The 56312-nt window shown below is 27.3% G+C and carries 56 protein-coding genes, 3 pseudogenes, 1 riboswitch and 2 other annotated features; of the genes and pseudogenes, 11 read left to right on the forward strand and 48 right to left on the reverse strand.

Annotation, left to right across the window (positions count from 1 at the left end; genetic code table 11):
* Nucleotides 1–295: 295 nt before the first annotated feature.
* On the reverse strand, nucleotides 296–2362 hold the full coding sequence (locus KGF39_RS07715; RefSeq protein ID WP_227821837.1) for an ABC transporter permease subunit/CPBP intramembrane protease: 2067 nt from the start codon (nucleotides 2360–2362) through the stop codon (nucleotides 296–298).
* A complete protein-coding gene (locus KGF39_RS07720) occupies nucleotides 2363–3157 on the reverse strand; it encodes an ABC transporter ATP-binding protein (protein ID WP_227821838.1) in 795 nt (264 codons plus the stop codon).
* Nucleotides 3158–3408: 251 nt separating this feature from the next.
* Between KGF39_RS07720 and KGF39_RS07725 the strand changes: the two genes are divergently transcribed.
* Nucleotides 3409–4326, forward strand: a complete 918-nt coding sequence (locus tag KGF39_RS07725) for a CotA family spore coat protein (RefSeq protein WP_227821839.1) — start codon at nucleotides 3409–3411, stop codon at nucleotides 4324–4326.
* Between the two features lie 152 nt (nucleotides 4327–4478).
* Here the strand turns inward: KGF39_RS07725 and KGF39_RS07730 are convergent, their stop codons facing one another.
* The 7 genes from KGF39_RS07730 to KGF39_RS07760 all read right to left on the reverse strand — a co-directional run bounded on the left by KGF39_RS07730 (nucleotide 4479) and on the right by KGF39_RS07760 (nucleotide 11292).
* Nucleotides 4479–5660 (reverse strand): metal-dependent hydrolase family protein, encoded by a 1182-nt coding sequence (locus KGF39_RS07730; RefSeq protein ID WP_227821840.1) that lies wholly within the window; start codon nucleotides 5658–5660, stop codon nucleotides 4479–4481.
* A gap of 359 nt (nucleotides 5661–6019) precedes the next feature.
* Entirely contained in the window at nucleotides 6020–7288 is a 1269-nt protein-coding gene (locus KGF39_RS07735) for a hypothetical protein (protein WP_227821841.1), read from the reverse strand.
* Between the two features lie 10 nt (nucleotides 7289–7298).
* Nucleotides 7299–8111: a hypothetical protein gene (locus KGF39_RS07740; RefSeq protein ID WP_199856097.1), complete on the reverse strand. Its 813-nt coding sequence runs from the start codon at nucleotides 8109–8111 to the stop codon at nucleotides 7299–7301.
* Between the two features lie 8 nt (nucleotides 8112–8119).
* On the reverse strand, nucleotides 8120–9319 hold the full coding sequence (locus tag KGF39_RS07745; RefSeq protein WP_227821842.1) for a hypothetical protein: 1200 nt from the start codon (nucleotides 9317–9319) through the stop codon (nucleotides 8120–8122).
* 10 nt (nucleotides 9320–9329) lie between these two features.
* Entirely contained in the window at nucleotides 9330–10154 is an 825-nt protein-coding gene (locus tag KGF39_RS07750) for an ABC transporter permease (RefSeq protein ID WP_227821843.1), read from the reverse strand.
* Nucleotides 10147–10863: an ABC transporter ATP-binding protein gene (locus KGF39_RS07755; RefSeq protein WP_227821844.1), complete on the reverse strand. Its 717-nt coding sequence runs from the start codon at nucleotides 10861–10863 to the stop codon at nucleotides 10147–10149. Before KGF39_RS07755 ends, KGF39_RS07750 begins: the two co-directional genes overlap by 8 nt.
* 72 nt (nucleotides 10864–10935) lie before the next feature.
* Nucleotides 10936–11292, reverse strand: a complete 357-nt coding sequence (locus KGF39_RS07760) for a GntR family transcriptional regulator (RefSeq protein WP_054273609.1) — start codon at nucleotides 11290–11292, stop codon at nucleotides 10936–10938.
* 351 nt (nucleotides 11293–11643) lie between these two features.
* On the opposite strand from KGF39_RS07760, the gene KGF39_RS07765 reads away from it, so the two are divergent.
* Genes KGF39_RS07765 through KGF39_RS07775 form a run of 3 tightly spaced genes read left to right on the forward strand, consistent with a single transcriptional unit; the run spans nucleotide 11644 to nucleotide 13811 of the window.
* Complete coding sequence (locus KGF39_RS07765) at nucleotides 11644–12102, forward strand: GyrI-like domain-containing protein (RefSeq protein ID WP_054273608.1); 459 nt, start codon at nucleotides 11644–11646, stop codon at nucleotides 12100–12102.
* Between the two features lie 3 nt (nucleotides 12103–12105).
* Nucleotides 12106–13068 (forward strand): ABC transporter ATP-binding protein, encoded by a 963-nt coding sequence (locus KGF39_RS07770; RefSeq protein WP_227821845.1) that lies wholly within the window; start codon nucleotides 12106–12108, stop codon nucleotides 13066–13068.
* The gene (locus tag KGF39_RS07775; protein ID WP_227821846.1) at nucleotides 13062–13811 is read left to right on the forward strand and encodes an ABC transporter permease; all 750 of its coding nucleotides are present in this window, start codon (nucleotides 13062–13064) and stop codon (nucleotides 13809–13811) included. The genes KGF39_RS07770 and KGF39_RS07775 overlap by 7 nt, the downstream gene beginning before the upstream one ends.
* 153 nt (nucleotides 13812–13964) lie before the next feature.
* Here the strand turns inward: KGF39_RS07775 and KGF39_RS07780 are convergent, their stop codons facing one another.
* The 5 genes from KGF39_RS07780 to KGF39_RS07800 all read right to left on the reverse strand — a co-directional run bounded on the left by KGF39_RS07780 (nucleotide 13965) and on the right by KGF39_RS07800 (nucleotide 17267).
* Nucleotides 13965–14267, reverse strand: coding sequence for a PTS sugar transporter subunit IIB (locus KGF39_RS07780; protein ID WP_079740034.1), 303 nt, complete (start codon nucleotides 14265–14267; stop codon nucleotides 13965–13967).
* A gap of 138 nt (nucleotides 14268–14405) precedes the next feature.
* Nucleotides 14406–15038, reverse strand: a complete 633-nt coding sequence (gene thiE, locus KGF39_RS07785) for a thiamine phosphate synthase (RefSeq protein ID WP_227821847.1) — start codon at nucleotides 15036–15038, stop codon at nucleotides 14406–14408.
* Nucleotides 15039–15059: 21 nt separating this feature from the next.
* Nucleotides 15060–15851, reverse strand: a complete 792-nt coding sequence (gene thiM, locus KGF39_RS07790) for a hydroxyethylthiazole kinase (protein ID WP_227821848.1) — start codon at nucleotides 15849–15851, stop codon at nucleotides 15060–15062.
* Between the two features lie 24 nt (nucleotides 15852–15875).
* Nucleotides 15876–16670, reverse strand: a complete 795-nt coding sequence (gene thiD / locus KGF39_RS07795; protein ID WP_227821849.1) for a bifunctional hydroxymethylpyrimidine kinase/phosphomethylpyrimidine kinase — start codon at nucleotides 16668–16670, stop codon at nucleotides 15876–15878.
* Between the two features lie 100 nt (nucleotides 16671–16770).
* A riboswitch (TPP riboswitch) is annotated at nucleotides 16771–16863 on the reverse strand.
* A gap of 92 nt (nucleotides 16864–16955) precedes the next feature.
* A complete protein-coding gene (locus KGF39_RS07800) occupies nucleotides 16956–17267 on the reverse strand; it encodes a GIY-YIG nuclease family protein (RefSeq protein ID WP_054273602.1) in 312 nt (103 codons plus the stop codon).
* A gap of 288 nt (nucleotides 17268–17555) precedes the next feature.
* Here KGF39_RS07800 and KGF39_RS07805 point away from each other — a divergent pair, with 288 nt between their 5' ends.
* From KGF39_RS07805 to KGF39_RS07815, 3 genes are all read left to right on the forward strand, one after another.
* Nucleotides 17556–17972 (forward strand): hypothetical protein, encoded by a 417-nt coding sequence (locus tag KGF39_RS07805; protein WP_227821850.1) that lies wholly within the window; start codon nucleotides 17556–17558, stop codon nucleotides 17970–17972.
* On the forward strand, nucleotides 17962–18543 hold the full coding sequence (locus KGF39_RS07810) for an anthrax toxin lethal factor-related metalloendopeptidase (protein ID WP_413927078.1): 582 nt from the start codon (nucleotides 17962–17964) through the stop codon (nucleotides 18541–18543). Before KGF39_RS07805 ends, KGF39_RS07810 begins: the two co-directional genes overlap by 11 nt.
* A gap of 195 nt (nucleotides 18544–18738) precedes the next feature.
* Complete coding sequence (locus KGF39_RS07815; protein ID WP_227821852.1) at nucleotides 18739–19608, forward strand: methionyl aminopeptidase; 870 nt, start codon at nucleotides 18739–18741, stop codon at nucleotides 19606–19608.
* Nucleotides 19609–19661: 53 nt separating this feature from the next.
* On the opposite strand, the gene KGF39_RS07820 is transcribed toward KGF39_RS07815, so the two are convergent.
* From KGF39_RS07820 to KGF39_RS07945, 27 genes and pseudogenes are all read right to left on the reverse strand, one after another.
* Nucleotides 19662–19850 (reverse strand): ferredoxin, encoded by a 189-nt coding sequence (locus tag KGF39_RS07820; RefSeq protein ID WP_107595545.1) that lies wholly within the window; start codon nucleotides 19848–19850, stop codon nucleotides 19662–19664.
* Between the two features lie 160 nt (nucleotides 19851–20010).
* On the reverse strand, nucleotides 20011–20601 hold the full coding sequence (epsC, locus tag KGF39_RS07825; RefSeq protein ID WP_107595544.1) for a serine O-acetyltransferase EpsC: 591 nt from the start codon (nucleotides 20599–20601) through the stop codon (nucleotides 20011–20013).
* Between the two features lie 26 nt (nucleotides 20602–20627).
* The gene (gene cysK, locus KGF39_RS07830; RefSeq protein WP_227821853.1) at nucleotides 20628–21536 is read right to left on the reverse strand and encodes a cysteine synthase A; all 909 of its coding nucleotides are present in this window, start codon (nucleotides 21534–21536) and stop codon (nucleotides 20628–20630) included.
* A gap of 236 nt (nucleotides 21537–21772) precedes the next feature.
* Nucleotides 21773–22006 (reverse strand): potassium-transporting ATPase subunit C, encoded by a 234-nt coding sequence (locus KGF39_RS07835; protein WP_413927076.1) that lies wholly within the window; start codon nucleotides 22004–22006, stop codon nucleotides 21773–21775.
* Nucleotides 22007–22147: 141 nt separating this feature from the next.
* Nucleotides 22148–23299: pseudogene (kdpB, locus tag KGF39_RS07840) on the reverse strand (potassium-transporting ATPase subunit KdpB); the annotation flags it as partial.
* Nucleotides 23286–23888 carry a potassium-transporting ATPase subunit KdpA gene (locus KGF39_RS20215; protein ID WP_413927077.1) on the reverse strand — a complete coding sequence of 201 codons (603 nt, stop codon included), beginning with the start codon at nucleotides 23886–23888 and terminating at the stop codon, nucleotides 23286–23288. The pseudogene kdpB and the gene KGF39_RS20215, both read right to left, overlap by 14 nt.
* A pseudogene (locus KGF39_RS20220) lies at nucleotides 23873–24503 on the reverse strand (potassium-transporting ATPase subunit KdpA). Before KGF39_RS20220 ends, KGF39_RS20215 begins: the two are co-directional and overlap by 16 nt.
* A gap of 46 nt (nucleotides 24504–24549) precedes the next feature.
* On the reverse strand, nucleotides 24550–24642 hold the full coding sequence (kdpF, locus tag KGF39_RS20225) for a K(+)-transporting ATPase subunit F (RefSeq protein ID WP_071585680.1): 93 nt from the start codon (nucleotides 24640–24642) through the stop codon (nucleotides 24550–24552).
* A gap of 406 nt (nucleotides 24643–25048) precedes the next feature.
* Nucleotides 25049–25681 (reverse strand): YitT family protein, encoded by a 633-nt coding sequence (locus KGF39_RS07855; protein WP_054273595.1) that lies wholly within the window; start codon nucleotides 25679–25681, stop codon nucleotides 25049–25051.
* A 370-nt stretch (nucleotides 25682–26051) separates the two neighbouring features.
* Nucleotides 26052–27014: a sugar ABC transporter substrate-binding protein gene (locus KGF39_RS07860; protein WP_054273594.1), complete on the reverse strand. Its 963-nt coding sequence runs from the start codon at nucleotides 27012–27014 to the stop codon at nucleotides 26052–26054.
* 20 nt (nucleotides 27015–27034) lie between these two features.
* Nucleotides 27035–27985, reverse strand: coding sequence for an ABC transporter permease (locus KGF39_RS07865; RefSeq protein WP_107595539.1), 951 nt, complete (start codon nucleotides 27983–27985; stop codon nucleotides 27035–27037).
* 22 nt (nucleotides 27986–28007) lie between these two features.
* Nucleotides 28008–29504: a sugar ABC transporter ATP-binding protein gene (locus KGF39_RS07870; RefSeq protein ID WP_227821854.1), complete on the reverse strand. Its 1497-nt coding sequence runs from the start codon at nucleotides 29502–29504 to the stop codon at nucleotides 28008–28010.
* 12 nt (nucleotides 29505–29516) lie between these two features.
* A complete protein-coding gene (locus KGF39_RS07875; protein WP_227821855.1) occupies nucleotides 29517–30701 on the reverse strand; it encodes a hypothetical protein in 1185 nt (394 codons plus the stop codon).
* Entirely contained in the window at nucleotides 30694–31644 is a 951-nt protein-coding gene (locus KGF39_RS07880; RefSeq protein WP_227821856.1) for a BadF/BadG/BcrA/BcrD ATPase family protein, read from the reverse strand. The genes KGF39_RS07875 and KGF39_RS07880 overlap by 8 nt, the downstream gene beginning before the upstream one ends.
* Before the next feature lies 1 nt (nucleotide 31645).
* Nucleotides 31646–32740, reverse strand: coding sequence for an ROK family protein (locus tag KGF39_RS07885; RefSeq protein ID WP_227821857.1), 1095 nt, complete (start codon nucleotides 32738–32740; stop codon nucleotides 31646–31648).
* Nucleotides 32741–32961: 221 nt separating this feature from the next.
* Entirely contained in the window at nucleotides 32962–34227 is a 1266-nt protein-coding gene (hisD, locus tag KGF39_RS07890) for a histidinol dehydrogenase (RefSeq protein WP_227821858.1), read from the reverse strand.
* Between the two features lie 241 nt (nucleotides 34228–34468).
* Entirely contained in the window at nucleotides 34469–34963 is a 495-nt protein-coding gene (gene cdeM / locus KGF39_RS07895; protein ID WP_227821859.1) for an exosporium morphogenetic protein CdeM, read from the reverse strand.
* A 116-nt stretch (nucleotides 34964–35079) separates the two neighbouring features.
* Nucleotides 35080–36297 (reverse strand): homoserine dehydrogenase, encoded by a 1218-nt coding sequence (locus tag KGF39_RS07900; RefSeq protein ID WP_054273584.1) that lies wholly within the window; start codon nucleotides 36295–36297, stop codon nucleotides 35080–35082.
* A gap of 84 nt (nucleotides 36298–36381) precedes the next feature.
* Nucleotides 36382–36617 (reverse strand) — a binding site (T-box leader).
* Nucleotides 36618–36673: 56 nt separating this feature from the next.
* Nucleotides 36674–36914, reverse strand: a binding site (T-box leader).
* Nucleotides 36915–36994: 80 nt separating this feature from the next.
* Complete coding sequence (locus tag KGF39_RS07905; protein ID WP_227821860.1) at nucleotides 36995–38851, reverse strand: ATP-binding protein; 1857 nt, start codon at nucleotides 38849–38851, stop codon at nucleotides 36995–36997.
* A 173-nt stretch (nucleotides 38852–39024) separates the two neighbouring features.
* The gene (locus KGF39_RS07910; RefSeq protein WP_227821861.1) at nucleotides 39025–39357 is read right to left on the reverse strand and encodes a transposase; all 333 of its coding nucleotides are present in this window, start codon (nucleotides 39355–39357) and stop codon (nucleotides 39025–39027) included.
* Nucleotides 39358–39539: 182 nt separating this feature from the next.
* Nucleotides 39540–39839, reverse strand: coding sequence for a hypothetical protein (locus KGF39_RS07915; RefSeq protein ID WP_227821862.1), 300 nt, complete (start codon nucleotides 39837–39839; stop codon nucleotides 39540–39542).
* Nucleotides 39840–40150: 311 nt separating this feature from the next.
* Nucleotides 40151–40552: an IS200/IS605 family transposase gene (gene tnpA, locus KGF39_RS07920; RefSeq protein ID WP_107595548.1), complete on the reverse strand. Its 402-nt coding sequence runs from the start codon at nucleotides 40550–40552 to the stop codon at nucleotides 40151–40153.
* Between the two features lie 268 nt (nucleotides 40553–40820).
* Nucleotides 40821–40964: a hypothetical protein gene (locus tag KGF39_RS07925; RefSeq protein ID WP_207655646.1), complete on the reverse strand. Its 144-nt coding sequence runs from the start codon at nucleotides 40962–40964 to the stop codon at nucleotides 40821–40823.
* Nucleotides 40965–41157: 193 nt separating this feature from the next.
* A complete protein-coding gene (locus tag KGF39_RS07930) occupies nucleotides 41158–41997 on the reverse strand; it encodes a YihY/virulence factor BrkB family protein (RefSeq protein WP_107595532.1) in 840 nt (279 codons plus the stop codon).
* A 213-nt stretch (nucleotides 41998–42210) separates the two neighbouring features.
* The gene (locus KGF39_RS07935) at nucleotides 42211–43908 is read right to left on the reverse strand and encodes a phospho-sugar mutase (protein WP_227821863.1); all 1698 of its coding nucleotides are present in this window, start codon (nucleotides 43906–43908) and stop codon (nucleotides 42211–42213) included.
* 61 nt (nucleotides 43909–43969) lie between these two features.
* The gene (locus KGF39_RS07940) at nucleotides 43970–44560 is read right to left on the reverse strand and encodes an SGNH/GDSL hydrolase family protein (protein ID WP_227821864.1); all 591 of its coding nucleotides are present in this window, start codon (nucleotides 44558–44560) and stop codon (nucleotides 43970–43972) included.
* Nucleotides 44561–44669: 109 nt separating this feature from the next.
* Nucleotides 44670–45467 (reverse strand): 3D domain-containing protein, encoded by a 798-nt coding sequence (locus KGF39_RS07945; protein WP_054273578.1) that lies wholly within the window; start codon nucleotides 45465–45467, stop codon nucleotides 44670–44672.
* 361 nt (nucleotides 45468–45828) lie between these two features.
* Here KGF39_RS07945 and KGF39_RS07950 point away from each other — a divergent pair, with 361 nt between their 5' ends.
* The gene (locus KGF39_RS07950; protein ID WP_227821865.1) at nucleotides 45829–46350 is read left to right on the forward strand and encodes a GNAT family N-acetyltransferase; all 522 of its coding nucleotides are present in this window, start codon (nucleotides 45829–45831) and stop codon (nucleotides 46348–46350) included.
* A 510-nt stretch (nucleotides 46351–46860) separates the two neighbouring features.
* On the opposite strand, the gene KGF39_RS07955 is transcribed toward KGF39_RS07950, so the two are convergent.
* Entirely contained in the window at nucleotides 46861–48072 is a 1212-nt protein-coding gene (locus tag KGF39_RS07955) for a helix-turn-helix domain-containing protein (RefSeq protein WP_227821866.1), read from the reverse strand.
* 439 nt (nucleotides 48073–48511) lie between these two features.
* Complete coding sequence (locus tag KGF39_RS07960) at nucleotides 48512–49447, reverse strand: alpha/beta hydrolase (RefSeq protein WP_227821867.1); 936 nt, start codon at nucleotides 49445–49447, stop codon at nucleotides 48512–48514.
* A gap of 266 nt (nucleotides 49448–49713) precedes the next feature.
* Between KGF39_RS07960 and KGF39_RS07965 the strand changes: the two genes are divergently transcribed.
* Nucleotides 49714–50280: a MarR family winged helix-turn-helix transcriptional regulator gene (locus KGF39_RS07965; RefSeq protein ID WP_054273574.1), complete on the forward strand. Its 567-nt coding sequence runs from the start codon at nucleotides 49714–49716 to the stop codon at nucleotides 50278–50280.
* A gap of 223 nt (nucleotides 50281–50503) precedes the next feature.
* Here KGF39_RS07965 and KGF39_RS07970 read toward each other — a convergent pair whose 3' ends face one another.
* Nucleotides 50504–52540, reverse strand: coding sequence for a thioredoxin domain-containing protein (locus KGF39_RS07970; RefSeq protein ID WP_227821868.1), 2037 nt, complete (start codon nucleotides 52538–52540; stop codon nucleotides 50504–50506).
* Nucleotides 52541–52717: 177 nt separating this feature from the next.
* Nucleotides 52718–53395, reverse strand: a complete 678-nt coding sequence (locus tag KGF39_RS07975; RefSeq protein ID WP_227821869.1) for a manganese catalase family protein — start codon at nucleotides 53393–53395, stop codon at nucleotides 52718–52720.
* A 366-nt stretch (nucleotides 53396–53761) separates the two neighbouring features.
* On the opposite strand from KGF39_RS07975, the gene KGF39_RS19875 reads away from it, so the two are divergent.
* Entirely contained in the window at nucleotides 53762–53890 is a 129-nt protein-coding gene (locus KGF39_RS19875) for a hypothetical protein (RefSeq protein ID WP_003433683.1), read from the forward strand.
* Between the two features lie 228 nt (nucleotides 53891–54118).
* Nucleotides 54119–54304, forward strand: coding sequence for a hypothetical protein (locus KGF39_RS07980; RefSeq protein ID WP_003433687.1), 186 nt, complete (start codon nucleotides 54119–54121; stop codon nucleotides 54302–54304).
* 59 nt (nucleotides 54305–54363) lie between these two features.
* Here KGF39_RS07980 and KGF39_RS07985 read toward each other — a convergent pair whose 3' ends face one another.
* From KGF39_RS07985 to KGF39_RS07995, 3 genes and pseudogenes are all read right to left on the reverse strand, one after another.
* A complete protein-coding gene (locus KGF39_RS07985) occupies nucleotides 54364–55338 on the reverse strand; it encodes a hypothetical protein (RefSeq protein WP_074138355.1) in 975 nt (324 codons plus the stop codon).
* Nucleotides 55339–55350: 12 nt separating this feature from the next.
* The gene (locus KGF39_RS07990) at nucleotides 55351–55797 is read right to left on the reverse strand and encodes a Panacea domain-containing protein (protein WP_074138354.1); all 447 of its coding nucleotides are present in this window, start codon (nucleotides 55795–55797) and stop codon (nucleotides 55351–55353) included.
* Nucleotides 55798–56194: 397 nt separating this feature from the next.
* Nucleotides 56195–56312, reverse strand: a pseudogene (locus KGF39_RS07995) (cell wall hydrolase); the annotation flags it as partial.

The raw sequence follows: 56312 nt of genomic DNA on the forward strand, positions 1-56312 counted from the left end.
TTCTTTTCAAAATTATCCATTTTACAAGAAATGACTACTTTTTAGCAAAACGCAGTATTTGCAACATATTCATACTTTATTTTTTCATTTTTTCTTATTACAATTATTTCGACAAATTAGTTATTAATTTTTATAAATAAATAACTCAAATAGTGTCCAAGTTAAATTTCTAAAACAAAAACCATTTATTATTTCACATAAATAAAATATATAAAATAGCACTAAAGTATTTTATATATAAGATATATTTATATACTTTAGTGCTTATCAATTTTAATATATAGTAAATCTATATTTAATTTCTTAAATACTTTCTATATAGAACTCTTACCCCTAACAGAACTAATATAAAACTTACTAAGAGAATTAAAACAAATTTAAGTACATTTAAGTTCGAAAAATCAACTTCAATAAACTTATACAAATTGGCTATATTTCCACTTGTATAATGATTTACTATAACTGCTACGCTGTTGTTCAAAAAATGCAATAACATTGATACAAATATTGAACCAGATTTATATACACTGTATGCAAATATAATACCCAGTATTGATGTTGGAATTATTCTAATAAAATCCATATGCATGATACCAAATAATATCCCACTACATATTATAGCCAGCTTAACAGACTTATTTTTATCCTTTGATTTACTAAATGAAAAAAATATAAATCCCCTAAAGAACATTTCTTCACATATAGCTGGTAATAAAGCTATTGCGAGTAAATTCAATAAAAAACTATTTTTCATAAAAAGAGCCTTATTTAAACTTTCAGCGACCTCCATACTTTGAGGGAATAAAAATAAAATTAGCTGTGTTATAATCATAATAAGTATATATCCACCAATCCAAAGAACAATGCTCCCAAATATGTGCTTCAATTTAGGAACTTTCAAGCTAAATACTTCTTTAAAATCAGCTTTTATATAGTATGCAAATACTAATGGCAAAGAAATTATCATAAATTGTGTCATTATAATACCTGCCATACCAAATTTAATTTGCACTAGAGAACCAACATAAATCAATAGAACTAATCCTACTGCATATAAAATAACACCATCACTCACAGTTGGTATAGACCCTTTTTTTATGTTACTTCTTTTCTCTAAGAAAGAAAAACTCTTACTATTACCAAAAAGTATTTCCTCAGAATTGAACATCTTAGATAGTAATATGATTGCCAATATGACAAAAGCTACATTTGACGCTAAAACTAAAGCTATTAAATTTAAATCACTTTTAAAAGATAATACACTTTTTATAAGTAGAGATATATTTACCACAGGTATTACAGCTGTTACCCTATCTAATACTATATTTGGTATCATAGAAACATATGATGGTATCATAATAATTAACATAAGAGGTGTTATGTAGTTTTGAGCATCTTTAAAACTTTTTGCTAGTGAACATACACACATACTTATTGCTGAAACTACCATCGAAAATAGACATATGCAAATTAAAGTAGTTATAATTGGCAAGACTAAATCTCCATAATTAAAATTTCCAAAACCAAACTGACTGCTAAGACCTCCACTAACTAAAATAAACGCCATAGTCAGTCCCATAGATAAAATGTTTAAAATTGCTGTTACTATTGCGCTAAGAGAAACTGCCATGTATTTTCCCATAACTAGTTCTAAATTTGATATTGGAAGTGTAAATAAAGTTTCTAGTGTGCCTCTTTCCTTTTCTCCAGCCATAACATCTATTGCTGGATATATTGAACCAAGTAAAACTCCTATTATTAATATGAATGGCAATATCTGACCTAAAAAGTATCCTGCCACTTCTTCCGTCTTTGCAACATCTACAGTGCTATATGTTATTGGTTCTAAAGTAGCTTGTACATCTAATCCTTTTTCAGATAAAGTTTTCTCTATAGTAAATCTTTTGTATTTATCTAAAACAGTTTCAATTCTTTTTACTGCATTAGAAGAATTTTCTTGAGAAGAATTCATATATATTTGATAACTTGTAGATGATTTTTTTTCTTCTATTTTTATATAAGCATCAATTTTATTTTCTTCTAATGACTTTTTATAGTTATCCACATCTAACACTCTTATTTTACCTTTATCATTTGAAGTATTTTTGTCTTTAGTATCTTTTTCTAAATTATCGTCTTCAATCATAGATACTAATACCTTATTGGGTTTATTATTAAAAGCTATATTAATGTCCTTGCTATTCATACTATTTGCAGACATGTTCATTACCTGAATCATTAATAACATAAGCAAAGGATATAAAAGAAGTGGTACAACAATCATCATAAACAACGTCTTTTTATCTCTTAATATGTCTAACATTTCCTTTTTAAATATGTATTTTACAATCTTACTTCTCATTTAAATCTCCTCCCTTCTAGCAAGTTTTATGAATACATCTCTTAAATTATTTACTCCTGATTCCTCTTTTAAACTCTGTGGTGTACCTGATGCAATTATCTTCCCATTGTGAATCATAAAAATCTTATCACATAAAGTTTCTGCTTCTTCCATATAATGAGTTGAATAAAGAACAGTTTTACCCCTTAATTTTTCATTCTTCATAAAATCTATTATGGATGCACTACTTAAAACATCCAGCCCTAACGTCGGCTCATCAAAAATGTATACTTTAGGAGAATGTATTAAGCAACGAGCTATAGATGTTCTTTGAGTCTGACCAGTTGATAAATTGTCAATTCTATTGTCTATAAATTCACTCATATCCATTATTTTTACAACATTTTCAATTGATTCTTCTATCTCTTCTTTTGACATTTCATATAGGTTTGCAAAAGTTGTTAGAAGTTCTCTAGGAGAAAGCCTTCCATATAGCTTTGTATTTCCAGATAGATACCCTATTTCTTTTTTTGCTGAATTTCTATCTATTGAATAATCATATCCAGAAATATTTATACTTCCTGATGTTGGTGTCAATATACCACCTAACATTCTAAGTAATGTTGTCTTTCCTGCACCATTTGGACCTAATATTCCAACAATTTCACCTTCTACAACTTTAAATGAAACATTATTTACAGCAAAAAATTCTTCTTTTCTAGTTTTTATTTTCTTTAACTTTCTTATTGAATTTTTATCCTTATCATCTTTCACAACTCTTGTAAAAGACTTGCACAATTTATCTACCTCAATCATTTATCGAATTACTCCTTTCTCTTTTACAAATATATTTATATAAATATAACATATAAACCTTTTTTATACACAGTTTTTTATTTTAAAATAGATTATTCATAAGAGTTTATAACCTCATCTGACAAATTATTATTTTTTATTATTTTATAATACCTTTTGTAACATTTTTTTACATAATAAATATAATATTACTATATAGATAAACTCAATTATCTATACATTTAAATCAAAATATAAAAGGAGTGTATTTAATGGAAAATAATAAATGTAGAGAGGACTTTAGATTTACTCAGGAATACGAAGAAGATTATCCAAATACAAATGAAAGATACTATGAAAATTATCAAGTAGCTGATAGATACTATAATTACCCAAATAAATATAAAGAACCCAAAATGAAACAATGTTGTTGTAAAAAAAGCATGAGAGAGGCATTAGAACTTCTAAGATATGATGCTCTAAGACCTTTTGTAAATTTCAATCAATTTGCTTTTATTTCAGATTTCTTTATCGTTGGTGCTTATTTAGTAGGTATAGATTATTCAATACCTCCAAAAGATAATTTATCTGGACTTAATGGTACTTTTGAAAGATTTTCAGCTTGTAACTGTGATTTAATAGATATATCTGGTCAATTGTATTATCCTAAGCCTGTTCCTTTGACACTTGGAGGATTAGTTACTTCAATTGGTACTATTCCAGGAGTATCTGAACTAGTTACTCTTATAGAGGCAGCAGTTCCTGCTACTATAGACCTTGGAGCTATATTAAATTCAATACTTGATGATATAATTGATTATATAATTTCTACAGTTAACCCACTAACAAATGTAGATTTAGCATCATTATGTAATCTTAAAGCTGTTGCCTTTAATGTTACACCTGCAGATTACGAAGATTTCGTAGCATCTTTAGGTTACTATCTTGACAAAAAACATTACAAAGAATGCAATTGTAACTGTGATTGTGACGATTGTTGTTGTAATAAAGGTATCCTTGATAATCTTTATATGTCCAATATAAATAATCAAGTTACTGTAGTAGCTGGTAGTTTAGTTCTAACTGGTGTTGAAGTTATAGGAAAGAAAAATGATGTTCTAGTACTTGGAAACTCTAATGACTCAAGAATATACTTTGTATGTGTAGATTCTATAGATTATATTGCATAGAATAATTTTAAAGAACTATATCTAAATATAGAATAACATCCATTTTATAAAGTATAAAAAATTTAATTATTACTAATAAAAAAGAGTGTCTATAATTATTTAAAAATCCCTTTAGACACTCTTTTTTTCATATTACTTATCTAATTTTTTATTTATCTAACTTTTTTACCAAGTTTAAATACTGCTAATACATCTGCAAGTACATCTATATCTTCTATTGGATTTCCATTTACAACTATAACATCTGCTTTCTTTCCTTTTTCTAAAGTTCCATAATTTTTATCAACTCTTAAAAGTTCAGATGCTGTTTTTGTAGCCGCAACTATTACGTCCATATTATCCATACCATAATCTGACATTAGTTTCATTTCATAGTATGTCTTCCCATGCTCATTATAAGAAGTTCCTGCATCAGAACCAACTGCAATTTTAATGCCTTTTTTGTATGCTTTTAGGAATGACTCCTTGTGTGGAATGGCAACAATCTCACACTTTCTAAGAGTAGCCTCAGTTATTCCACTTTCTTTTCCTGCATTTAGAATAAAATACGGTGCAGCCACGGTTGGAACTAAGTAAGTTCCTCTTTCAAGCATCAAATCAATTATTTCATCATCTAAATAAACACCATGTTCTATAGAGGTAATTCCTGCAAGCACTGCATTTTTTATACCAGTTCTTCCTTGTGCATGCGTGGCAGTTATTTTACCCGCTTTTACAGCTTCATCTACAGCAGCCTTCATTTCTTCCAAAGTTAATTGTGGTGAACCTGGCTCAACTCCATCAGTTGTTACACCTCCAGTTGCCATTATCTTTACACAATCTACTCCATTTTTTAAAACTGTTCTGGCTGATTTTCTACATTCATCTACTCCATCACTTTCAATACCAAAATAATATCCATGTCCTCCTGTCATACATATAACTGGACCTGAAGCAACTATACCAGGACCATCTATAGACCCTTTGTCTACAAGATTTTTAAGTTGTACATCTACATATTTGGGACAACCTAGACTTCTAATATATGTCACTCCTGAATCTAAATATGCATCAAGTTGTTTTATTGTATTTACTACAAGCTCTACATCTGATACATTGTCATAATATACTTTTGGATTTCCAACTGGCTCCATTGTCAAGTGAACATGACAATTCATAATACCTGGCATAACAGTTTTATCTAAGTAATCATACACATCATATCCATTTAAATCTTCTCTTATATCTTCAATTTCAACTATAATATCTCCATCAATAATTATACCCTTGTTTTTCATAATACTATTTCCTGTTCCATCAATCAAAATCCCTGCTTTAATATATTTTTTGCTCAACTTAAATTTCTCCCCCTTTTAAGTATAATGTATTATTTATTTATTATTTCTAATATTCCAATAATTAATTTTACCACTATACTCATTCTATTTCAAATTTAAGTGTACTAATATAAATTAAATTACGATATATAACACAAAAATATTAAAAAATATTTTTCTATTAAAATTAAAAATAAGGGGCTGTCTCAAAATAGAGATAAGCCTTTTTTCATTGTTGAAATAATGAAAATATATTTGATTTCATGCAAAAAGAGTGCCTCATGTACTAAAAAGTTCATTTTGAGACACCCCCTTATTTATATTTTCATATAATAAACACATATAAACGCTCAAAGTGATAAAATTAGTTCTATCACTTAATTTGCAACAAAATATAACTTCTCTTGTAAACTTATATCTCCATTTATTAGCTCAGCTTCATAAACATTCTTTTTAAGTTTCATATCAAATACTTGAAATTTTACTGGCTTAGTTCCGACTATGTCAACAACTCCTTTAAACCCTTTTAATTCTCCTGATATATTGTCCTTTATACATGAAATAGAATATATCTTATCATCCAGTAACTTAACTTTCCTAACTCCAGATAATGCTTCATTATAATCTACTTTTAAATCAAGTGTCTCATAATCTTCTAGTTTAATCTCATTAGAATTAATATCATAAACAAGATTAGTTATGGAATTACTCATATCCGTAACTATAAGATTCAATTTATTATTTTTTACCATATAATCTAGCTTAGTTTTACTTAATAAGCCAATCTCCTTTGGATTTGCATTCTTTTCTTTATTTAGATTATCCATAAATTTATTGCTTATATTAAAAGTGTTCTCTTCTATATCATATATAATAAAGTTAGAGTAATTATCATGTCCTTCAACATCTCCATTTGTACTTTTATTATTTACCATTTCTAAATACAATTTGCTTCCAATAGAAAATTTAATTTCATTGATATTTTGTTGATATCCATTCTGTAAGACTAAATTAAATCTATTTAATAATTTATAAGACTTATTTTTTATATCTATTTTTAATATACAAATATTATTGACTTTAGAACCTGAAATATTAGTTTCACTAATTACCATATATAAATTGCCTTTATAGATTTTATTAAATAAAGTTTTCCAACTATTTTCTTTAAAATCAGACTTATTCAAATTAATATCAAAATTTTCTTCTACCCCACTTTTTAAATTTTTATTTGAAACCTTTATGCAATCATTTAAAGCATTCATTCCTTGTACTAAATCAGACTTAGTAGAAGTATATGCTTCTCCTATATTCAAATCATCTTTATATATAAGTACATCTCCTTTATCATTAACAAAATCACTGTATTTTTTGTCAATATTTAAATAATCATTTCTAATTATTGATTTAGGGTTTGTATCATTTCTTACTCCATTTTTACTTATAATTACCTCCTCATAAGAAAATTTGCTTATATTAGGTGTATATACTACACTTACTCTCCCTATATCTTTTACATTACCTTTTAAAGTTTTTACAGATAGTTTATCCTTATTAAAATAACTCAATATTAAGGTCATAGTAATCATTAAAAAACATACTATTATAAAACATATTGTATATTTTCCTATATTTTTTGCTTTCATAATATCCCTCCTAAAAGTCAATCTTTTGCTTCAAAAGTTTATTAGATATAAGACTACATACAAATATGTTTATACTTGAATATAAAACAGTAAATACATTGCTGTATTCATAAGGTATAATAAATTCTACAGAAATTATAAATACTAAAATTTCCAAAACTAAAAACAGGAAACTTACTAAAGTACTTAGTTTATAAATAGATTTATTTATAAGAATTGATGTAAATACTACAGATACAAATCCTATCAATAAAAATATATACTCTACAAATAGTATTTCAAAGCTATATGGAAGTAACATTTTTAACTTATATATTGTTTCTTGTACAAAACCATAGTTTACAACATTACCAAGCATATACCTAGGCAACACCTTACTTGTAATAAATAAAGTTATTGTAAATACTACTGTGTAGCTATACACTAGAAATAATATATTTAATAATTTAGATATATAAACATTGATTCTATTTTTAGGTAACATTATGAGTGTATATATAGATTTACTCCTCCCCTCAAAGTCTCTATACCAAATAAAAAAAGCATAGCAAATACATGCAATTATACCAAATATAAACCATGATTCTGTAGAACTCATTATATTTCTAAAACTTGAGAAACCTGTGACATTTACCATTTCTATTGTATTTCCTATTTTTGTTAACTGTTCACTTTTAGATGCATTTTCTATTATGTAATTATAGTCATTTAAATTTTTTACTATATTTAAAATTACAAAAGAACAGCAACAAATTATTATAAATATATAATTTTTTATATTTCTTTTTAATTCAAATTCGAATAATCTTATTAAATCTTTCATCAAATCACCTACTTTATTTCAAATTCTAATGTACTATTTGAACTGTTAAATTGTAATTTTCCTTCATATACAATTTCCTTAGAATTTTTATTTATTATATATAACATAAATTTATTATCCCAAGATAATATAGAATTTAGTCTTGATGTATATACAATAATTTTATTTGAATCAATTACAATACTTCTAATGTCTCTTTTTTCTCTATTATCTAAAACATATTTATCTTCATCTAAGCTTTTATCTAATATATTATAGGTAAGTAAATTTAACTCTGTAATTGAACTATTATTATAATCATTTGACATTACCATATATAATTTATTACCTTTTAACTTTACTTCTGCTAAGGCCATTTTACTATCAGTTTTTAATTCAATTATGCTTTCCTTATTTTCTTCAAGATTATATTCAAGTAAATGAAATTTAGAATTGCTATTATCACCTGTATTTGCATTTAATACATTTATTAAAATATACATCTTATCCTCATATTTGCTAGCATAACTTACACCTATAGACTCTATGTTTTGGTATTTTTCAGAAAAATAATTACTTAAATTTATACTTTTTATAGTCTGTATTTTTTTATTTTCTGGATTAATTTTTATTATATCTATAGTACTTAAATATTCTTTGTTATTTTCTGACGAATCACTTGTAGCATAAAGTACAGACACATACAAGTTTTTTTTATATCTTTTTGATGATAGTATCTTTGCATAATAATCATCAATGTTTTTATCTACTTTATATTTTGTCCTTATAAAATTATTCATATCTAGTTTTTCATATTCAAGTTCTTTATCACTTCCTTCTGATGGAAATACACCTTTTTCTAAATCTTCTTTTTTCTCATCTATTACAAAGTTTATATCTTTTGAATCATCATTCATTTCAAATCCAACATGAGCAATTAAATCTGAACCACTAGATACATCAATTAAATTATTTGTGTTCTTACTATCTTTTTGTAGTTTTACTAATTCAGTCTTTTTAGTTTTGTTACTTCCATTTATTGTGTAATATGAATTTATATATCCGTTAAAATCATATCCAAAATTTATGTTTATATAGTCTAATTCATCAGAGTCACCTTTTATAGTTTTTATCTTCAAATTGTCTTCATTGTTTAATAAACCTATACTAAAATATATTACTAAAGTCAAAAATATAATAAGTATAGATATTTTAGATTTTAATTTCATACCATCCCTCCTAAAGAGATACTTTCTTTTTGATTAACAAATAAGATATTCCATTTAGAACAAACATTATAATTAAAAAACTTAATAACCCTGCTACTAAATTATTAAATTGAAATCCTATGACCTCATAATATTTTCTAAATAAAGTGATTATATTTATATATATTGTTGAAAAATATAAGCCTGCCATAATCAGCAAAGTGATTAAAATTACATAAAATTTATTTATATAAGAAAATATAAATAATATACAGCAATTCACAATAGAAATAGCTATAAGTAGTAAAAATACATAAATAGCCATAAAAGAGATAAAATCAATTGGTATACTCTTCAAGTTTAGATAATATAAATCTTGTGCAAAGTTCATATTGATTATTGGCAAATTTCTAAAAATGAAATTAAATATATATTTACATATAAATAATGTTGCTATCTGACTTGTCAAAAAACCATATATCATTGTTATCAAAGCAATTGACTTAGCTATACAAATCTTAAACTTACTCTGAGGTAACATCATCAGTGTGTAAATACTTTGATTTTTTGAAAAGAAATCTCTTTTCCACATAAAAACATAGTATATAAAAAGTCCCAACATCCCAAAGAACAATATATGTTCGATAAATCCAAGATTACTAAGTATCCCTATTCCATAAAATATACCTCCAAAATCTTCTATCGCTAAATTCATAATAAATTTAGAACTTTTAAATTTATTAATTTCTAATAAATTTAAACCAAGTGTAATTAATGAAAAAAAGGATATATAAGCTATATAAAACCTATTGTTTCTTCTCAAATCTACATTTATTAGATATAGAAGTTTATTCATTCTTATATACCTCCCTCATCTTATCTAATATGGATTTACCTTCTCTTTCTCTTAATTCTTCTGCATTAAATGAAGTTATAATCTGCCCTTCATCAAGAATTATAACCTCATCAACTAAACTTTCTATCTCCACTATCTCATGAGTAGTTATAATAATAGCTTGATTTTCCTCCATATATCTTGCTATTACTCCTATAAACTCTTCCCTCTTGAACAAATCAATTCCTGTAAATGGTTCATCAAGCAGTATGTACTCTGGGTCTTGGCAAAATCCAAGTATCAATTTTACTCTTGCAATATTTCCTTTCGACAAGTTATCAATTATTTCATCTTCATCTAATTTAAATATGTTCATCATTTCTTTTGATTTTTCTTTATTCCATTTTGGATAAAAAACTTCCATAAATTCAAATGTTTCTTTTATTGTTGTATTACTAAAGTGAGATTGTACATCTGGAACAAAAGCTAGCTTATTATATATCTTTTCATTTATTTTTTCTCCATCTATACGAATCTCTCCACTATCAATGTTTATAAGTCCTGCTATTGCTTTTAACATAGTTGATTTACCGACACCATTTATCCCAAGTAATGCAGTTATTTTCCCCTTTTCTATATTAAAGCTTACATTCTTTAAAGCCTCTATCTTTCTTATTTTAATCCCTTGCATCCTTTTATATGTTTTACTGACATTCCTTATTTCTATCATATTTACTATCCTCCATATCCAATATGCTTGTACAATAAACTTTCTAAACTAAGTTTTCTATTTGTTAAAATACTAATATTTATCTTCTATTATCTTTAAAACTTCTTCTTTGGTAACATTTATTGCTTTCATATCTTCTATAAAAACAGATAATGATTCATTTATCAGCTCTAATTTTAAGTTTTTTAATATATTTTCATCAACTGTTATACTGCTTTGATAATTTTTAAAAGTATTTATTATATTCATATCACCCATCTCCTTATATGCTCTTTGAACCGTATTTAAATTTACTTTTAGATTAAGTGCCATTTCTCTTCTTGATGGTATTGTCTCCCCTGGTTTCAACTCTCCTGTTACTATTTGTCTTTTTATATACTTTACTATTTGCAAATAAATGGGAGTTGTATTATCTAATTCAAAATTCATGATTCCTCCTATTCTAGTGTATTAATACGATAGTACATTTACTTTAAAAAAATACACTTTTATTTCAGACCTTATTTACTATTAAGTGTATTATACGATTAATACACTTAATTTGTAAATACTTTTTTTATAAATTACTTTATTTTAATTTACTAAAACATCTAAAGTAAAGCTTAAATAATAACTTTACAAAATAGAGCATCAAATGAGAGGATATATATTTTATGTTATGTTAGACTTGAAAACAAGCAAACGAGATAAGGTTATATATTTTCAACTAATTAAAAATCTTATATGTATTAATGCTTAAAAATCTAGTAAGAATATGAACACACATTAGGAGGTAAACAAATGAGTTATAAAATTGAAATCAAAAATATTGAATCAGTCACAGCAGCTACTATGCGTTATAATGGACCTATGACTGAAGCGACAAAGTATTTTCCAAATGTATTTAAATCTATAAAAGGAAAATCCAATGGTGCACCATTCTTTTGCTACTATAACGTTGACCAAAAAACTGGTGTTGGAGAAATGGAATTATGTGTTCCAACTGCTGAGACTCCAAATCGTATGGGTGTAACTATAAAAGAATTTCCTAAAATAAAAGCTTTGTTTTTTACTCACATAGGCTCTTATAGTAATTTACCAAAAACGTATGAAATGATATTTAAGTATATTCATGAAAATAATATAAAAATACAAACGCCTTGGAGAGAAGTATTTATTAAAGGCCCAGGTATGCTGATAAAAGGAAACCCTGATAACTATATTACAGAAATCATATTTCCACTTAAAGAGGAGGAATAATATATGTTAGCTATTGAAATAGACAATTTAGTAAAAAAATATAAAAATGGTGTGAAAGCTTTAAATGGTCTAAGTTTTGATGTAAATGCTGGAGAAATTTTTTCTTTACTTGGTCCTAATGGTGCTGGTAAATCTTCTCTTATCAATATTTTGACTACTTTTTACAAGCCTACATCTGGAAATGTAACAATGTTTGGAAAAGATTTAGTAGATAATCCTTCTTGGATACGTACTCAAATTGCTTGTGTAGCACAACAAATCTCTATTGATGAACATCTATCTCTTATGGAAAATATGGTATTTCAAAGCAAGATGTATAAAGTAGAACCACAGATTGCAAAACAAAGAATAAACTCTTTAATTGATAAATTTGACTTATCTAGTTACTTAAAATACCCCACTTCATCATATTCTGGTGGAGTAAAACGTAGATTGGACATAGCTATGAATATGGTATCATCTCCTAAAATTCTATTTCTAGATGAGCCAACTGTTGGTATGGATGTAGATTCAAGAAAATCTATGTGGGATATGTTATTAAAAATTAGAGATGAGTATGGCACAACTATATTTCTAACTACCCATTATCTTGAAGAAGCTGAACAATTGAGTGATAATATTTGTATTATGAAGAATGGAAAAGATTTAGCACAAGGAACACCAGCCAGTTTACGTAGTTACATTAGACAAAATATACTACGTATAGCTTTTCATAATATTGAAGATATAAAAAAATATAAAGATGCAATTAAAAATACTGGCTTAGTCAAGTTTATGAGCGTACGAGAAAATTCAATTTTTATAACTGTAAATGATAGTAGAGTTGCTTTTACTTTAATAAATAAATGGCTTTTAGAACGCGATATAAAGTTTGATGCAATAGAAATCGTAGAACCAAGTCTCGAAGATGTATTTTTAGCACTTACAAGTTCTAAAAAAGACTTAAAGGAGGAATGGAAATGTTAAATATCTTATGGCGTAGTATGAAATGGCGTTTTAAAAATCCAATCTCATTTATAGTCACTATATTACAACCTTTTCTTTGGCTTGTACTTTATAGCTCTATTGCAAACCAAACTATGAATAATATGAATATTGGTAATTATACTGCTTTTATACTACCAGGTATCATTGTACTGGTTGTGTTTTCTTCTTGTAGTAGTGGTGGTATCATCAACTTCATAATGAAGAACAGTGGGAGTTTCTACAGAGTCTTAATTGCACCTATTAGTAGGTATTCAATTGTCCTTGGTCAATTACTAGAAGCTATATTAGTTTCCTTCCTAGAAGTAGCTATTTTGTGTATAGTAAGCATATTCTTTTCAGTAAGAATAGAATCTGGTATTGGCGGAATCATACTTATGATAGTGCTGATATTCATGACAGCCTTTTTTTTATCAAGTCTAGCTTATTCCATAAGTTTATTGTTGCCAAATGAAATAATTTATGAAACAATTATGACTGCAATTGTACTTCCTATTTTCTTTTTAAGTTCAGCTCTTTTCCCTATAGAAAATTTATCTGGAGGATTAAAAATAGCAGTAATGCTCAATCCATTTACACATGTCATTAATGCTTTACGTAGTTTAATATTTGGTGAAACTATTCTTATTGGAGATATACTACCTGTTATCCTATTATTTTTTATATTATGCTGTGCAAGTTTTTCACTTGCTATGTGGAGATTGAAAAAGGAAATGGTAAGCTAAGCTCTAAATCTACAATAATAAAAAGAGTGTGTCTCAAAATAAACTTTTTAGTTCACGAGGCACTCTTTTTTGTATGAAATTAAATATATTGCCATCATTCCAACAATTGGGGTGCAGTACAATCTCTATTTTGAGACAGCCCCTTTTTATTATTTATTTTAATATTTCTAAAACTGAATTTAACACAGCATGACCATTACAAGTACCATAGTTTACCATATCTATTATAGACACTGGAGCTCTATCTCCAACTATAGATTTTACATCATCAAGCATAAATCTAAGTTGTGGTCCAAGAAGTAAAATATCAAAGTTACCAAGTTCTGATTTTATATTCCCTTCTCCAACTGCCCATATTTTACAGTCTATATTTCTTTTTTTTGCATCCTTCTCCATTTTATTTACCAATAGAGTAGAAGACATACCTCCAACACATACTAACAATATCCTAATCATTTATAACTCCTTTTTAATCAAATCTACATATATCTTGATTAAAAAGTATATGTAGAAAAGTTTATCATTTATAACTGCTTAAATTTTACTCTTAGATTATATCAAATTTTCCCATTTTTTTCACTACTAGAGCCAATTTTATATTTTTAATGTCCACTTTTCCACTTCTTTAGAGATATCTTCAGCTTTTAGTATGGCCGATATTATAGCATACCCATCACTATCTAAGCATTTAAGTTTATCTATATTGTCTAACTTTATACCTCCAATTAGTACAAATGGTATATCTACTTTTTCCTTAATTTCTTTAACAGTTTCAAACGAAGCTGATTTTGCATCTAATTTAGTAGATGTTGTGAATATAGACCCTATACCTAAATAGTCTGCGCCATCATTTTTTGCACAAATAGCTTCTTCTAAAGTTCTTGCTGATACTCCTAGAATTTTATTGTTTCCTATAAGCTTTCTAACTTCTCTTGCCCCAATATCACTCTGCCCTACATGTACTCCATCTGCATCACAAATAAGGGCTATATCCACTCTATCATTTATTATAAACTTAACACCATATCTTTTAGTTATTTCTCTAATTTTCATAGCTTTTTTAAAAAATTCTCTTCCAGAAGCATTTTTTTCTCTAAGTTGTACAGTTGTTATTCCAGAAACTATTGCATCTTCAATACATTTATAAAAGTCCCTACCTTCAAGCATTTCAGAATCAGTTACTAGATATAACTTTAAATCTTTTTTTAAGCATTCTTTATCTATCATTTTAAGTCTCCTCTTAACCCTTTATTCATTTAAAAATTCAATATTAGCATTTTTAGTTAAAGTATCTATATCCATTTGATAAATAGCATTCATAAGATTTTCTTTAAATGTACCTATTGGTGGATTATTTAGATTAGCTAATTCCCCACTTAAAGACATTGTAAGAACACCTATTGTAGCTGCTTCTAAAATATTCTCAGTAACAGCCATAAAACTTGCAATCAAACTAGCAGTCATACATCCAGTTCCTGTAATTCCTTTTAATTTATCGGTTCCATTGTTTATTTTATATGTGCTTTTACCATTGGTTATTATATCTATTTTTCCAGTTGCCACAACTACACATTCAAGCTTTTCAGAAACTTTTCTTATTATATCAGTAGAATCTTCTTCTTCATCAAATGAATCTACCCCTTTTCCTCTTACATCAAAGCCACCTATAAACTTTATTTCTGCCATATTACCCTTAACAACATTAAATTTGACTTCATTTAAAAGTTTACTTGTAAGTTCTGCTCTAGCTTTGCTTGCAAATACTCCAACTGGGTCTAAGATAACAGGTTTATTATACTTATTTGCTGCCTTTCCAGCTAATAAGTACAAGTCTAACATATTTGAATTCATAGTTCCTATATTTATTACTACGGAATTTGCTATACTTACCATTTCTTCTACTTCCTCATATGAAAAACTCATAAGAGGGCTTGCTCCTATAGCTAAAGTTACATTAGCACAATCATTTATTGTTACATTATTAGTATAATGGATTACCAATGGATTAGCTTTTTTAACATCTTTAATTAAATTATACATATTGTACCTCCAAAAATTTTTTTACTATTCAAATTTATAAAAATGATGCACTGGTCCTACTCCATGACCTATGTCAAAACTTCTTTTTATTGCTTCTGTTATATAAATTTTACTTAAATTTACTGCTTCTGTTATTTCATAATCTAATGCTAAATAAGATGTTATTGCAGAAGATAATGTACACCCTGTTCCATGTGTATTTTTTTTATCAATTCTTTCGCTTTTATAAACTTTAAATATATTTTTACCAATTAAAATATCTACTGCTTCCCCATCTAAATGTCCTCCTTTCATAAGGACAAACTTAGGTCCAAGCTGTAGTATTTCTTTTCCTACCTTATTCATATCATCTACATTATGTATTTTTATTCCTGTGATTTCTTCTGCTTCTGGGATATTTGGTGTAATTATGTATGCAAGTGGTATCAAATGTTTAATTAAGTTTTCTTTTGCCTCTGGCTTTAATAGATAATATCCACTTTTAGATATCATCACTGGGTCTACTACCAAATATTTTGGATTGTATTTCTTTAGATTCTCAACTATTTCAAGTATAATCTCAGGACTTGAAACCATTCCTATTTTAACAGCTTTTGGAGGTATATCTTCAAACACTGCCTCTATCTGTTTTTTTATTATTTCTTTACTTAAATCTTCTACAGCAAAAACTCCTTGAGTATTTTGTGCTGTTATAGCTGTTATTACACTCATACCATAAGTGCCAATTGCACTAAAAGTTTTCAAGTCAGCCTGAATTCCAGCTCCTCCAGATGAATCTGACCCAGCTATTGTAAGTGTTGGTATTTTATAATTACTCATTATTACCTCCTAAAGTTTGATTTATATAGTCTAATTAAAAAAGCTATACCTACAATAGGTATAGCTTAGAAATAGCATATATCACAAATAATACATACTTAAGTTTTATACTAAGCTTTCCTACGCTGGTATTATCCAGATCAGGTGTAAGGGTCGGTATTCCTCTCAGCTCTTGGCTCCCCTAGCTATTTTAATTTATTATATTTATAACTTCATTATATTACAATAGTATTTATTGTCAAGTTTTTACAGCATATATACTTATTATAATATTACTATAAAGATTTATGCTAATTGTTCTATGTCTTTCCCAATAATATAATCCCCTTTATTATCAATTAAACTTATAAGTATATTCGGGTTTTTAATTATAGACAATTTTTTGTTTCTAGTTAATTTTTTTATATAGTATTCCAACTTCATAGCATTACTTTTTGTATTGGTTATAAAATAAACTTCTAGTTTTTTAAATCCCTTTGCTCTTGTGTATTTTGAATTAATTCCTAACTTATGTTCATTCATTCTTCTAACTATATTACTGGTATATCCAGTGTATAGAGAATCATCTTTACATCTTATAATATATGTAAAATACATCTTAAATCACATCCTCAAATTAAATATATAAATATTATATTATAGAATTGAAAAAAATGGTGTGTATTTTAAATATGTAGTTTTCAAAGAGTTAATTCTAATATATGTTCATAGAACATATTCTACATGAATCTAACGCTAAATTTTGACATAATAATATCTTTATTTCTATAACAAAAAATTCACAAATTATAAAAAATGAAATTTTCAAAAAAATTATGATTCTCAAAAAATAAATTGATACATATAAAAAAATTATGATTCTCTAATAAAAAGGGGGTCATGATTATGGAAAATAATTTAAATATAGCTAAAAGAAACAATACTGAGTTATCACAAAAGGACTCACTTAAAGTCAATTTACAGATAGGTGTAGACTTTACACTTTTATCAAAATCACTTAAAACCTTTTACAAAAAAGAAAAAGATTTTTATTGCATTGCTCTTGCGCCATGCAATGTATCTAATGAAAAAGCAAATAAAAAAATGAGTATTTCCGATATGATAAAAGAAATTAATATTTTAATCGAAAGTATAACTGATAAAAATGAACTTTTAAGTAAAGAACTCTTTACTGATAATTTATCGGAATTTTATGACGAATCTTTAGATGAGATTTATATAGACTTAAAACAAGCATATTTGTATATTAAAAAGAATACAGACAGTCTTAACATAGAGGACTCAATTGAATATGTTATTTGATGTCGATATAAGCAATGATATAAAAGCAAAAGAAAATCCACTAATTAACTTTAATTCACTTTTTTTAGTGGTATGGAGTGGCGAAACAAAACATATTTTACAGCAAATGAATATTTTAGATTTAGATGATATTAACTCTTATTCTATGAAAAATAATACAAATATAACTATCTATGAAAATGATAATCTTCAATCTGAATTTGATGAAGAATCTGAAGATGTAAAAGACAGTAGCATAGATATAATTGAGCAAATGCTTATACTTCTTAATGACTTGAATTATGATAAGGATGAAGTTGAAAATATGAAAAACAGACTTGCAAAAATAAATATTAAATATTTACAAACGCTCAAAGAAAAGGATATAAAAATAAAATTAATAAATTCAAACTTAACTGATGAACCGGAATTTAGTGATTTAAAACATCAATTACCTCCATGTTGGGTAAGATCAGGCAAGACTTGGAGAGATGTACCTGGTTATTATCTTGATGAAGATTCAAGAAATACTTTAAAAGAAAATTGTCCTTTGACATATGATTTTCTTGCAAAACTTGAATTGGACTATTAAGTATACTAATATCCAATAATATATTTAACTACACCCTTTTCATCAACAATAATTGGATGATAATTTATATTTTAATAAATTACTATCCTTAAAGGATTTCTTAACATTTATGTTATAATATTTATAATGGTTATGTTTTAAAATGCTTTACGTAATCCATAATTTAAATAAATAATAAAAGAAGGATGGAAAGTTATGAAGTTAAATAGAAATGACAATTGTTGGTGTGGAAGCACTAAAAAATATAAAAAATGTCACATGGATATGGACAATAAAATAGATTCATTTGCTAAGTTGGGCCATATTGTACCAACCCATAATATTATAAAAAATGAAAGACAAATTGAAGAAATAAAAAAAAGTGCTGTAATAAATACAAAGATTTTAGATTATATTTCAGATAAAATTGAAATTGGAATGTCTACAGAAGATATAAATAAGTTGGTTCATGACTTTACACTACAAAATGGAGCTATTCCTGCTCCACTAGATTATAATGGATTTCCTAAAAGTGTATGCACATCAATAAATAATGAAGTTTGTCATGGTATTCCCAGTAAAGACATTATCTTAAAAAATGGAGATATTATAAATGTAGATGTCTCTACTATTTTTAATGGATACTATTCAGATGCTTCAAGGATGTTTATGATAGGTAATGTTAGTGAAAATGCAAAAAAACTAGTACAAATTACCAAAGAATGTGTTCAAAAAGGCCTTGATGCTGCTAAACCCTGGGGATTCTTAGGCGATATAGGTGATGCTATTAACTCCTATGCAAAAAAAAATGGTTACTCTGTCGTTAGAGAAATTGGTGGTCATGGAGTTGGATTAAGTTTTCATGAAGACCCATTTGTAAGTTATGTATCTAAAAAGGGAACTGAGATGTTATTGGTTCCTGGAATGATATTTACAATAGAACCCATGGTCAATGAGGGAACTCACGAAATTTTCGTTGATGAAAAAAATAATTGGACTATCTATACAAAAGATGGTAAATTGTCTGCTCAATGGGAGTGTATGGTTTTAGTTACAGAAACAGGAGTTGAAATATTGACTGAATAAAAGACAAGTGCCTATAAAAATTGAAGATTCAATTTTTATAGGCATTTATTTTATTAATGCACATCTATTGCATCAACTGGACAGCTTTCTCTAGCTTCTGCTGCTGACTCTTCAGCATCACTTGGTATTTCATCAACTATAACATGTGATTTTCCATCATCCTTCATGTCAAATACTTCTGGACATATTGATGGACATAATCCACAACCTATACAAGTATCTTGATTAACATTTGCTTTCATAATAAAATCCTCCTAGACGTTACAAATTTAAAATCTTGTTTATCAAAGATTGATGAACTAAAACTTTAACATTCAGTTCTTTTTTATTATGTCCCCAAATTTGAAAAAAATACCTTTTAAAAATAATTTTTATAAAGTTTATTTTATAGTTATACCTAAGTTATATATAATATACATTGTCTAACTCGTCATACTCATAGGACACTTCTTTTTTATTCTTTTTTACAGGTTCTAAGTTTCTTATTTTTACTATTTTTGCTGGTATGCCAACAACTGTTGCACCATTAGGTACATCCTTAACAACAACCGAATTTGCACCAATTTTTGAATTTGAACCTATATTTAAAGGTCCTAGTATTTTTGTTCCTGCACCAATTAATACATCATCACCAACAGTTGGATGTCTCTTTCCAGTGTCTTTTCCTGTAGCTCCTAAAGTAGCTCCTTGATATATTGTTACCCTATTACCTACTTCAGCTGTCTCTCCAATTACAACACCCATTCCATGGTCTATCAATATACCTTCTCCTATTTTAGCACCAGGATGTATTTCTATACCAGTCATAAATCTGGATATTTGGGATATTAATCTTGCTGTAAAAAGCATCTTCTTCTTATAAAGAGCATGAGCCATCCTATGCATTATCATTGCATGAACTGATGGATAAAGTAAAAAGACTTCTATTTTAGACCTAGCTGCTGGGTCATTTTTCATTATATATTCAATATCTTTATTTATTTTCTTAAACAAAGTATTCACTCCCTAAAATAAAATTATTAAAATATTCCCATTGACATATACTTATCTACTCCATCTGGAGCTACTGTTACTATCTTTTTACCTGGATATTTTTTTGCCATTTCCATAGCACCAAATATATTTGCTCCAGAAGAGATACCTACTAAAATTCCCTCTTTTGCTGCAAGTAATTTAACTGTATCAAAAGCATCTTCATCATCTACTAGTATTACTTCATCAACTACACTAGAATCATAATTTTCAGGAACAAAGTTAGCACCTATTCCTTGTATTTTATGAGGTCCAGTCTTGTTTTCTGATATAGCTGGAGATTTTTTAGGCTCAAGTGCAATTACTTTTATGTTTGGATTTTGTTCTTTTAAATATCTCGCAGTTCCTATTAAAGTACCACCTGTTCCAACTCCACATACAAATATATCTAAATCTTTAACATCATTCATAATTTCAACTGCTGTTGTTTTATAATGTGCGTTTGGATTATCTCTATTTTCAAATTGTTTTAAGCTTTTATAGTTTGGATTTTCTTTTAAAAGCTCATTTGCTTTTTCTATGGAACCTGCCATTCCAGCTTTACCATCTGTAAGTACCAAATTTGCTCCATAAGCCTTCATTAAGTCTCGTCTTTCAACACTCATAGTTTCAGGCATTACGATTACTACTTCATATCCTTTTAATTTTCCTATCATAGATAATGCAATACCAGTGTTTCCACTAGTTGCTTCTACTAATACATCTCCCTTTTTCAATTCGCCTCTTTTTTCTAATCCCTCTAACATTTCATAAACGGCTCTATCTTTTATGCTTCCTGCTGGATTTACTTTTTCTAATTTTACATATATGTTAGAACACCCGTTAGTACAGCCTAAATTATTCAACCTTACTATAGGTGTGTTTCCTATCAACTCTAATGCGTTATTATATAACATACTACTTCCTCCTATATGTCCAAATCTATTATCAAATTGATAACGATAAATATATTATAGTATTATCATTTTGATAATGCAACCTTTTTTTGGATTTTATACATACAATCGCTTTATTCCAAATATTAGTAATATTCAAATAAAAGAGTGAAAATCATTATCGATTTTCACTCTTTAAACTTTAACCTTTAGATTAAATCCTGCACAATATTTTATTACTAAAATTCTACAAAATACTATATAAGACCTAATATTTTTGCGACCTCTACATTAATCTTTAGCACATTAACCCTATCTTCACCTAAAACTCCAAAAAGTTTTTTCGAAGTATTATCATCTACAATTTTTTGTAATTTACTTTCTGATATTCCTGATGCTTTTGCTATAGCAGGTATCTGAATTTTTGCAGATGCTGGACTTATATTAAGGTCAAGTTCTGAACCTACTTTTACACCATTTACTTCTATCATACTTCCATTAGCTTTATCTTTAAATGCAACCTAGCTTATACCTGTTAAAACAAGTGGATATACAAGTCCACAAACAACTAACAACACAATACTTACAAGCAACGCTGGCTTTAATGTTTTCATTTTCATATCCTCCATTTATTAACCTAAATTAAGAACCATTACTAAGGGTGTAATTAATAAATCAATTAATTTTATTCCTAAAAATGGTACTATGACTCCACCAAGACCAAATATAAGCATATTTCTCATTAACATAGCTTGTGATTTCATAGGTCTATATTTTACTCCTTTCATTGCACGAGGTATCAAACATGGGATGATTATAGCATTAAATATTAAAGCTGATAATATCGCACTAAATGATGTAGAAAGTTTCATTATGTTTAGTATCTCCATTTGAGGTATTGCAAGAGTAAATATAGCTGGTATAATCGCAAAATATTTCGCAACATCATTTGCTATACTAAATGTTGTCAAAGCACCACGAGTTATTAAAAGCTGTTTTCCTATTTCAACAACTTCCAATATCTTAGTTGGGTCTGAATCTAAATCCACCATGTTTGCTGCTTCTTTTGCAGATGTTGTTCCACTATTCATAGCAAGACCTACATCTGCCTGAGCAAGTGCAGGAACATCATTAGTTCCATCACCTATCATTGCAACTATTTTACCTTCAGATTGTTCTTTCTTAATAGCATCTATTTTATCTTCTGGCTTACATTCCGCAATAAACCCATCTACTCCAGCTTCTCTTGCAATTGTGGCTGCTGTTAAAGGATTATCTCCTGTACACATTATTGTTTTTATTCCTATCTCACGAAGTCTAGCAAATCTTTCTACTAGTCCTGATTTTACTGTATCCTTTAAGTAGATAATTCCATATATATCATTATCTACACATACTACTAGAGGTGTTCCTCATAAATTGGCTACTCTGCTTACATTTTCTTCTAAGTCCTCTGGTATCAGTCCACCAGATTCTTTTACTCGTTTTACTATACTATCATAAGCACCTTTTCTTATAGCTGTACCATCAGCTAAGTTAATCCCACTCATTCTAGTCTGTGCAGAAAATTCTACGAATTCAGCTTCCTCTGCCTCTTTTGTTTTACCTGTTGAGCTTAACTTCATACCTAAATCAACTATTGACTTTCCTTCTGGAGTATCATCTTTTAATGAGCACATAACAGAATAATTTATTAAGTCTTTTGTATCTGCATTTCCAACTGCTATAAATTCTGATGCAAGTCTATTACCATAAGTAATAGTACCTGTCTTATCCAAAATCAAAGGCTGGGAAAAATGTTAAAGCACCAACAATTAAAACAACAAGCACTAAAATTATTGTAAATGTAAAATTATCCGTTCTAAGCGTTCCTATACTTTCATTTACAGATTTTTTAGATGCCAATAAACTTGATATTGCAAGTAGTATTATAATAGATACATATCTTCCAAAGAACATAACTATGCCTGTTGTTATATTCCAAAACATAGTATTATCTCCTAGACCTTCAAATCCTGAACCATTATTGGCTGCTGAAGATGCAAATTCATATAATACTTGTGATAATCCGTGGAATCCAGGATTTGAAATTCCTTCAAGCCCTGCTAGTACTGCTACTGAAAGACCAGAGAACATTAGTATCAAAAGTGGATGTAATATAATAAGTAAAGCAATAAACTTCATTTCTTTTCCTTCAATTTTCTTAGTTAAAAATTCTGGTGTTCTTCCTACCATTAATCCACATAGAAAAACTGCTATTATAGCGTACATTAACATATTCATAAGACCTACACCTTTACCACCAAATACTACATTTAGCATCATATTTAACAGTGGTACTAATCCTCCTAAAGGAGTTAAGGTGTCATGCATATTATTAACTGTATCTGTTCTGTTCCAGCAAAAGTTTGTGGTACTCCTTGTGTAACTAGTATAATCCCAACAATTAAAGCTCCTGGTAAAAGTACTCTTGTTGTTATCCTAATTAAATCTACATAAAAATTTCCCAATGTTTTCTTTTTACCAACCAAACCTCTTACAAATGCCATAGCAGCTGCATATCCTGTTGCTGCTGATGTAAACATCATGTATTATAACTGTCATCTGACTAAGGTATGAAAGTCCTGATTCACCTGAGTAATGTTGAAAGTTTGTATTTGTCATAAAACTTATTATTGTATTAAATGATAAACCTTGCTCCATACCTTTAATTCCACCTGAATTAAAAATATGCATACTTTGAGTTCTAAGTATGATATATCATATAAACACCATAGCTGCATTTGTAAATAATAAAGCTAAAGCATACTGTTTCCAGTTCATTTCTTTTTTCTTATCAATACTACATACTTTATATATACAATTGTCCACTTTATCAAATATTCTATCTCCAAATGTTTTTTGATTAGTAGCTATATGATATAAGTACTTGCCCATAGGTATTACTAAAACCATAAAAATTGCTAACACTATTACTATCTGCACCATAAAAATTGTTCCTCCCAATTCAACTTACTTATTAGCCTTACAATGTTTAAAATTTTTCAGGATTAATAAGTGCATACACCAAATATATTATTAACATTATGATTACAACTGCCAGAAACCACATAGGTAATCCCTCCATACATTACATTATTTTTTTCAGTTTGTTTCCCACACCAGTCAGCAAGCAACTTCATGGAAACAAATCCTATGAATAACAATGCTATCATAACTATATCCAACATTTTAATTCCTCCATTTACTTTAATTTCTTTTACAAATTTTAGTTTTATATTGCTACTTCATTTATCTTATCATTTTAGGTATAAAGATAGGATTAAGAAACATCTATTAATGATTAGTATTTCATAAATATAAAATTGAGTTTTTAAAATGCCATCTGGCAATCGTATTCCTAGTCATTCCAACATAATTCTATATTTAAGATTTGTAAAAATCTATATGGGATTATACTTTCTATAAATATTTAGACAAAAAAAGTGGCAAATTTGCCACCTCTAATAAAATCTAAAGTTATTTAATTTATATTAACATTCTGGAACTATATCATTACTTATATCCATATCCAAACTTTTACCATGATAATAAATAAAATCAATTACTTTGCCACTAATTGTAACAGCAATCAAAGAGTAAAAGATGTCAAAAGCTGATAGATAAAATAATGATAACAACAATACAATAACATCTGTTGCTAAATAAACTTGCCCTATGTTCAAAGATGTAGTCTTAGAAATTACTAATGCTAAAGCATCGTCTCCTCCTGATGCACAACCTGCTTTTACTACTATACCTACACCTGTTCCAACAGTTACACCTGCCAAAATAGTTGATAAAAGCATGTTTTCTGATTGTGGTACCAGAGGTCCTATAGCCTCAAATAAGTCGTATAACACTGAAAAAGTTATAGAAGCTACTATTGAATATATAAGGAATTTTTTACCGAAAAATTTATATCCTACTAAAAGTAGTAAACCATCTATTACAACATTTGCTATTGCTGGTTGTATATTGAATAAATTTTTTAACAGTAGTAAAATACCTAACACTCCACCTTCTGTTATGTTGTTTAAATAATAAAAATTGTAAACTCCAAATGCTAATATTGCTGAACCTAAAAATATAAGTCCAATCCTTTCTAAAAATAACCGCCTGGCCATACATATCCCTTCCTTTTTCTTAATTTATATATATTATATACAAAAGAATTGGCTTTGTATACCGCACTTTTCGAATCTTTAATTGTACAAAATTTTTATATTTTTTTCAACATTTTTTTTATATTTTTTTATGTTTTTTTAGTTCATCACCCATATCACAGTATTTTCAATACCTTAGACGTTTTCCTTTTTTACAAAAGTTTATATTAATTTTACTTATAATTTAGTATAATTAAATCTTTGTTTATATTAATTTTTTATTTGTTTAGAAATACTATCCAATAATTTATCACTAAGTTAAATTTAAAAAAGAGTTACTTTAGAAACTATATAAAGTAACTCTGAAAATTTTATTTATTATCTATGATACTTACCATTCACCCTTGAACTCTGAAATATTATCCTTATTAACTTCAACTTGTTTAATTTGTGTAACAGGTTCCACTTTTTCACCTTTAAGGAATTTAGATGCCTTTTCTATGACTAATCCACCTTCTTCCACAGCAGACATATAAGTTGTACCATCTATTAACCCATCAGTTATAGCTTTTAATCCATCTTTACTTCCACCCAAACCTATAACTTTAACTTTATCTTTAAGACCAGCATCTTTTAAAGCTTGTCCTGCACCTGTAGCAGAGTTATCATCTTGGCATATTATAACATTAAAATCAGTTTTCTTTTGAATTAAGTCTTCTGTTACTTTTAAAGCTTGCTCTTTCTCCCAATTTGAAGTTTGATTATAAACTATTTTTATATTACTATCTTTTAGTTCTTTTTCAAGTCCTTTTTTTCTTAATACTTGTGGAGTAGTTCCTGGAACACCTTCTATTGATACAGCCTTTCCACCAGTTTCTCCTAATAAGTTTTTAGCAATTTTACCTGTTAATGCTCCTGTCTCTTCCTCATTTTGTCCTATATATGTAACTAAACCTTTAAATTCTCCAGTTGGGTTACTTCCTATAGAATTTGTAAATGCTATTATAGGAACATCTGAATCATTAGCAGCTTTAACTATTCTCTCACTTACAGCAGAATCAACTCCACATAATGCAATCATGTCTACCCCTTTAGCCATAAAATCTTCAGCTTGTGATAATTGTTTACTAGCATCCCATTGAGCATCTGCATATTCTACACTTACACCTAATTCTTTAGATTTTGCATCTATACCTTGTTTAGTTGCTACAAAGTAACCTGTTGAACCTGGCAATAATACTGCTATTTTCTTTTCTCCCTCTTTTCCTTTGCTACCATCATTTGAGCATCCAACTAAGCTGAATATCATAACAAGCGATAACAGTAATGTTAAATGTTTCATTAATTTTTTCATAAAAAATTCCCCCTCTTTTTTTATCTTGCAGCAAGCTTTTTCTTGCTATAAGAATCAAATCCAACTGCTGCTAAAATTATTAACCCTTTAAATATGTACTGGAAATATACATCTATTCCAAGAAGATTAAAGCTGTTGTTTATAACACTCATAAGTAACACTCCTATAACAGTTTTAAGTACAGATCCAGAGCCTCCTGCCACTGATGTACCTCCTATTACTACAGATGCAATTGCATCCATATCATATCCTTCACCTGCAATCGCAGTTGCAGTTCCAAGTCTTCCAGTTAGTACGATTCCAGCTATTCCTGCAAGCACAGCATTAATAATAAATACTTTTATTTTATGAGAATCTACATTTATACCATTAAGCTTACTTGCCTCTTGATTCCCTCCTACAGAATAAACGTATCTACCAAATTTAGTTTTGTTAAGTACAATAAACGAAGCTAACACCACCAGAAAGAAAATTAATACTGGTATTGGTATATTAAACAAATGTCCATTTCCAATGTAATCAAGTATTGGTATATTTTCAGTAATTGGATACCCGCCTGTAAGCATCAACAGTAATCCTCTTACAATAGTGACCATAGCCATAGTGGCTATTAGTGATGGTACGTTTATCTTTGCAACTACTATACCATTGATTAATCCTATTACTGCACAAATCGTTATACCTAAGAACATGGATGCAAACAAATTAGTTCCACCAGTTGCAAATTTCATTGTTATAGCACCTGCAAGAGCTGCTACTGCTCCAACAGATATATCAAAGTTTCCAGATATTATAACAAAAGTCATACCGGCTGAAATTATTCCAATTATAGAAGATTGTCGTAAAAGATTAAGTATATTTTGTTTACCTAAAAATGATGGAGTTGCAATACTTATAGCTATACATAAAGCCAAAAAACCTAGTAATACTCCATAATCTCTTAAATTTAATTTCTCAAAAGCTTTCTTCATCTCAGTCCTCCATTTTCATTTTTTATACATTAAATATACTGTTCATTATGTCTTGAACCTTTATATTCTCATTTTTTAAATCATCTACAATAGAACCTTCTCTAATTACTAAAATTCTATCACTTACTCTTATTACTTCTTCTAAATCAGAAGATATAAATATTACTCCTATTCCTTTACTTGAAAATTCTTTGATTGTATTGAAAATATCTTCTTTTGCAGCAATATCTATTCCTTTTGTCGGCTCATCATATATTATTAAATCTAAATCTTTCTCTAACCATTTAGAAACTACTACTTTTTGTTGATTTCCGCCACTAAGCGCTTTTACTTCTTGCTTTACATCGCTAACTTTTATTCCTAATTCCTTAACACCTTTTTGTGAAAACTCAATTTCTCTCTTTCTATCTATAAACAAGAATTTCTTGAACTTATCAATTTGTACTGATGCTGAATTCGTATATATAGCTTGTTCTAAAATTAGTCCTAAATTTTTTCTATCTTCAGGAATCAGTCCTATTTTATTTTTTATAGCAACTTTAGGAGAAGTTATGTCTACTTTTTTACCATTGATAAAAATGTCTCCACTATCTTTATTATCTATCCCAAATATCAAATTTATAATTTCAGTTCTTCTCGAACCTACAAGACCTGCAAGACCTACAACTTCTCCCCTATAAACTTTAAATGAAACATTTTTTATTTTGTTAGACCAACTTATATTCTTTACTTCTAGTACTGGACTTTCTTCATACTTTGCAAATGTATAATCCTTCTTCTCAATAAGTTTGTGATTATCATTTCCTGTCATAAGTTGAGTTATTTTTAATTTAGTTAAATCCCCTACATCATAAGTTCCAACCATAGTTCCATTTTTCATTATACTTGCGCTATTACATATTTTTAAAACTTCCTCCAATATATGGGAAATATAAACTACTGTTTTACCTTTAGACTTTAATCTGTTTATTATTTTAAATAGCCCATCTTTTTCATTATTAGTAAGTGATGTTGTTGGTTCATCCATTATGATAATTTCAGAATTACATGAAACAGCTTTCATTATCTCAACCATTTGCTGATTTGCTACACTTAAATTAGAAACTACTGTATGTGGGTCTATATTAAAATCAAAGTCTTCACAAATTTTCATATATTCTTCAAACATATCTTTCTTATTTAAAAACACAATTCCTTTTAAAGTTTCCCTACCAAGAAAAATATTTTCAAGTACTGTAAGTGTTGGTATCAAACTTAATTCTTGATAAATTATACTAATCCCATTTTCTTTAGAATGATGTGGATTTTTAAACATTATTTCATTCTCATTTAAAATTACTTTACCTTTAGTTTGAGAATGAACTCCTCCTAAAATTTTAATAAGTGTAGATTTCCCTGCTCCATTAGCTCCCAAAAGAGCCCTTACTTCACCCTTTTCTAACTCAAAATTTATCCCCTTTAAAACATCCACCTTTCCAAAACTTTTATATATTTGCTGCATTTCCAATATTTTACTCACCATATCACCTCACTAATTCCAAAACCATTTTATAATTTCATCAATATTTTCTTTTGGTGCTGATAACAAATCCCAAGATAAAACATATCCTTTTACTGCTGTTTTATTTATGTTTGAAAGATTTTCACTTATGTATTTAGGTGTAACAGGAGCTATAATTTCTTTTTTATTTATTTCAATTCCTACATATATCTCTCTATTAAGATTTTTTGTCATAAAATCGATTTCCTCTAGTACAAATTTTATAGGATATATATCTCCTTCATACTCTCTAATTCCTAAAATATCTAAGAAATTTCTTTTTGCAATCTCTTTATTTTTATGTATGGATTCATCAATCAGCCTTTCAAATTCAAATGGTAAACCAGCTGGAGCTTTTGTAATTCTATACATCATTGGTTTTATAAAATCTGCTACTTCTTGTAATTTTTCTAGATCTTGACCTGCAAAGTAAGAAATAAAAGGTGAAAATGTATCTATACCTATTTTCAATCCTTTATTTTTAAAATAACTACTTATTTCTAATAATGCCTTGTATATATTTTGATTTTTTATTTCAAAAAAATCTTCCCATATTTTATTTTTAAATTTGTATTTTCCATTAATGTATTCTGTTATACCAAATGGAGTATCTTCATTATCTAGAACTCCATTAGACACATTATTCATCTCTATCATTAACGACTTTTTATCAATATTATTTTCTTCATATATATTTAAACAATCTTCACAAAAACAATTAAAAACACCATTTAGTTTATTTGAAAAAGAGCCATACCTTATTTTATCTAAAAAAATTCCATCAAACTTAATTTCACTAAAATAAGTACTATATACTTTCTTTATATTTTCTATATTCTTCTTATTATTTGGGCAATAAAATTCAAAATTTTCATCTTCTTGTAAAGTATAGCCCTTGACTTCCTTTCCCGTATAATCGACTAGTAAATTACTTTTTTCAAGTAGTCCTATTTCTGAAAAACATGGTAACCAAAGATATAATTCAACATTATATTTATTTAATAGTTTTTTAGTTCCTACATATAATTCTTCATCTACATTCCATCCCATGATAACCTTTTCTATATCAATACAGTCCAGTAATTCTAGTAGCTTACACTTTATATCATTGAATTTTATTTCTTTAGTTTTAAAACCTCCAGTAAAAATCTGTACTATTACTTTTTTTCTATCCATGCTTGACCCTCCTATTAGCTAATGCCATAGCAAGTCTTATACCTCCATATACAGGCTGTTTTTCTTGAGGTATAAATTTTAAATTTTTATCTATATTTTCTGTTTTTAAATTATTCATTAACATTTGAGCATATATAGTTTTATTTAACGTACCACCAGACAAAACTATATTTATTTTGCTTTTATCCCTTTTCATTGAATTAGATATTTTACTCAATATTACTTGAGCTAATTTAGACAGTTCAGTTGATGACTCTCTTAATATTTCAATAGCCAATTTGTCACCTTGTTTGGCACAATCAATCACTAATGAAGCTAAGTTTGCTATTTCAACATTATTGTTTATCTCAGTAATTATATATGTAAGTTGCTCAAAACTATTTGCTCCAAAGAAATCCAAAACACAATTAAATAAATCACTATATTCATGACATCCATCACAATAAAGTAAAACCTTCTTTAATAATTTTCTTCCTATATCATATCCAGAACCCAAATCACTAAAATTATATCCCCATCCACCAACTCTATATATTTCCCCATCTCCTTTAATTCCTAATATAATTGAACCTGTACCAGCCACAATTACTAGACCAGGAGCATCAGTTTGTGCATAAAAAGCTAAAACTGCATCATTTACTAGATATATTTTTTCTTTGTTAATCCCAATTTTTAATATTTCATCCATTATAATCTTATAATCATTAGGAGAATCACAACCAGATATACCAAATACAGTATACTCAATATCGTCGTAATCGATATGTAAATCTTTTAATAATTTTTTAAATCCATTATTAATATTTTCATATGTTTTTTGAATTCCAACTGACTTGTAATTAGTTGAACCAGTGGTATGTTCTTTAAGTATGTTTCCATCTAAATCACTTACACAAAATTTAGTTTTTGTTCCTCCTCCATCTATTGAAATCAAATGTTTCACATTAATATCCTCCTTTTTTATTAGATAAGGAATATTGATAGTCAGTTTCTTTTAAACACATACTAATTACTCCATTTATACTTCCTTCTCTCAATGACTCTACTTTTATTAATTTAGGAAAATTTTCTTCTCCAACACTATTACTTATATCTTTTTCTATAAATTCCATGTCAATCTTAGTTAATATGCTACATTGTATAATCATCGCTTGTGGATTTAAGACACATATAATAGTCCTTATAAAATTTGATATTATAGATAAAATTTCTTTCTTAAATTTCTTATCTTTACTTTCTAAATATATTTTTCTTAAACTCATAATATAATCTTCAAGATTTAAGTTATTGGAGTTATATTTACCAAACTCCATATTTAAATAACTTAATTCTCCAGCAAAATTTGTAGAACCTAAATATAATTCACCATTTATAACTATACCTGAGCCAATCCCATCTTCTAGATACATAAGAGCCATATTTTTATATATGTCTTTATACTGTTTTTGATAAATCCCGATAGTAGTAATATTTGTATCATTTTCTATAAATACTTTAGTATTGTATTTACTCTTTATTAAATTTTCCAAATTTATACCTTCCCAACTTTTTATAGTTGGTATATTTTTAACTATACCTTTTTTTACAACGCCTGGTACACCAATCCCAATAGCTCTTATATTGTTTCCCCTTTCCTTTTTGATTAAAGTATCTATAACAAAAAAAGTATCTTGGTTAACGTTTTCATACGTATCCATTCTTATATTAAATTCTTCTTGATAAATTATTTCACCTAGTAAATTGGCAACTACCCCTATACAACTATTTCTATAATAATATAAAGCTATTATGTGTTCTAAGTTTGCATTTATTTCAAATAATTGAGCTCTTCTTCCTCCAGTAGATTCACTTAGTCCACTTACTTTAACTTCATTTTTCAAAGCTAATTGCTCTACAATCTTATTAACTGTGGCTAAACTCAATTCAGTAATACTTGAAATTTCTGGTTTTGTTATAGGACCTTCATTTTTTATAATATTTTTTATTAAATCCTCATTTACTTTTTTTATCGTTTGTGGTTTTCCAACTATATTTTTCATAAACAACACCTTACTTTATAAACTTTATTTATTAAGTTTAGTATAATATTTGCAACTTAGATTTGTCAATAAATTTTCAAAAAAACTTAAATCAAATTTCTCTATTGTCCAGATATAAAAAACACCGACGACCTGCAAAATATAGTGTTTATTCAGGTTGGCGGCGTTTTTCTTATCCTTCTCTAATACGCAATCTCGATTGATAGAAACAGAATTTTCTACTATTTTTTAAATCTAACCTCAGCAGCCTTTGCATGTGCATATAATCCTTCTTCTTTTGCGAGCTTTTCAGCTACAGGTGCTAATGATTCTATAGCTTTTTCATTAAATATCTGCTTTGTACAAGTTTTTATAAAAGTTCCAACCCAAACGCCACCCGTATATCTTGATGCTTTGAGTGTTGGTAATGTATGATTAGTACCTGAAACATAATCTCCAAATACTTCAGCAGAAAGGTTTCCAATAAATAGAGAGCCATAGTTAATTAATCTATCACAAATTTCATCATACTTCTTTACTGCAACTTCTAAATGTTCTGGTGCATAAAAATTACTTATTTTAATGGCTTCCTCCATATCATCAACCAGTATTATCTCTCCATTATTTTCCCATGAACTATATGCTATATCCTTTGTTGGCAAATCTTTTAACATAATTTCTATATTTTTTTCAACTTCCTGTGCTATTTCTAAACTATTTGTTAATAATATACCTCTTGCATTTAAATCATGTTCACACTGTGCTAATAAATCGGCTGCAATATAAACTGGATTTGAAGTTTCATCAGCTATTATAAGAACTTCACTTGGACCAGCTACAAAATCAATTCCTACTTGACCATAACATTGTCTTTTAGCTTCAGTCACAAACTTATTTCCTGGTCCTACGATTATATCAACTGGATTAATCTTTTCTGTCCCATATGTAAATGCTGCTATAGCTTGAACTCCCCCAGTTGCATATATTTCATCAGCCCCTGCTATATCCATAGCTACCAATGTTTTAGGATTTATGTCTTCAGTATTTTTCATAGTTGGTGAACATGCCACAATTCTTTTTACTCCTGCGACTTTTGCAGGTATTATAAGCATAAGAGCTGTTGAAAACAGTGGATACTGACCCCCTGGAACATATGCAAGACATGACTCTATTGGAATATTAGTTTGACCTAGGATTACACCTGGATAAATTTCTTTTTCAAAAGAATTTTCAAAACTTACTTTTTGAGCCTTAGCAAATTTCCTTATATTTTCAGCAGCAATCTTCAAGTTATTTATAAATTCGTCATCTACATGCTTATAAGCTTCCCTTATTTCTTCTTTAGTAATTCTAAATTCACATCTTGTATTTCTATCAAATTTCTCATTATATTTTTTAAGTGCAATATCCTTATTACTTCTTATATCTTCTATTATAGAACTTACTTGCTCTCTTAATATCTTTTCATCTACCTTTTCTTTTACGCTTGATGCTTTAATACTCTTCATTTTTTACCTCCTAGTTTTACAATATTATCATCATTTAAGATACATCAATAAATAAAAACTCCCACCCTCTATTAAAAGCTAGAGGATGGGAGTTTAATCATATTGTACTCACCTCACTAACTGAGCACTATTTGTCTAATAACTATACTTATATTTCTTCTAATCATTATTTTTTTCTAAATTTTCTCTTTATTATACATAATATGATATATTTTAACTATTGATTTGTCAATGAATTTTTTTATTTTCTACAGCAGTTACAATTAGATTTATGGCATTTATGGCAACAATTATTATTGTTTCCTCCATTATTTCCATTTCTTCTAGCTTCACATTCCATACCTTCATCAAATAATCTAGCAGCTTCTGCTAAATATTCGATTCCTTGATAGTTGTACTTTGAGTATTCATCCCAGTATTTCTCTGCTTGTTCCCATAATTTTCTAGCTTCACATTCATATGCTAATGCTTCTTTTTTTCTTTCTGAAGATTCACAGAATGCTTCTCTTGCTTCTCTTTCTCTTATTTCAGCTTCTCTTCTAAATCTTTCACAATTTCTAGGTCTATTATCTTCTGAATTTGAACATCCACAGTTTGAACCTCTTCTTTCTCTATCTTCATCGTATGCTACTCTTTCATATTCTTCTCCATCATTTTGGAACCATTTAGCTGTAGATTCTCCTCTTTCATACCAATCTTCTGAATAACCACCATTTGCATATTTTTTATTTTCCATATAACATATCTCTCCCTTTAATTTTAATTTTTTTATGAGATGTTTTGTTTCATCTCATACTATATAGTATTAAAATCGTCAAAATATGTTACATATAAACTTATATTTTTTCTTTTTTAACTTATTTTCAACATTTTATTCATTTTTTCGCAATATCCTTTATCCTTTATTAGGCATAAACTGTTATTTATTTCATATTCAGAGTCAGCATAAACCATAATAGCAAGTTCATCATCATCATTTAAAATATCGTAATTTACCAAACAGTTCTCAACTATATTTAAAATTTCATCTTTATTACATTTTTTAAATCTAAGAAGTGCTCCACACTTTTCTCTAACTATTTTGTTAACTTGTATTTTATCTTTAGTAAAAGAGTCTATACTTGAAACTCTATTATCTATTATATCTATAACATCTGAGTAAACTGCACTTCCTGTTGCTAAACTTCCAGCTCCCTTACCTACAAAAGAAACTTCTCCTACTGAATCTCCATTCACTATGACAGCATTAAACTCATTGTCTATTCTAGCAAGTATATTATCTTTTTCTACTAAGACAGGTCTAACAAAAGCACTTACTTTATGATTTTCATACTTACTTTGACCAATTAATTTTATCTTACAATTTAATTTTTTTGCATATTCGATATCTTTTTCATCTATGTCTGTAATTCCTTCTAAATACACATCTTTCCAATAGACTCTATTGTCATAAGCTAGAGTTGATAATATTGATAGTTTTCTAGCAGCATCATACCCTAATACATCTGATTCTGGATTTGCTTCAGCAAAACCTAATTCTTGAGCCTGTCTTAATGCCATATCATAAGATAAATTCTCATCATACATTTTAGATAATATGAAGTTAGTAGTTCCATTTAAAATAGCATTTATACTATCTATGTTATTTCCTTCTAGTGATTCTATTATTGGTTTTAATACTGGTATACCTCCAGCAACTGAAGCTTCAAATTTTATACTTACTTTATTTTCACTTGCTAATTTTGCAAGCTCATCTCCACATTCAGCTAACAAATCTTTATTTGCTGTAACAACATGAATTTTATTACTTAACGCTTTTTTAATATAAGATAATGTTGGTTCTAAACCACCCATGACTTCAACAAGTATATCTATATCTTTATCAAATATATCATCTATATTATTAGTTATTATATTAGAATATTTTTTCCCCTTATGTTTTTCTAAATTATTAACTAAGATTCCAACTATTTCTATATTTCTTTTTTCTTTATTATTATCTATTATATCTATAAGTCCACTTCCTACAATCCCATATCCTAGTACTCCAATTTTTACTTTATTTTCCATATTATTTTCCTCCTAAATTTATAATTTTCCGATTTTTTTTTATTTTCAATCTTTTATTGCAATAAAAATAGACTCATCCCTATATAAAGGGACGAGTCTATACTCGCGGTTCCACCCAATTTGATTTTATCATTTAGTGATAAAATCCACTTTACACTTTAACGCAGTTAACGGTTAGTCTTACTAAAACCTTTTAAAGTAACTTCAGACCACAGCTCCTAGGTAGTTTTCAATTTCTCAAACTTAGAAAGTCTTTCAGCCTGTGAACTTTCCTCTCTGATAGTCGAATTAAATTTACTCTTCCTATTCATCGCTTTTATATTTTTTATAATTACTATTTATATTTTTAAATAACAAAAAACTCTCATCCTTATGGCATAAGGACGAGAGTATTATTCCCGCGGTTCCACCTAATTTAATTTTCATCTATTATGAAAATTCACTTAATACTTTAACGCAGTTAACGACTATTCTTACTAAAATCTATTAGTATAGATAACTTCAGAAAGTAGCTCCTAGGTAGTTTTCAATCCCTCTAATTTAAAAAGTCTTTCAGCCTATGGACTCTTCTCTCTGGTAATCGAATTAGATTTACTCTTCCTATTCATCGCTTTTTTATTTATTATGTTGTACTTTATTTTAAACCCTTCCAAATCAATTGTCAATACTTTTTTAAATTTTATTTTTCATATTTAAACTATAAATCCGAAAATTCTATTTCTAATTTTTTACTTAACTCATTACTGATTTCTTTTTTATAATTGTATTTTTCAATATTATTTTTACTTCTAACAGGTAATGAAACAATAAATTCACTTCCAATACCAAGTTGACTTTTTAAAGATATACTACCCTCATGCAACTCAACCAAAGATTTCACTAGTGAAAGTCCAATTCCACTGCCTTTAACCCTGTAAGAAAGTTCATTGTCAATTTGTTCAAACCTATTAAATATTTTATCTATTTTTTCTTTTGGTATACCTATACCACTGTCGGATATTTTCATATTAAATACATTATCTTTCACATATAAAAATATATTTATTTCTCCATCTTTCTTATTGTACTTAATTCCATTCGAAAGTAAATTTAATATTATTCTTTCCAATTTCTCTGAATCAAACAACATTGAAAATTCTTCTATTTCTGTATCAAATGTAAGCTGTATATTATTTTGACTTGCAAAGTCAGCTACAGACATACATATATCTTCTATAAATGCAATTATATCAGATTCTTCTGGTATGAAATCTAAATATCCTGACTGCATTTTTGTAAAGTCTATAAAATTATTTACTAACCTTAGTATTCTATTTCCATTCTGTTTTATTATACCTAGATTTCTTTTTAAAGTATCATTTGATTCTATTAAGTCAGCTTCTTTTTTTTCTATCACTTGTAATGAAGAAGATATTAAATTTAGTGGGGTTCTAAGTTCATGATATAAATTTGCGAAAAATTCCATTCTAGTTTTATCTATTTCCTCTTCTAGTTTTTTTCTTCTACTTATGTCCCTTGCTGTTCCAATTATTCCAATGACACTTCCATAACTATCAAAAAATGGTCTTTTTGTAATCTCAATACACTTGTTTTCCTCATTCATATTTATATTTAATTCAAATGTAACTGCTTTTTTATTTTCAACTACACTCTTATCACTTTCAAATATCTTATCTATTAAAAAGTCTTCTGTTGATATTTTATAACTATTCTTTCCTAATAATTCTTCTTTATTCATACAGGCTAAATTCAAAAAACCTGAATTAAATCCAATGTAATTTCCATACACGTCTTTATAAAACATATTCTCTGGAATTGAGTGCTCTATCATCTTCATTAAGTCTTTTGAATTATAATTTTTATTACTGTATCCACTGTATATTATATTATCTATTATTCCTATAGTACCTAAAAGTTCATCTTCATCATACAAAAAATATTTTTCAACCATAAAGAAAGTTTCTTCATATTCAAATAAGTTTTGTAAAAATCTTTTTTTACTGGATACTCCTTCTATATAATCATCTCTAAATAATTTTCCAGTATTCTCTCCCCATACTTCTATATCATTTTTACCAAATATGTCTTTTGTTGTCTTAATATTATTATTTAATATTGATATTAAATTTTCACTACAATCTATATATATGCCTTCTTCATCTTTAATATAGGCTACTTTTTCTTTTTTATCAAGAGAATCGATTATCTGTCTATAATCAAATACAATTTTACCAAAATACAAAATTATGTATGAATCCCCTATTATCTGTTTTTTTATGTTTATCCAATTTTTAAGTGTCGGAATGTATCTTTTTATACAATCCACATCATCTGAGAACAACTCATTAAAATATTTTTTAGACTTAAATACAGGCAATACATCTAATATATTTTTATCACAAATACCTTCTTCTAATTTTAATATTTTGCCCATACCTTTACTTATATATTCTACTCGATATTCTATATCTTCTTGTCTCTTTATAATTCTACAATATAAAAAAGGTACAGGTATATTTTTTATAAAATTTACATATTTATTATGGGTATCCATATTCTAACCACTACCTCTCAATGTTATTTATAATAATACTCCTTAATTGACACACTCCCCATAGCTAAAGCAAGGGGATTCTTGGTGGCTAACGACTTAATACTATCTAAACGATAGAATCATAGGTGGTTACAAAACCAAGCTACTTGGACGGTGTCTTCGCCACTACTACCTTATATGGTAGATACTTTTAAATTAATTGGTTGCTTACGGTTTGTACTAAAATCAACTAAATCATATTTATGTTTTTTATTTAGAATATTCCATGCACCAACTATATCTCTATGAGTTTTATAACCACAAGTACAACTATAAGTTCTACCAGTTGGTTTGTGTTTTTTAGAACACTTTGGGTAAGTTTGAGATGTGTAGTTTTCTTTAACTAGCTTAACTTCAATACCTTGCTCTTTAGCTTTATATTTAATATAGTCTTTAATACGACCATACTCCATTTGAGATATTTTTTGTCTATTAATTCTATTTAATCTTTTTTGTATTTTTCTCAATTCCTTTTATATCTCCTAAAACTATTTCACATACTTGTTGCTCTACACAAAAATCTATAAACTTTCTCGTTGTTTGGTGGTATAAGTTTATTAATTGGTTATCTGTTTTAGTTCTAATAGTATTTTTTAATTTCCATAATCTCTTATATTGTCTACTACCTTTTTTACATCTACTTAATCTTTTAGATATATAACTTATTTCTAAATTGCTTAATACTTCTACCTTCTCTATTAGATATTACAAGTCCAATACCTTCATTAGTTATACTCGCTATAGAATGTATTTCTCCTAAGTCTACACCTACGATGTTGTTACCTTTCAGTGTTGGATTAATGATTCCATCATCAAATGTATAATACAAATAATATCCGTTTCTCCATACTATTTCAGCAGTCTTTATATTTTCAATATTAAAATCTAACTCTAAATATCTACCTTTTGACATTGATAACTTTAAGTTACCTTTAGCATTGATATTCACTAGCTTTGAATGGTATTATATAAAATTTCTTGGTTTTATATGGATACTTTGCCTTGGTATTACCTTTCTTTCTTAACTGTGAAATAGTCTTTCTATTAGCATCAAATTTATCTGATATTGCTTGTATAGTTTAGATTGTATTTACCTTTGATTATCTTTTGTATATCATTCTTTTTTATCCATTGTCTATGTTCAAAATAGTATTCTTTAGATAACCGTATGATTCCAACAATTAGCACTCTCCATTTGTTTTTCTCTTACTAATTCAAATTGTGTTCTAGTTAGGTTTAATTTTACTCTATGACTTTTTATCATTTTTTCTTACTCCTAAATGGTTGATTGTTTATGTATTGTTTAACCACTTCTAAACTTACAGTGCCAACAGTTCCTACGAAATAACTATTAGTCCACATACTAGGCATACTAGACTTTAAATGTTGGAAATTTTCTCTTAATATTCTTGAACTAAAACCTTTTAAACCTTTTACTACTTTATGTATTCCAAACTGTGGGTCACATAATATTAATAAATGCACATGGTCTTTGTTTATTTCCATTTCTATTATTTCTGCTCCAAGTTCATCTGCTTTATATGGCATTATCTCTTTTAACATATTTTTTACTTCGCCAACTAAAACAGGTTTACGATACTTAGGACAAAATATTATATGATATTTACAATCATATGTTATATTTCCGTTAGATTTATACATAAAAACTAACACCTCCTACACATAATCTATCATTCATAATGTTAGGTTGAAAGTATTATTCTGACTTTTATTTATATTAAGACCTTGCCTTTCATCCCCACATCTAAAGAAGGAGGCTTTTCGGCAATTTCATTGTAATTATATGACAATTTTCTATTAATTATAACATATTTTATAAGATATACTTGTGAATAAATTTAATTTTATGTAATTTATTATTTGTTTATAATTATTTATGTCGCTTTTTTCTAAATCTAATTACAGTATCTTATTCTAATATATTGATAATTAGGAATACAGGCGCATATAAAAACACATGACTAAACACTGCATTATTTGAAAATACAGACATTAACTCATTAGGACTATAATTTTTATTTAGTACATTTTTTGATGCTTCTACCAATTTCATCTCTTACTTATCAATAGTCATCTTTTCAAAGATGATTATAAATTAAAATTATCTCATAAAATAAAATTTGTCAAGTTGCATTAAAAATAAAAAAAGCCCAGAAAATTCTAGACTTTTTAACTTAAATGTCAATATTTTTTTCATTAATTCAATCACATTTATAATATTAAATACTATCTTTTATTTTAATGTTTTACTTTAGCATTTCATTTCTTATCTTTCTAAAATACAGTCTTGAATTTACCTCATAGCCAATAACAATAGACCAACTACTAAAATACATCCATGTCATAAGTACAATTATTTCAGCTATACTTCCGTAGATTACTTCATAATTAGCATAGTAATTTGTATAATAAGAATATAAAAATGATACTAAAAACCAAGCAAAAGTAGCAAAGATGGCACCTGGCGCAGATTCTTTAATAGTCAATTTTTTATTTGGAGTATATTTATATAATAATGTAAATATCACTATTATTGTTATTATACCTACAGTGTATCTTAGAATATCCCATATTTTTATGAATATTTCATCCAATCCTATAAGGTTAAAAATAAAATAACCTATTTTTTCTCCATAAACTAGAAATATCATAGATAAAAAAATAAGTACCAAAAGCATTATTGTAAATAAAAATGATATAGATAGAATTTTAAAAAAAGACCTAGTTTCCTTAACTTTATACGCTCTATTCATCCCTTTAATAAGAGCTTTTACTGCTCTTGAAAATGTCCACATAGTAAGTACAAAACTAATAGCTAAAAATTTTAGGTTTCTATTGTCTATTGCAGAAACTATGATTGAAGATAATACAGCAAAAGCTCCTTCTGGCATCATATTTCTAAACAAAGCTATATATTTATTTAAATGAAGAATTGGTATATACGCTATAGAACTTATTGTAAATATCAAAAAAGGAAATATAGACAACATTAAGAAGAAAGATACTTCTGCTGACTTTGAACTTAATTCACTGTAATTAGATTTTGCAATTATATACTCAATCAATTTTTTATCTATACCAAACATAAATATCCCCTTTTCTCTCAAATTAATTTCACTATATAATATTAATTATACTCAGATTTCTACCATAATATAATTATTTAAGTAAAAGTAACACAAATAAAAGCTGAAAATAATAATTCTACTAACATTTCCATATTCTACTCAATGAAAGTAAATTATAATTTTCAGCTAAACAAATATTATCATAAAATTATCTTATAAAATAATAATGTTTTATTTTAATTTTTCAACCATGGCATCTATATATTCTTTTAAACCTTGAAGCTTTTTATCCGCTTCAATATCACTGGTTCCTTTTACAGCTATGTAAAATTTAAGTTTTGGCTCTGTTCCAGATGGTCTTATAGCTACCCAAGATTCATCTTCCAAAAAGTATTTTAAAACATCAGATTTAGGAAGATTCTCTATACCATTTTTATAATCTTTTTTATCAACTACTTTAACATTATTTATATAATCAATTTGATTTTCTCTAAAGTAAGATATTATTTCTTTTATCTTTTCTACACCTTCTATACCTTTTAAAGTCAAAGATATAGTCTGTTCTTTAAAAAATCCATATTTTTTATAAAGTTCTATTAAACCTTCATATAAACTCATACCTTTTGAATAGTAAAATGCTGCCATTTCGGATATCAATAATGAAGAAACTACACCATCTTTATCTCTTACATGAGTACCAACTAAATAACCATAACTTTCTTCATATCCAAATACATAACTTCTGTTTTTATTTTGTTCAAATAATTTTATTTTTTCACCAATAAATTTAAAACCTGTAAGAACATTTAACACATCAACATTATTCGCTTTAGCTATATCTGCTCCAAATTCTGATGTAACTATAGTTTTTATCATTGTAGCATTTTCTTTTAATTTATTATTTTCTTTTAAGCCTTCTATTATATAATGTGTCAACATACCACCAATTTGATTTCCTGTAAGTAAAGCATACTCTCCTGTAGTAGTTTTTACTGCTACACCTACTCTATCACAATCCGGGTCAGTTGCTATTACGAGGTCTGCTCCTTTTTCTTTTGCAAGTAATATACCTCTATTTAAAGCTTTTTTCTCTTCTGGGTTTGGATAATCAAGGCCTGCAAAATTTGGGTCTGGATTTTCTTCTTCTGGAACTACAATTATATTTTCAAACCCCACTTCTTTTAATGCTCTTCTTATTGGAATATTACCTGTTCCACAAAGAGGTGTATAAACTATCTTAAAGCTTTTACCTACACTTTTAACTAAATCTTTTCTTATAATTTGACTTTTTACTGCTTCTATAAATTTAGTATCTTGTGATTCGTCCAACAAAACTACTAAATTTTTATTAGCTTCACTCAAAGTTGGTATTATACTATAATCGTGTATACTATTCACTTTGTCTGTTATTGCATTTGCAATCTCTGGCATAACTTGTGCTCCATCTTCCCAATATACCTTATATCCATTATATTCTGGAGGATTATGACTTGCTGTTATGACTATACCCGCTATTGCATTTAGGTTTCTAACAGCAAAAGATAATTCTGGAGTAGTTCTCAAACTATCAAATATATATGCTTTTATACCACATGCTGCCAAAGTGTTTGCAGACTCTATACAGAATTCTCTAGACTTGTGTCTATTGTCATGAGCTATTACTACACCTCTAGTTTTTTCTTCTTCTGTAGTATTTTCTAATATATAGTTTGCTAACCCAAAAGTAGCCCTTCTAACTGTGTATTTATTTATTCTATTCGTTCCTGCTTCAATTATTCCTCTAAGACCAGCAGTCCCAAACTCTAAATCCTTATAGAACCTATCCTCTATCTCTTTTTCATTATTTTTTATTTTCTCCAACTCTAGTTTTGTATCTTCATCAAAATATGAACTCTTTATCCACTCTTCATATGTTTTAGTATAATCCATAATAAAACCCTCCCTATCTTATGTATTTATTACAACTGTATAAACAAGCATTTTGATACAACTATAACTCTTCTATATACTTATTAATTGAATTAATAAAAATATCTGCCATTATTCTATAACCTTCCTTGGTTGGATGCAATCCATCAAAATACAATTTTTTATATCCTTCTAGTTCCATATTTTTATTATATTCTGAATAAAAATCTACAAAATTAGTATTAAATGTCAAACAAAACTTTTTTAACCAATGGCTATATGATTCTAATTTTTGGGATACTATATTAAAATCAGTAAAACAACTCCAATCTTCTCTAACACTTGGAATATCTGGTTTTAATGGTATTCCTATTATAGGTATAATATTTTTTGAATATGCTTGATGTACCATAGCCATTATATTAGAATTAATAACTTCATTTCCTGCTCCAGCAATAAAATCGTTGGTACCACCCATTATAAAAACTATATCAGGAGAGTTTTTTACAACATCTTCATTAAATCTAACTAACATACCACTTGTTGTATCACCATTTATACCCTTATTTACTATTTCTAATCGAGTCTCTTTATTTACAATGTTTGTCCATGAATTACTTCGTGATACTCCAAATCCATATGTTAAACTGTCTCCTAAACAGACTATTTTCATCTTATCCCCCCTTAGATATATTTTTATGTTTCAAGAATAATCTAACAGTTTAGTTAATTCATATTTTATACTTTTTTATCTTTCAAGTAAAGTTATTCTATTCACTAATTTAATGTAGATATATATCTATGCTTTTCCTTCCCCAATTTGAGGCTTTTCCTTCACTATTCATAAAAATATCTATTCTATTACCTTTAATTGCACCTCCACAATCTTCTGCCACAAAAGTCATGCCCAACTTAGGTATATATACCTTTGTTCCATATGGTATTACACTTGGGTCAACCGCAATAACACCCCATCTTGGAGTTGTTCCAGTCGATGTTATTGTATCACCTGCATATGCAGTTGCAACTACCTTCATATGTTTTCCACCTCTTATATTTGCTCCTCTTGATGCAATTAGTACCTTTTCTTTAGTTCCATATTTTATAATTTTTGCAGTTGGCTCTTTAGATATTACTTCTTTTGATAAGACTTTTTTGACTAACTTTCCATCATGGTAAGTTAAATTATAGACTAGTTTTTTTTCTCCATCTTGACCTTCTTGATAGACTTTAGATTTTCCTTTCAACAAATTACTATCATTTACATGTTTTGTATCAAACGGAATTTTTTCAAACTCTTCTTTTTTACTTTTAGTTACTTTAACAACTTTTATTTTTATATTATCTTTTAACTCTGTATCTAAACTTGGATTAATTTTATCTTCAGAATTATACTTCACACCCTGTTCATCCAAAAGTTCCTCAACTGTTTTTTTAAATGAAGATACTTTTTGCTCTTGACCTTTAACTGTTAAACTTATATCTTCCTTATTTAATATAGAATATACACTTACCAAACCCATTAAAATTGATACACTTAATAAAGATGATATTATTATCCTCTTTTCTCTTTTCTCCATAATAATCTTCCTCCATGTTCAAATTTTAAATTAATATTATTCATTCTAGTTTTAATCTTATATTATATATGTATATTATAACTTTCCAAATTTATGTAACTTTTTTGTAACTTCTAAAATCATTAAAATTATTTCCATACAGTAAAAAAGTCTACAAGTATGCTGTTTTTAAATCATCAGAGCCTATATAATAGTTTGAAGTTACACCACAAACAATTATATTTCGGCCTATGAGATATGGACATAAATAGAATAAAATTGAGAAATGATATACAACTGAAAACACATTGTATACAAATGCTGACTGTGATAAAATAAACTCATAGATAAATCGGAATTTTTTGTAATTAGGAGGAACAAAATGAAATTTGAACGGTTAAGAACTAGTAAAGATAGATTATACTATAAGGCTATGGAATTATATAAAACTAGTTTTCCATTTCATGAACAAAGAAAATCTTCTTTGCAAGCAGAAATTATGGAAAATAAAGAATATCAATTCAATTTAATTTATGATAAAAACCAGTTTGTTGGTATAATTCTATGTTGGGAAGCAGAAAGCTTTATTTATGTAGAACATTTCTGTATTTTTCCAGAAATGCGTAATAATAGATATGGACAAAAAACATTGGAACTTCTAAATAAGAGAGGAAAAACTATTATTTTAGAAATTGACCCTCCCATTGATGAGCTTTCAACTCGCCGCAAGGAATTCTATGAGAGAGTAAAATATAAGGCAAATGATTATAAACATATTCATCCACCATACCAAGAGAAATTTAATGGTCATCAACTAGTTGTAATGTCTTATCCAGAAAGATTATCTAAAATGGAATATGATAAATTTAATCATTATTTAAAAAATCATGTAATGAACTTCTAAATATAGTTCCTATCTATTGAACTGTGCAAAGTTTCATAACAATTACATAAAAGAGACTGTCTCAAAATAGAGATAAGTCTCTTTTTCATTGATAAAATGATGAAAATATATCTGATTTCATACAAAAAAGTGTATCATGAACTAAAAAGTTCTTTTTGAGACACCCCCCTTTTTATACTTAAATTTAAGAAAAGATGTGAGACTCTAGGGATGAGATTATAATTTAAATAACAAATCTTATTTTATTTTCATAAATTTATATTTCTATTTTTGTACCTTCTAAGTAGACCTGTATTTGCCTTAAATATATCAGCTTCTTAATTTTCATTTGTTTATTCTTAATATATTTCTATTCTTTTGATATAATCATTTGATTTAATTGTTTTAGAAGAGTTCTTAGCAAGCCCTTTTCTATTTTTTATGTAACAAAGGAGAGGATTCAAATTTTTGTTTTGAGACATCTCCTTTTAATTTAATTAATCTTTAAGTCTTATATTAAATTTTTATTTATTATTTATCTTTTAATAATTTTTCCAACTCCAAAATCTTTTCAATTATAGACTCGAAAATTGGTTCTTCTCTAAGTTCATTATAACTATCATCACTAAACATTATTAACAAATTCGTATACATATTGAAAGTATATGAATTTTTAGATTTTACTTTGTCAAAAAATCTCATCTGACTCACATCCAAACTTTCATGTATAGGATATTTTTCTAATATTTCTTTTAGGCTATATAAAGCTTTTTTGGCTTCTTCTTTCATATTGAAAAATAAAAAAATTAAAGATAATTCCATATAATCCATATATATACCAAAAAGTGCACCTTTATCTTCACTAAGCATTTTTTTTATTTCTAAAGAGAAGTTTGCATACCCTAGCAACTTATTTTTTATATATTCCATTTCTTTTTCTGTTGCTTTTTTATTAGAATCTCCATCCTCCAATTTTTTCTTTAATTCCTTATATTGATATTTATATACATTGATTATTCCTTTACAATCCAAACTTAAATTGAATACATTGCTAAACAGTTTATTTTGAAGCAATATTTCTGCTTCTTCTAGCCTATTTTGATTTAAATATATCATAGCTAAATTGACACTTGTATCTCCTATTGGTTTATGTATCATAGTTAAGTACAGCTCTGCCTTTTCATAATCCTCCAACATACAATATGAATTTGATAAAATAATGAGTGCTGTTTCTTTTATTTGAATGTCCTCTGTATTTCTTACTATATCTTCAAGAATATTTGTTGTTTCTTTTACTTTGTCATTAAACTCATTCTTACCAAATTTATATGAATACATCTGATACAACGAACATATTTTTAACTTTAATAAATAGCTTTTAGGATACTTTTCTATATACATATTAGAAAGTTTTTTCACAGATTCCAAGTCTTGCCTACATTCTTCTTTTGGTTCTCCTGTTGATAAATCAACTTCAATTCCAGCAAAAATTGCTTCTAATTCTTTATATATTTTCATTACTTCTTCTTCACTTAAATCAATCCTGTAGTTTAAAAGCTTATCTATAGATACATTAAAAAAATCTGCTAATAATGGCAATATTTCTATATCTGGATAAGAATTCCCACTCTCCCATTTTGATACTGCTGGTGTTGATACACCTATAAACCTTGCCAATTGTTCTTGAGTTAGATTTCTTTCTTTTCTAAGAGTTTGTATGACTCTACCTATTTTAATTTGCATATATACCTCCCTAGTACATCTGTTGTAATTTAAGTATATAAAAAAAGTATTTACTAGTAAATCGAGGCAAAGTTAACAAAATACTCATAATTTAACCATTGGTTATATTTTAACCTAAAATCGTCTTTCATTAACTTAAAATAGAAAACAATAGCATATAAATCATAGTGATAGACATACTTATGGTTTTAATTTGACTACTTATGTAACTTATTATAAATGGATTTAAATTTTTATAGTATATACATCTGAGAAAGAGAATCCTGATGATTATATTCCCAACATCTTTAAAGAAACTGTACTGAGTCCTTTCGAAATAAATACTCCAAATATGATACCTATTATTATGGCAAAGATGCCTATTATCATATTTTCTCTAAACATTAATTTATTTATATATTAAGTATTTCATAAACACCTAATTTGTTTACTTTCTTTATCACAATATTTCTATTTTATTGTTTAGCCAACAAATTATATCCTCAAAGACTTCTTGCTTATTTATCTCATTTAATAATTCATGTCTTCCATCTTTGTAAAGTTTGCACGACACATCTTTTACTCCTAACTTCATATATCTATCTCTTAATCTTAATACACCCTTTCCATTTTTTCCTATAGGGTCTTTATCACCAGATATTATGTAAATAGGAATATCAAGAGGTATTTTTTTTAGGTTTTGCTTATCCTCAATCTCTTTTAATCCCTGAACTAAATCATAAAAAAAACCACAACTACACACCACTCCACAAAATGGGTCATTTATATATTTTTCAACTTGTTCTCTATCTCTACTTAGCCAATCAAATTTAGTATTTTTATTTCTTTTTATGATTTTCCCACCAAATATTAAATCATTTATTTTATTACTTCTAGAACTTCTTCCATGTTTTTTAATCTCACGATTAATTATCATTTGAGCAAAATTTAAAATAATACCTTGTTTTCCATTTGAACCGCATAGTATAAGTCCAGATAAATTATAACTATAATCCATTATATATCTTTGACTTGCAAATGAACCCATGCTATGCCCAAATAGATAAATTGGTAACTTATCATTTTCCTTTTTTATAATATTTGTCAAAGTATACATATCTTCTACAAGACACCTAAATCCTTCTTTTTCAGCTAAATGCCCAACATTTTCTATTGTCTTTGCAGTCTTTCCATGACCTCTATGGTCGTTGATATATACTATATAACCATTTTTAGTAAGCTCCTTAGCAAAAGTCTCATACCTTTGTGCAGTTTCAGCCATTCCATGTGCAATTTGGACAACTGCCTTTGGACTTTTTATATTTTCATCTTCCCATTTATATGTATATATATCTAAACCTTCCTCTCCTTTAAAAGTAAAGTTTGTACACTTCATAATTATCCCTCCAGATCAATTTTATTCAGTATATTAATATATATATTATATTACAAGTATTTTCAAGTTAAAATCTTTCTATAGAAACTTAGGGTTTATTAATTGTTTATAAAAATTGCTACACAAAATTATATAATAATTTAATAATCTAGTACTAATATCAAAAAATAATGCTTGGAGATACTTTGACACCATATTGACATTATAATCAATTCATGATATTCTGTTTTCGTCAAAATAGTATCTAAAGATAAAGGAGATATTTAATGGATTACTCAAATGAATTAAAAGAACTCTTTTTAATGAATCAAACATATGCGACTCTTTTTACTCTTACAAACAAAATACAAATAGAAGGAGATAAATATTTCGGTATACTTACTTCAAGACAGTATATGACCATTTTATCTATTCTTCATTTACCAGAGGAAGAAACAACATTAAATAATATTGCAAGAAAAATGGGCACAAGTAAACAAAACATAAATAGACTAGTTGCTAATCTTGAAAAAAATGGCTATGTTGAGGTAGTTCCCAGTCCTCATGATAAGAGAGCAATTAATGTTAAAGTTACAGACTCAGGAAAAGAAATTATGATAACATGTAGTAAAATTGGAATAAATTTTATGGCTGATGTATTTCATGAATTTACTAAAGATGAATTGGAAACTTTATGGCATTTACTAAAAAAAATGTATCGTTTCAATGGTGAAGAGCAAGATGGCTTTGAAGAAGATGCTAATTTTATGGAATATGAAGAAATAGATAAAATTAAATCTGAAGCACTTGAAGAATTTACAAGAAGAAGAAATAGGGTAAACAAAAACGATTAATATTATAATATCTATAATGATGATACAACTTGTTTATAGCATCTATATTTGTTATATAATTATAATGTTATTTTTGTTTTTTCACAGAACAATTATCACATAAACTAGGTATTCTTAGAAACTCTTTTTCTGTTTTTTGTACAAAAAGGAGATGATTCAAACTTTTATTTTGAAACATCCCCTTTTTCACTATTTTTGTTATTCTACTCCTAAAATTATCCGGTTATTCTACTCCCAAAATTATATCTCTTAATTTTTTTAAATCATTAATTGGTTGACTGCAACTATTATTTTGACACACATAATAACTAGTCTTATCATTCTTTAATTTATAGTTATTTAAAAAATCTATCTTAGTATTTTCTTCATTATATTTCTTTACTAAAAAAGTTGCATTTGGTATAAAATTTTCACTTATTAATTCTTTAAATGCAACTAAATCAGAATCGTCTTTAAAAATACATATAATTTCCTTAGTAGAATAAAGTTCATGCATCAATGAAAGCATATAGAAACTGTACCCTGTTGGAGAACTCTTTACATTACTTACATACAGTTTTAATTGTTTATATGATATTTCTTCAAGTTTATTATCACCAGTAATTTTCGCAAGCCTTATAAGATTGTATAATTGAACAGAATTTCCTGATGGAATAGCTCCATCATACAAATCTTTTGGTCTCGCTATTAAATTCTCACTATCTTTACCATATATATAGAATCCATTTTTTTCATAATCCCAAAAAAGGTCAACACAGCTTTTATTCAAATTTAATGCCTTTTCTAAATATTTCATATTAAATGTTGATTCATAAAGCTCTATATACGCCCATATTAAAAAAGCATAATCATCTAGATAAGCTAAATAATCAGAACTTCCTTCTCTATATCTAGCTAACAATCTACCTGACTCATTTACAAGATTATTATTTATAAAATCAAGACACTTATTTGAATACTCTAAATACATATCATTTTTTAGAGTACTATATGCCTTTGCCAAAGCAACTGTCATCAATGCATTCCATGATGTAAGTATCTTATCATCTTTATGCAAAGATGTTCTTTCTTTTCTATATTCAAACACCTTTTTACTAAGGTCAGCTATTTTTTCATTATATCTCTCGTATTCTTTATTTTTTATAAGATTAGGAATACTTTTACCTTCAAAGTTTCCACTACTAGTGATATCAAAATAATTGTTAAAGAAAGTTCCATCTTCTTCACCCAACACTTCAATTATTTCAAGAGGATTAAATGTATAAAATTTTCCTTCTTCACCTTCACTATCAGCATCTTGTGCTGAATAAAATCCACCTTCTTTATCCTTCATCTCTCTAATTACATAATCTATGGTTTTTATAGCAATCTCTTTATATAACTCTTTTTTTGTTATTTTATATGCATCTAAATAAGCTATTGTAAGCATAGCATTGTCATATAACATTTTTTCAAAATGAGGAGCTAACCATTTTTTATCAGTAGAGTATCTTGAAAAACCAAATCCAATATGGTCAAACAAACCACCTCTATACATTCCATCTAAAGTTTTTTCTACCATTTTTAATACATCTTTATCTTTTTCTATACTATAATATTTCATCAAAAACATAAGATTTTGAGGACTTGGAAATTTAGGTGCATTGCCAAAACCACCATACTTTTCATCATATATAGCCTTAAATACCCTAATTGATGAACTCAACATTTCTTTTGATAAATTGCCATCTGTATTTTTCACTCCAAAATCATCTTTAAGAGCTTCTATTATTTCATCTCCAGATTTTATTAGTATGTCTCTACTTGTGTTCCATTTTTCAGATACATTCTCTAGTAAATCTATAACTCCAGGTCTATTATATCTTGAATATTTTGGGAAATATGTTCCTGCAAAAAAAGGTTTTTTATCTGGTGTCATTATTATGGTCATTGGCCATCCACCACTACCTGTCATAGCTTGACAAACCGTCATATATACACTATCTATATCTGGTCTTTCTTCTTTATCTACTTTTATTGCTATAAAGTTTTTGTTCATTATTTCAGCAACTTCTTCATCTTCAAAAGATTCTTTTTCCATAACATGACACCAATGACATGTTGAGTATCCTACACTTAAAAATATTGGTTTATCTTCTTCTTTTGCTTTTTTAAAAGCTTCCTCATTCCAGCTATACCAATTTATAGGATTATATGCATGCTGTAAAAGATATGGAGATTTTTCATTTATTAGATTGTTAGGTTTTCTATTATTTTCCACAATACCACCTCATTTGTTATTTTATTATATGTTTTGCAATAAACAAATAGATATACACTTATAATAAGCGTATACCCATCTTTAACTATATATATTTAAGTTTTTATCTAATTAATTCTTCTAGGCAAATACTTTTTTTAATATCTACCAAAACAAAACAACATAAAAAATATCAAATTATTTTTTTAAAGGTTTTTCAAAAGAAGGAGGATTAACATCTATCTTAGTATCATGATTTGGCCCTGGAGTTGATAAATCAAAATATAACTTAGAATCTTCTGTAACTCCAAAATCTCTATTTGAACCTGTATCTTTAACTTTATTTAAAGCATCTCTAAATAAAGCATTATGTGCTTCTTCTCTGTTAAGTAAGAAATCTATTGTTTCTTTTACATATTTATCATCAATTTGTCTATATAAATACTCATAAACTACCTTTGCTCTTTGTTCAGAAGCTATATTTGAAAGTAAATCAGCTACTAAATCTCCTGTAACTGTAACATAATTAGCAGTCCATGGAGCCCCTGATGAGTTTATTAATACTGGTGACAATCCAGTTAATACATGTGTTTCTATTTCACCTGTATCAACTGCATTATAATTAACATCATGTCCATTTAATAAATTTATAGTTTGTGCTACCATTTCCATATGACTAAGCTCTTCTGCTGCTATATCAAGAAATAAATCTTTTATTTGAGGGTCTTTTATTCTAAAACTTTGAGATAAATATTGCATTGCTGCTTTTAATTCTCCATTTGCTCCACCCAGCTGCTCTTGCATTAAAACGGCATATTGAGGGTTTGGTCTTTCTACTTTTACTTCTTTTAATAATGCTTTATCGTGTTTAAACATATGAATACCTCCGTAAATTATTATTCAAAATTATTATTTACTTAAGTTGTAATATTATTCTATTTTATTTGTTTATTGTTGTTATTTTTTACAAGTGTTGGTATTTCAATGTTTTATTAGTGTCAGTTTTGTTGTTTATGTTTTATTATGTTTAATTTAAATTTATTCTATTATTTATTTTCGGTGGCAAAATGGTGGCAAGTTTGGTTTTGTCACCATTTATTTTTATTTAAAAAAATATAGTTTGTCAATATAACTTTATTGAAAAATATGGAATATTTATTGACTTTCACGTCACGTGATGATATAATATAAATATAGAAAGGAGGTAAGAAAATAAAAAACTAGGAAGGGAGGACAAAGAAAGTGGGGAGATTAGAAAGAAGAAAAAATAAAAGAGAAAACAAATTTAATAAAATTAAAAATGCTTTCTCTTTCACATTAGTTTTAATTAATCTAGTACTCGCAATACTTAGATTGATTAAAGAATTATAAGTTTCAATCCTAGGAGGAAAATACCTTCCTTCTAGGTAGCTTCTTTCTAATATTATAACACATTTTCTAATTTAATATGAATAATAAATTTTATAGAATTTGTATGATTATTCTTGGTATCACTATAGTTTTAAATATTATTAATATAATAATAAGTTTTACTTTTAAAGCTCTTATTGCTTTGGTATTTACTTTATTATTGCTGGCATTTATTAATAGTAGAAAGGAATGATATTATTGGAGCAAAGAAAACTTAGAATTGGATTTAATAAAAGTGGCAAAGGTTCTTTTACACCTAGATTGATACTTCCAATGTCATGGATTAAAGAAATGAATATTTCTCCTGATGAAAGGGATGTTCTTGTTACTTTTGAAGATGGTAAAATAATTATTGAGAAAACTGAAAATGAATAAAAAAGGAGGTAGTAACTATTTCTAGTTACTACCTTCTAATCTATTCATAAATTAAATTATCATCCTACACTTGGTGATGGTTCTGATTCATCCTCATTTTCATTTTCATTTGATTCCTTCTTTCGAACCTTTTTAGCATGAGTACATATTTTATTATTGTATAACCATTTTAATCCAAAAGAGATTAAAACAAGTATTACAATTAATCCAAAAATAATACCCATTAAATTCACAAAATGTTTAGTTTCTATCATCCATATAAAGCTATTAAAGGCATACTTATCTAATCCATATTTTTCAAAATTATAGAATATAAATATTACTGCAAAGCTTATCATAGAAAATAAATTATAGAAAAAAGGTACAGGATATTTAGTTATCAAGCAACTCAAACTACTATTTTTCTCACACTCAACACATTTCCTTTTATTTATATTAATTCCAATATTCTTTTCTATTATCTTTGATACTGTATATAGCAACATATAAATAACATTAAAGAGTATGCAACCAATTACGATTGTAATCATTATTAACACGTAAAAATTAGAATTTTTTATGGAGCTTAAAACTTCTCCTAAAATTTGTGTTCCTCCAAAGAATGCTATAATTATAGCTGAAAATATTGTTAATATCGCTATAAATTCACTTTGAACTTTTTCTATCTTTTTTTCGTGATTCTCAATTTGATTTCTCTCAGCCATCATTTGATTTTTTAAAATTCTTAACTGTCCTTGCGAATTCTCTGCCTGTTGTTTAAATCTATCAAACTCATCTGCCCTAGGTATCTCTAGTAATATATGAGTTACTATTCTAGCTATATTTTCATCTAGAGATTCATCTTGATCTAAATATCTTTCTCCATTGCTACATATATACTCTCTAACTTCTGGGTCTATATTTTTTATACTTCTTACAATATAATGATATCTAGGTTTATCACCTGTAACTTTCATTTTGTTAAGTGATTCTAAATCACCCTTTTGTAAATTTAAAATAACCTCTTTTACAACTTCATCTGATACAAGCCTCATATTCTCTCCCTATTAATTATTGTTAAAATAATCTTTTATATCCCAATTAGATATTTCCATATTTCTTCCTTCTATATAATTATCTTGCCAAGGGCTTGTTTCATGAGTCTGACTAACTAAATCCCAAACATCAATACTACTTCTTTCACGAACTACTCCTTGGATCAATTCTAATTCATCATCTTCAAATAACAATCTTCGTTCTGGAATTACACCTTTTATTTCTCTGCTTCTAAATTTATTAAATGAATAATAAACATCTGGAACTACAGGACCATATGCCCAAGCCTCTATTTTATTATCAAACAGAGGTTCATCATGTGTAGCTAAGTATTCTCCTTGAACATAATATAATATTTTTTGCAATTGTAAGTTGCTTATGGGTCTCTTTAGTTCATTTTCACAATACCACAAAATATATTCAGCAACATCCATAGCATCATATTTAGCATAAAACATATATTACACCTCCATTCTATTTTGTTAAATAATAATAGTTATACTCATATTGTATATATTAACTTGTAGATTTGCAATAAAATTTATGATATATTATTACTTTTTTGTAAAATATTTACATATATCTTTTTAAATTAATATCTATATATGCTATATTCTCAACTATCTAATACTTATAGTTTGTTTTACCTTTATTATATGAAAACAAATTTATTTAAATATAATGATTTGCAAAATCATCTAGTTGCATAAAAAAAGATAACTAAAATAGTTATTTTTTTCTTTTCTTGTTATTTAAAATCTTCTTGTATATAGTTTATAACTTATATACAATATACCTCTTTTTATACCTATAATAGTCTATAAAGTGTAAGTAATGTATAGATAAATTTCTAATCTATCTATTAATAAAATCTAATGCCTTATAAAGAGTGTCAAATCTATCATTACCTTTTATCATGGTATAATTTTCTTTAGTCATGGAACCTATCTTCTCACATGCTCCACCACCAACA

Source organism: Clostridioides sp. ZZV14-6345 (assembly GCF_020657775.1).
In the GTDB taxonomy this organism is placed as follows: domain Bacteria; phylum Bacillota; class Clostridia; order Peptostreptococcales; family Peptostreptococcaceae; genus Clostridioides; species Clostridioides difficile_D.

Bases quoted from the DNA above. Each gene is read 5' to 3' on its own strand.
- KGF39_RS07735 (WP_227821841.1), bottom strand. From the start codon at position 7,288: ATGAAAGCAAAAAATATAGGAAAATATACAATATGTTTTATAATAGTA.
- KGF39_RS07805 (WP_227821850.1), top strand. From the start codon at position 17,556: ATGGAAAATAATTTAAATATAGCTAAAAGAAACAATACTGAGTTATCA.
- KGF39_RS07965 (WP_054273574.1), top strand. From the start codon at position 49,714: ATGGATTACTCAAATGAATTAAAAGAACTCTTTTTAATGAATCAAACA.
- KGF39_RS07955 (WP_227821866.1), bottom strand. From the start codon at position 48,072: ATGCAAATTAAAATAGGTAGAGTCATACAAACTCTTAGAAAAGAAAGA.
- KGF39_RS07810 (WP_413927078.1), top strand. From the start codon at position 17,962: ATGTTATTTGATGTCGATATAAGCAATGATATAAAAGCAAAAGAAAAT.
- cysK (WP_227821853.1), bottom strand. From the start codon at position 21,536: ATGTTATATAATAACGCATTAGAGTTGATAGGAAACACACCTATAGTA.
- KGF39_RS07745 (WP_227821842.1), bottom strand. From the start codon at position 9,319: ATGAAATTAAAATCTAAAATATCTATACTTATTATATTTTTGACTTTA.
- KGF39_RS07960 (WP_227821867.1), bottom strand. From the start codon at position 49,447: ATGAAGTGTACAAACTTTACTTTTAAAGGAGAGGAAGGTTTAGATATA.
- KGF39_RS07905 (WP_227821860.1), bottom strand. From the start codon at position 38,851: ATGGATACCCATAATAAATATGTAAATTTTATAAAAAATATACCTGTA.
- KGF39_RS07750 (WP_227821843.1), bottom strand. From the start codon at position 10,154: ATGAATAAACTTCTATATCTAATAAATGTAGATTTGAGAAGAAACAAT.
- KGF39_RS07740 (WP_199856097.1), bottom strand. From the start codon at position 8,111: ATGAAAGATTTAATAAGATTATTCGAATTTGAATTAAAAAGAAATATA.
- thiE (WP_227821847.1), bottom strand. From the start codon at position 15,038: ATGATAGATAAAGAATGCTTAAAAAAAGATTTAAAGTTATATCTAGTA.
- KGF39_RS07990 (WP_074138354.1), bottom strand. From the start codon at position 55,797: ATGTTTTATGCTAAATATGATGCTATGGATGTTGCTGAATATATTTTG.
- KGF39_RS07935 (WP_227821863.1), bottom strand. From the start codon at position 43,908: ATGGATTATACTAAAACATATGAAGAGTGGATAAAGAGTTCATATTTT.
- KGF39_RS07975 (WP_227821869.1), bottom strand. From the start codon at position 53,395: ATGTTTAAACACGATAAAGCATTATTAAAAGAAGTAAAAGTAGAAAGA.
- KGF39_RS07720 (WP_227821838.1), bottom strand. From the start codon at position 3,157: ATGATTGAGGTAGATAAATTGTGCAAGTCTTTTACAAGAGTTGTGAAA.
- KGF39_RS20215 (WP_413927077.1), bottom strand. From the start codon at position 23,888: ATGCATGACACCTTAACTCCTTTAGGAGGATTAGTACCACTGTTAAAT.
- KGF39_RS07770 (WP_227821845.1), top strand. From the start codon at position 12,106: ATGTTAGCTATTGAAATAGACAATTTAGTAAAAAAATATAAAAATGGT.
- KGF39_RS07760 (WP_054273609.1), bottom strand. From the start codon at position 11,292: ATGAATTTTGAATTAGATAATACAACTCCCATTTATTTGCAAATAGTA.
- KGF39_RS07835 (WP_413927076.1), bottom strand. From the start codon at position 22,006: ATGATAGAAGTAAATGGTGTAAAAGTAGGTTCAGAACTTGACCTTAAT.
- KGF39_RS07900 (WP_054273584.1), bottom strand. From the start codon at position 36,297: ATGGAAAATAAAGTAAAAATTGGAGTACTAGGATATGGGATTGTAGGA.
- KGF39_RS07930 (WP_107595532.1), bottom strand. From the start codon at position 41,997: ATGTTTGGTATAGATAAAAAATTGATTGAGTATATAATTGCAAAATCT.
- KGF39_RS07925 (WP_207655646.1), bottom strand. From the start codon at position 40,964: ATGAAATTGGTAGAAGCATCAAAAAATGTACTAAATAAAAATTATAGT.
- KGF39_RS07985 (WP_074138355.1), bottom strand. From the start codon at position 55,338: ATGAGGCTTGTATCAGATGAAGTTGTAAAAGAGGTTATTTTAAATTTA.
- KGF39_RS07950 (WP_227821865.1), top strand. From the start codon at position 45,829: ATGAAATTTGAACGGTTAAGAACTAGTAAAGATAGATTATACTATAAG.
- kdpF (WP_071585680.1), bottom strand. From the start codon at position 24,642: ATGGAGGGATTACCTATGTGGTTTCTGGCAGTTGTAATCATAATGTTA.
- KGF39_RS07815 (WP_227821852.1), top strand. From the start codon at position 18,739: ATGAAGTTAAATAGAAATGACAATTGTTGGTGTGGAAGCACTAAAAAA.
- KGF39_RS07800 (WP_054273602.1), bottom strand. From the start codon at position 17,267: ATGTATTTTACATATATTATAAGATGTAAAGATGATTCTCTATACACT.
- KGF39_RS07865 (WP_107595539.1), bottom strand. From the start codon at position 27,985: ATGAAGAAAGCTTTTGAGAAATTAAATTTAAGAGATTATGGAGTATTA.
- KGF39_RS07855 (WP_054273595.1), bottom strand. From the start codon at position 25,681: ATGGCCAGGCGGTTATTTTTAGAAAGGATTGGACTTATATTTTTAGGT.
- KGF39_RS07940 (WP_227821864.1), bottom strand. From the start codon at position 44,560: ATGAAAATAGTCTGTTTAGGAGACAGTTTAACATATGGATTTGGAGTA.
- KGF39_RS07885 (WP_227821857.1), bottom strand. From the start codon at position 32,740: ATGAAAAATATAGTTGGAAAACCACAAACGATAAAAAAAGTAAATGAG.
- KGF39_RS07725 (WP_227821839.1), top strand. From the start codon at position 3,409: ATGGAAAATAATAAATGTAGAGAGGACTTTAGATTTACTCAGGAATAC.
- KGF39_RS07860 (WP_054273594.1), bottom strand. From the start codon at position 27,014: ATGAAAAAATTAATGAAACATTTAACATTACTGTTATCGCTTGTTATG.
- thiM (WP_227821848.1), bottom strand. From the start codon at position 15,851: ATGTATAATTTAATTAAAGATGTTAAAAAAGCTAATCCATTGGTAATC.
- KGF39_RS07945 (WP_054273578.1), bottom strand. From the start codon at position 45,467: ATGGAGAAAAGAGAAAAGAGGATAATAATATCATCTTTATTAAGTGTA.
- KGF39_RS07780 (WP_079740034.1), bottom strand. From the start codon at position 14,267: ATGATTAGGATATTGTTAGTATGTGTTGGAGGTATGTCTTCTACTCTA.
- thiD (WP_227821849.1), bottom strand. From the start codon at position 16,670: ATGAGTAATTATAAAATACCAACACTTACAATAGCTGGGTCAGATTCA.
- KGF39_RS07820 (WP_107595545.1), bottom strand. From the start codon at position 19,850: ATGAAAGCAAATGTTAATCAAGATACTTGTATAGGTTGTGGATTATGT.
- KGF39_RS07715 (WP_227821837.1), bottom strand. From the start codon at position 2,362: ATGAGAAGTAAGATTGTAAAATACATATTTAAAAAGGAAATGTTAGAC.
- KGF39_RS07980 (WP_003433687.1), top strand. From the start codon at position 54,119: ATGATATTATTGGAGCAAAGAAAACTTAGAATTGGATTTAATAAAAGT.
- KGF39_RS07755 (WP_227821844.1), bottom strand. From the start codon at position 10,863: ATGATAGAAATAAGGAATGTCAGTAAAACATATAAAAGGATGCAAGGG.
- KGF39_RS07775 (WP_227821846.1), top strand. From the start codon at position 13,062: ATGTTAAATATCTTATGGCGTAGTATGAAATGGCGTTTTAAAAATCCA.
- KGF39_RS07765 (WP_054273608.1), top strand. From the start codon at position 11,644: ATGAGTTATAAAATTGAAATCAAAAATATTGAATCAGTCACAGCAGCT.
- hisD (WP_227821858.1), bottom strand. From the start codon at position 34,227: ATGAAGAGTATTAAAGCATCAAGCGTAAAAGAAAAGGTAGATGAAAAG.
- KGF39_RS07875 (WP_227821855.1), bottom strand. From the start codon at position 30,701: ATGGATAGAAAAAAAGTAATAGTACAGATTTTTACTGGAGGTTTTAAA.
- tnpA (WP_107595548.1), bottom strand. From the start codon at position 40,552: ATGTATAAATCTAACGGAAATATAACATATGATTGTAAATATCATATA.
- cdeM (WP_227821859.1), bottom strand. From the start codon at position 34,963: ATGGAAAATAAAAAATATGCAAATGGTGGTTATTCAGAAGATTGGTAT.